47 protein-coding genes (2 of these 47 only partly in view) are annotated in these 57671 nt (G+C 72.4%); 24 read left to right on the top strand and 23 right to left on the bottom strand.

All coding sequences use genetic code 11. The annotated features are described in order from the left end of the window. On the top strand, window positions 1-2106 hold the 3' portion of the coding sequence (locus tag ACFYON_RS19465) for an ABC transporter permease (protein ID WP_354871173.1). Its footprint begins 33 nt before the window's first position; the window shows 2106 of its 2139 coding nt (coding positions 34-2139); its start codon lies off the left edge, out of view; it ends in the stop codon at window positions 2104-2106. A 91-nt stretch (window positions 2107-2197) separates the two neighbouring features. Beyond that, window positions 2198-2602 (top strand): Asp23/Gls24 family envelope stress response protein, encoded by a 405-nt coding sequence (locus ACFYON_RS19460; protein WP_354871170.1) that lies wholly within the window; start codon window positions 2198-2200, stop codon window positions 2600-2602. A gap of 15 nt (window positions 2603-2617) precedes the next feature. On the opposite strand, the gene ACFYON_RS19455 is transcribed toward ACFYON_RS19460, so the two are convergent. Continuing rightward, window positions 2618-3034 carry a winged helix-turn-helix domain-containing protein gene (locus tag ACFYON_RS19455; RefSeq protein WP_262014032.1) on the bottom strand — a complete coding sequence of 139 codons (417 nt, stop codon included), beginning with the start codon at window positions 3032-3034 and terminating at the stop codon, window positions 2618-2620. 244 nt (window positions 3035-3278) lie between these two features. Here ACFYON_RS19455 and ACFYON_RS19450 point away from each other — a divergent pair, with 244 nt between their 5' ends. The 4 genes from ACFYON_RS19450 (at window position 3279) to ACFYON_RS19435 (ending at window position 6370) form a co-directional block, all read left to right on the top strand. Continuing rightward, entirely contained in the window at window positions 3279-3605 is a 327-nt protein-coding gene (locus tag ACFYON_RS19450; RefSeq protein ID WP_355015043.1) for a DivIVA domain-containing protein, read from the top strand. Next, entirely contained in the window at window positions 3602-3859 is a 258-nt protein-coding gene (locus ACFYON_RS19445) for a hypothetical protein (RefSeq protein ID WP_030503872.1), read from the top strand. The genes ACFYON_RS19450 and ACFYON_RS19445 overlap by 4 nt, the downstream gene beginning before the upstream one ends. A 152-nt stretch (window positions 3860-4011) precedes the next feature. Beyond that, on the top strand, window positions 4012-4728 hold the full coding sequence (locus ACFYON_RS19440) for an FCD domain-containing protein (protein WP_354871167.1): 717 nt from the start codon (window positions 4012-4014) through the stop codon (window positions 4726-4728). Between the two features lie 193 nt (window positions 4729-4921). After that, entirely contained in the window at window positions 4922-6370 is a 1449-nt protein-coding gene (locus tag ACFYON_RS19435; protein ID WP_354871165.1) for a P1 family peptidase, read from the top strand. A 123-nt stretch (window positions 6371-6493) separates the two neighbouring features. On the opposite strand, the gene ACFYON_RS19430 is transcribed toward ACFYON_RS19435, so the two are convergent. The 3 genes from ACFYON_RS19430 to ACFYON_RS19420 form a co-directional block, all read right to left on the bottom strand. Continuing rightward, on the bottom strand, window positions 6494-6673 hold the full coding sequence (locus tag ACFYON_RS19430) for a hypothetical protein (protein WP_387188177.1): 180 nt from the start codon (window positions 6671-6673) through the stop codon (window positions 6494-6496). Window positions 6674-7018: 345 nt separating this feature from the next. Next, entirely contained in the window at window positions 7019-8539 is a 1521-nt protein-coding gene (locus ACFYON_RS19425; protein ID WP_354871163.1) for an ABC transporter substrate-binding protein, read from the bottom strand. 406 nt (window positions 8540-8945) lie between these two features. After that, a complete protein-coding gene (locus ACFYON_RS19420) occupies window positions 8946-10034 on the bottom strand; it encodes a 3-isopropylmalate dehydrogenase (RefSeq protein ID WP_354871161.1) in 1089 nt (362 codons plus the stop codon). Between the two features lie 185 nt (window positions 10035-10219). Here ACFYON_RS19420 and ACFYON_RS19415 point away from each other — a divergent pair, with 185 nt between their 5' ends. Genes ACFYON_RS19415 through ACFYON_RS19380 form a run of 8 tightly spaced genes read left to right on the top strand, consistent with a single transcriptional unit; the run spans window position 10220 to window position 18854 of the window. Further along, window positions 10220-11746, top strand: coding sequence for a PLP-dependent aminotransferase family protein (locus tag ACFYON_RS19415; RefSeq protein WP_354871158.1), 1527 nt, complete (start codon window positions 10220-10222; stop codon window positions 11744-11746). Window positions 11747-11757: 11 nt separating this feature from the next. Continuing rightward, on the top strand, window positions 11758-13002 hold the full coding sequence (locus tag ACFYON_RS19410; RefSeq protein ID WP_354871155.1) for a M20 family metallopeptidase: 1245 nt from the start codon (window positions 11758-11760) through the stop codon (window positions 13000-13002). Next, a complete protein-coding gene (locus ACFYON_RS19405; RefSeq protein ID WP_354871152.1) occupies window positions 12999-14441 on the top strand; it encodes an aldehyde dehydrogenase family protein in 1443 nt (480 codons plus the stop codon). The genes ACFYON_RS19410 and ACFYON_RS19405 overlap by 4 nt, the downstream gene beginning before the upstream one ends. A gap of 22 nt (window positions 14442-14463) precedes the next feature. Next, window positions 14464-15408 (top strand): ABC transporter permease, encoded by a 945-nt coding sequence (locus ACFYON_RS19400; RefSeq protein ID WP_354871150.1) that lies wholly within the window; start codon window positions 14464-14466, stop codon window positions 15406-15408. Next, window positions 15405-16289: an ABC transporter permease gene (locus tag ACFYON_RS19395; RefSeq protein ID WP_354871147.1), complete on the top strand. Its 885-nt coding sequence runs from the start codon at window positions 15405-15407 to the stop codon at window positions 16287-16289. Before ACFYON_RS19400 ends, ACFYON_RS19395 begins: the two co-directional genes overlap by 4 nt. A gap of 5 nt (window positions 16290-16294) precedes the next feature. Then, a complete protein-coding gene (locus ACFYON_RS19390; protein WP_354871144.1) occupies window positions 16295-17281 on the top strand; it encodes an ABC transporter ATP-binding protein in 987 nt (328 codons plus the stop codon). Beyond that, complete coding sequence (locus ACFYON_RS19385) at window positions 17278-18102, top strand: ATP-binding cassette domain-containing protein (protein ID WP_354871141.1); 825 nt, start codon at window positions 17278-17280, stop codon at window positions 18100-18102. Before ACFYON_RS19390 ends, ACFYON_RS19385 begins: the two co-directional genes overlap by 4 nt. Further along, on the top strand, window positions 18099-18854 hold the full coding sequence (locus tag ACFYON_RS19380) for an SDR family oxidoreductase (RefSeq protein ID WP_354871138.1): 756 nt from the start codon (window positions 18099-18101) through the stop codon (window positions 18852-18854). Before ACFYON_RS19385 ends, ACFYON_RS19380 begins: the two co-directional genes overlap by 4 nt. Before the next feature lie 80 nt (window positions 18855-18934). Here ACFYON_RS19380 and ACFYON_RS19375 read toward each other — a convergent pair whose 3' ends face one another. The 5 genes from ACFYON_RS19375 to ACFYON_RS19355 all read right to left on the bottom strand — a co-directional run bounded on the left by ACFYON_RS19375 (window position 18935) and on the right by ACFYON_RS19355 (window position 25358). Beyond that, on the bottom strand, window positions 18935-20212 hold the full coding sequence (locus ACFYON_RS19375; protein ID WP_387189165.1) for a dihydrolipoamide acetyltransferase family protein: 1278 nt from the start codon (window positions 20210-20212) through the stop codon (window positions 18935-18937). A 14-nt stretch (window positions 20213-20226) separates the two neighbouring features. Then, window positions 20227-21201: an alpha-ketoacid dehydrogenase subunit beta gene (locus ACFYON_RS19370; RefSeq protein ID WP_354871134.1), complete on the bottom strand. Its 975-nt coding sequence runs from the start codon at window positions 21199-21201 to the stop codon at window positions 20227-20229. Between the two features lie 28 nt (window positions 21202-21229). Then, window positions 21230-22360, bottom strand: a complete 1131-nt coding sequence (locus ACFYON_RS19365) for a thiamine pyrophosphate-dependent dehydrogenase E1 component subunit alpha (RefSeq protein WP_387189166.1) — start codon at window positions 22358-22360, stop codon at window positions 21230-21232. Between the two features lie 115 nt (window positions 22361-22475). Beyond that, window positions 22476-23804 (bottom strand): aspartate aminotransferase family protein, encoded by a 1329-nt coding sequence (locus tag ACFYON_RS19360; protein ID WP_387189167.1) that lies wholly within the window; start codon window positions 23802-23804, stop codon window positions 22476-22478. 21 nt (window positions 23805-23825) lie between these two features. Beyond that, complete coding sequence (locus ACFYON_RS19355; RefSeq protein ID WP_387188172.1) at window positions 23826-25358, bottom strand: CoA-acylating methylmalonate-semialdehyde dehydrogenase; 1533 nt, start codon at window positions 25356-25358, stop codon at window positions 23826-23828. A gap of 108 nt (window positions 25359-25466) precedes the next feature. On the opposite strand from ACFYON_RS19355, the gene ACFYON_RS19350 reads away from it, so the two are divergent. After that, the gene (locus tag ACFYON_RS19350) at window positions 25467-27110 is read left to right on the top strand and encodes a PucR family transcriptional regulator ligand-binding domain-containing protein (protein WP_355047576.1); all 1644 of its coding nucleotides are present in this window, start codon (window positions 25467-25469) and stop codon (window positions 27108-27110) included. 4 nt (window positions 27111-27114) lie between these two features. On the opposite strand, the gene ACFYON_RS19345 is transcribed toward ACFYON_RS19350, so the two are convergent. Then, window positions 27115-27495: a hypothetical protein gene (locus ACFYON_RS19345; protein ID WP_354871125.1), complete on the bottom strand. Its 381-nt coding sequence runs from the start codon at window positions 27493-27495 to the stop codon at window positions 27115-27117. Window positions 27496-27812: 317 nt separating this feature from the next. On the opposite strand from ACFYON_RS19345, the gene ACFYON_RS19340 reads away from it, so the two are divergent. The 3 genes from ACFYON_RS19340 (at window position 27813) to ACFYON_RS19330 (ending at window position 31883) form a co-directional block, all read left to right on the top strand. After that, entirely contained in the window at window positions 27813-29501 is a 1689-nt protein-coding gene (locus ACFYON_RS19340; protein ID WP_357708326.1) for a methylmalonyl-CoA mutase family protein, read from the top strand. Window positions 29502-29680: 179 nt separating this feature from the next. After that, window positions 29681-30598 carry a tetratricopeptide repeat protein gene (locus tag ACFYON_RS19335; RefSeq protein ID WP_354871120.1) on the top strand — a complete coding sequence of 306 codons (918 nt, stop codon included), beginning with the start codon at window positions 29681-29683 and terminating at the stop codon, window positions 30596-30598. 58 nt (window positions 30599-30656) lie between these two features. Next, window positions 30657-31883 (top strand): arginase family protein, encoded by a 1227-nt coding sequence (locus tag ACFYON_RS19330; protein ID WP_357708329.1) that lies wholly within the window; start codon window positions 30657-30659, stop codon window positions 31881-31883. A gap of 13 nt (window positions 31884-31896) precedes the next feature. On the opposite strand, the gene ACFYON_RS19325 is transcribed toward ACFYON_RS19330, so the two are convergent. The 6 genes from ACFYON_RS19325 to ACFYON_RS19300 form a co-directional block, all read right to left on the bottom strand. Beyond that, a complete protein-coding gene (locus tag ACFYON_RS19325; RefSeq protein WP_357708331.1) occupies window positions 31897-32667 on the bottom strand; it encodes a 2OG-Fe(II) oxygenase in 771 nt (256 codons plus the stop codon). Between the two features lie 2 nt (window positions 32668-32669). After that, window positions 32670-33455, bottom strand: coding sequence for a PhzF family phenazine biosynthesis protein (locus ACFYON_RS19320; protein WP_387189168.1), 786 nt, complete (start codon window positions 33453-33455; stop codon window positions 32670-32672). Next, window positions 33452-33661 carry a hypothetical protein gene (locus ACFYON_RS19315; RefSeq protein WP_354871112.1) on the bottom strand — a complete coding sequence of 70 codons (210 nt, stop codon included), beginning with the start codon at window positions 33659-33661 and terminating at the stop codon, window positions 33452-33454. Before ACFYON_RS19315 ends, ACFYON_RS19320 begins: the two co-directional genes overlap by 4 nt. Window positions 33662-33800: 139 nt before the next feature. Next, window positions 33801-36788: an alpha/beta fold hydrolase gene (locus ACFYON_RS19310; protein WP_354871110.1), complete on the bottom strand. Its 2988-nt coding sequence runs from the start codon at window positions 36786-36788 to the stop codon at window positions 33801-33803. Then, complete coding sequence (locus ACFYON_RS19305; RefSeq protein WP_354871107.1) at window positions 36785-37252, bottom strand: hypothetical protein; 468 nt, start codon at window positions 37250-37252, stop codon at window positions 36785-36787. The genes ACFYON_RS19310 and ACFYON_RS19305 overlap by 4 nt, the downstream gene beginning before the upstream one ends. Before the next feature lie 269 nt (window positions 37253-37521). Further along, window positions 37522-39480, bottom strand: a complete 1959-nt coding sequence (locus tag ACFYON_RS19300; protein ID WP_387189169.1) for a penicillin-binding transpeptidase domain-containing protein — start codon at window positions 39478-39480, stop codon at window positions 37522-37524. Window positions 39481-39768: 288 nt separating this feature from the next. Between ACFYON_RS19300 and ACFYON_RS19295 the strand changes: the two genes are divergently transcribed. Continuing rightward, window positions 39769-44835, top strand: a complete 5067-nt coding sequence (locus tag ACFYON_RS19295; RefSeq protein ID WP_387320965.1) for an NAD-glutamate dehydrogenase — start codon at window positions 39769-39771, stop codon at window positions 44833-44835. 64 nt (window positions 44836-44899) lie between these two features. Here the strand turns inward: ACFYON_RS19295 and ACFYON_RS19290 are convergent, their stop codons facing one another. Then, window positions 44900-45715, bottom strand: a complete 816-nt coding sequence (locus tag ACFYON_RS19290; RefSeq protein WP_355096371.1) for a class F sortase — start codon at window positions 45713-45715, stop codon at window positions 44900-44902. Between the two features lie 79 nt (window positions 45716-45794). Next, a complete protein-coding gene (locus ACFYON_RS19285; protein ID WP_387189170.1) occupies window positions 45795-46898 on the bottom strand; it encodes a hypothetical protein in 1104 nt (367 codons plus the stop codon). A 566-nt stretch (window positions 46899-47464) separates the two neighbouring features. Here ACFYON_RS19285 and ACFYON_RS19280 point away from each other — a divergent pair. Next, complete coding sequence (locus tag ACFYON_RS19280) at window positions 47465-49273, top strand: glycoside hydrolase family 6 protein (RefSeq protein ID WP_354871098.1); 1809 nt, start codon at window positions 47465-47467, stop codon at window positions 49271-49273. 108 nt (window positions 49274-49381) lie between these two features. Here ACFYON_RS19280 and ACFYON_RS19275 read toward each other — a convergent pair whose 3' ends face one another. The 5 genes from ACFYON_RS19275 to ACFYON_RS19255 form a co-directional block, all read right to left on the bottom strand. Beyond that, window positions 49382-49765: a hypothetical protein gene (locus tag ACFYON_RS19275; protein ID WP_354871095.1), complete on the bottom strand. Its 384-nt coding sequence runs from the start codon at window positions 49763-49765 to the stop codon at window positions 49382-49384. A 74-nt stretch (window positions 49766-49839) separates the two neighbouring features. Further along, a complete protein-coding gene (locus ACFYON_RS19270; protein WP_355015044.1) occupies window positions 49840-50163 on the bottom strand; it encodes a hypothetical protein in 324 nt (107 codons plus the stop codon). 17 nt (window positions 50164-50180) lie between these two features. Then, window positions 50181-51836, bottom strand: coding sequence for a sodium:solute symporter family protein (locus tag ACFYON_RS19265; protein WP_354871091.1), 1656 nt, complete (start codon window positions 51834-51836; stop codon window positions 50181-50183). Window positions 51837-51963: 127 nt separating this feature from the next. Then, window positions 51964-53073 (bottom strand): hypothetical protein, encoded by a 1110-nt coding sequence (locus tag ACFYON_RS19260; protein WP_387189171.1) that lies wholly within the window; start codon window positions 53071-53073, stop codon window positions 51964-51966. Between the two features lie 12 nt (window positions 53074-53085). Continuing rightward, window positions 53086-53691 (bottom strand): hypothetical protein, encoded by a 606-nt coding sequence (locus ACFYON_RS19255; RefSeq protein WP_355095272.1) that lies wholly within the window; start codon window positions 53689-53691, stop codon window positions 53086-53088. A 304-nt stretch (window positions 53692-53995) separates the two neighbouring features. Between ACFYON_RS19255 and ACFYON_RS19250 the strand changes: the two genes are divergently transcribed. The 4 genes in view from ACFYON_RS19250 to ACFYON_RS19235 are tightly spaced (each overlapping or abutting the next) and all read left to right on the top strand, a layout consistent with a single transcriptional unit that may run on beyond the window. Continuing rightward, a complete protein-coding gene (locus ACFYON_RS19250; RefSeq protein ID WP_355095274.1) occupies window positions 53996-56344 on the top strand; it encodes a nitrate- and nitrite sensing domain-containing protein in 2349 nt (782 codons plus the stop codon). Beyond that, the gene (locus ACFYON_RS19245; RefSeq protein ID WP_354871081.1) at window positions 56344-56766 is read left to right on the top strand and encodes a roadblock/LC7 domain-containing protein; all 423 of its coding nucleotides are present in this window, start codon (window positions 56344-56346) and stop codon (window positions 56764-56766) included. The genes ACFYON_RS19250 and ACFYON_RS19245 overlap by 1 nt, the downstream gene beginning before the upstream one ends. Continuing rightward, window positions 56756-57145, top strand: a complete 390-nt coding sequence (locus ACFYON_RS19240) for a DUF742 domain-containing protein (RefSeq protein ID WP_354871079.1) — start codon at window positions 56756-56758, stop codon at window positions 57143-57145. The genes ACFYON_RS19245 and ACFYON_RS19240 overlap by 11 nt, the downstream gene beginning before the upstream one ends. Next, window positions 57126-57671: the 5' portion of an ATP/GTP-binding protein gene (locus ACFYON_RS19235; protein ID WP_354871077.1), read on the top strand. The gene runs 57 nt beyond the window's last position; only the first 546 of its 603 coding nucleotides appear in the window; it begins with the start codon at window positions 57126-57128; the stop codon falls past the right edge of the window. The genes ACFYON_RS19240 and ACFYON_RS19235 overlap by 20 nt, the downstream gene beginning before the upstream one ends.

Here is a 57671-nt window from a genome sequence, read left to right as displayed (position 1 = left end):
GCCGAGCCGAACGCCGCCGACCGCAAGGAACGGATCATCCGCTCGGTCGCCCTCTTCGTCATGCCGTTCCTCATGGTCACGATGATGTTCGCGACCTACGTGGCGACGATGCACTCCCCACACCCCCGGCAGATGCCGGTGGCGGTGGTCGGCAGCGGCGCCCAGGCGCAGGGCGTCGTCGACGCGCTCAACGCCACCCCCGGCGAGCCGGTCGAGGCCCGGCTGGTGACGTCCCGGGACGCCGCGGTCGAGCTGCTGCGGGACCGGGAGATCAGCGGCGCGCTGCAACTCCCGGCCGCCGGGTCGGACCAGGCGACGATCTTCACGGCCTCGGCGGCCGGGGCCTCCGGCGCCGCCACCGCCCAGCAGCTTCTCGCCCCGGTCGCGGTGCAGCAGCAGTGGGCGTCAACGGTCGAGGAGGTCGCGGCGCTGCCCGACGAGGACCGGGCCGGCATCGCCGTGCTGTTCGCCGCGATGGGCATGATGCTCGCCGGGTACGTGCCGCTGAGCCTGCTCCTGATGGCCACCCCCCACCTGCTGCGCCTGCGGCGGTTCGTCCCGCTGGTCGCCGGCTGGTCCGCGCTGACCAGCACGATCGTCTGGCTGATCCTCGGCCCGGTCGTCGGCGCGGTGGACGGCCACTACCTCACGTTCCTCGGCGTCGGCATGCTCGCCACCGCCGCCGTCGGTCTCGCCCAGCTTCTGTTCACCAAGCTGATGGGGCCGCTGGCGGTCCTGCTCGGGATGCTGCTCTTCGTCGTGTTCGGCATGCCCGCGTCGAACCTGGCGCTGCCGGTCCACACGATGCCCGGGTTCTTCCAGTTCCTGCACGGCGTACTGCCCCTGCCGGCGGCCGGCGAGGCGCTGCGGTCGGCGCTCTACTTCGACGGCCGGGGCATCGGCGTCCACCTGCTGACGCTCGCCGCGTGGATCGTCGCCGCCGTGGCGCTCTGCCTGCTCAAGGAGCGCGGTGGGGCACCCATCCCGCAGGCGCCGCAGGTCGACGGCCCGGACACGCCGCTGCCCGCGCTGGCCGGCGGGCCGCCGCGGTCCAAGCGATTCCGGTACGCGACGGTGGCGGCGTTCCCGCTGAGCATCCTTGTCGTCGTGGTGGGCCTGATGAGCTTCTCCATGCACAAGCCGGAGCCCCACGACATCCCGGTCGCGGTGGTCGCCGCCGTCCCGGAGCAGGCCGAGCGGGCCGCCGCCGGGCTGCGGGCGGGCCTGAACGGCGTCGTCGACATCTCCGTGGCCGCGTCGGTGGACGAGGCCCGCGAGCGCATCCTCGCGCGTGACCTGGTCGCCGCGTACGTGCTGCCGTCCACGCCCGGTGGCGAGGCCACGCTGTACTCGTCCTCGGCCGCCGGGTCCAGCCAGCACACCATGGTCCAGACCATGTTCCAGCAGGTCGCGGCCGGGCAGCAGATGCCACTGGCGGCCACCGACGTGTCGCCGCTGAGCGAGACCGACACGATGGGCAGCAACAGCCTGTACGTCGGCATGTCCTGGATCATGTCCGGCTTCCTGATGCTCGCGGTGCTCCGGGGCGGGGCGCCGCACATCCGGCGGCTGCGGCAGTTCCTGCCGATCCTCGGTGGCTGGGCGATCGGTATGTCCGCCTGGCTGTGGTTGCTGTTCGACGTGATCATCGGCGCGGTCAACGGGCACGCCCTGGAGATGATCGGCTTCGGCGCGCTCACCATCTTCGCCGTGTCGCTGGTGACCGCCGTGTTCACCCGTACCTTCGGCCTCGCCGCGATCATCCCGATGATGGTGGTCCTGATGATGGCCGGCGTGCCCGCGTCCGGCGGCGGCCTGTCGGTCTACATGGTGCCGGAGTTCTTCCGGACGCTCCAGGGCGTCCTGCCGCTGCCCGCAGCGGTGGACACGGCCCGGTCGCTCGTCTACTTCGGCGGGGTCGGCGTCGGACGGAACCTGGCCGTCGTGGCGGTCTGGGCGGCGGTCGGCCTGCTGCTCAACCTCGGTGTCGACCGCTGGCTCCGGCGTCGCGAGCAGGCAGCGGGCGGCGCCGGGCCGCACCCGGTGCCGGGCACCTCCGGCGGGCTGGACGGGATCGGCGAGCCGGCGCCGGCCGGGGCACGCTGAACCGGGCGGCCGTCCACTGCGGACCGCCTCCGCCTAGTACGCTCGCACCGCCCACGCCGTCGGCGCGGGGCGGTGCGACGGGTGGGAGAGCATGGCTGACGAGGCGACCCAGGAACTTCAGGTGACGCCGGACGCGGTGGCGGGCGGGACCACGCACGTCTCCGACGAGGTGGTGGAGAAGATCGCGGTGGCCGCCGCCCGAGGGGTGCCCGGCGTGGCCGAGCTGGGCGGTGACGTGGCCCGGTTCTTCAACGCGGTGCTCGACCGGGTCGGGCTCGACCAGGTCGGCGACGCCCGGCGGGGCTGCACTGCCCACGTCACCGACGGCGCGGCCGTGATCAACCTGGTCCTCGTGATCGAGGCGGGCCACCCGGTTCCGCAGGTGACCGACGAGGTGCGGATCGCTGTCGCGTCCGCCGTCGAGGCGTACGGCCTGCGGGTCGACGAGATCAACATCAAGGTCGACGACGTGGCGATGGGTACGCCCACCGCCTGACGCGCGCCGCCCGGCTCAGTCGTGCGCCGGGCGGGTCAGCTCCACCTCGTCGCCCGGCAGCAACTCCACGTCGCCCTCCGGGCCGTGGATCTCGAGCACCGGCACGCCCTCGTCCAGCAGCATGTTCCGGCGCTCGGCGCCGGTAGGCATCCGCGCGACGACCGATCCGCCGGGTGCGAGTTCGACCTGCCTGCGTTGCGGCGTCTCACGGACGACGGTGCCGTGGCCGCGCCTCGTGCTGACCAGGCCCTCCGATCGCAGCAGCGAGATCGCCATGCGAACGGCGTCGCGGCCGATGCCGTATTCCTGCGAGAGGCGTGCCTCGCTGGCGAGGGTCGATCCGGCCGGCATCTCTCCTGACTCGATCCGTTCGCGCAGCAGGTCGGCAAGCTGCACATAGACCGGCGTGTGCGAGCGCGGATCGATGGCCATGTCTTCAGCCTTGTGCCCTCGTGGGTATCTGAGCTTCTGGCCGTATGGCCTTGTGGCCACATGTCATTCAATGTAGTTTCCTTCTCACGGTACGTGTCGCGTATGCGGGAGACGGACCGATCGGTCTGCCCCGGTGCCGTACCGCGAAGTGACGCTGCGGTGGCGGGGCGGGCGGGTCCGCCCGCGCGCGGCGGGCGGGTGGTCCCGCCCTTCCAGTCCCTTCGACCACGAGAGGCAGGCGTTCGTGCGGTGGAACATCCGGTGGCCCGGTCGGCGCGCGCGAGCCGGTCGCGGCACCACCCAGCCGGGCTGCTACCGGGCGGCCAACTACACGCCGTTGCGCCCCTGGCGGGTGCGGGAACGGCGGTTCCGGACGACCCGGCTGGGCCGGTGCGGGCTCGACCCGGCCGAGGTGCACGAGTTCCTCGACCGGGTGGCGCTCGACCTGGCCGACGTCTACCGGGCGCTCGGCGTCAGCCGGGAGGAGGCCGCGCGGGTCCGGGACGCGCTGCGGCGCTGGCAGTCCGAGCAGGCGCAGAAGCGGATGAACGCGGGAGCGTACCGTCGATGAGTCCCCGCGAGCGGTTCGTCATCCACCTGCCGGTCGTCGCCGGTGACCTGGCCGGCGCCGTACGCCTGGCCCGGGTCGTCGCCCGCTGGTCGGGTGTGCTCGCCCAGGCCGACCCGGGCGAGACCACCGTCTCGGCCGAGGACGAGCAGGGCGTACGCCATCGGGTCTTCTGTGATCTGCGGATGGGCGACGGCCGGCGCTGCCTGCTGCGGGCCGACCACGACGGCCCGTGCGCCCGCCGCCTCCTCCGGTGACCCGCCGCCCGGCCTGCGCACTCGTCCTGGCGGGCGGGGGCTGACCACCGGACGGGTCGATGCACCGTACCGTTGTTCCCAGCGGCGCGAGGCCGCCGTGCGTCGGGAGGTTCGCCATGCCGAAGGCTGTCTCGTTCGCTCCAGTGCGAACCGTGAGGGCGTACGAGGGGATCGTCCGGCAGGTCGAGGAGCGGATCGCCGCCGGGGATCTGCGGCCGGGGGACCGCCTGCCGAGCGAGCGCGAGCTGACCACGCAGTTCGACGTCAGCAGGTCCACTGTGCGTGAGGCGCTGCGCGTGCTGGAGAGCAGCGGCCTGATCCGTTCCCGCCCCGGTGACCCGCTCGGGCCGCAGGTGATCGCCTCGACCGCCTCGGCGATGCGCAAGCTGTTCGCCCGGGTCGTGGACAGCCGGCGGCTCGGCGTGGCGGAGCTGCTCCAGTTCCGGATGATCATCGAGTCGGCGGCCGGATCGGTCGCCGCCCGGCTGGCGTCACCGTCCGAGTTGGACGAGCTGGAGGCGGCGCTGGCCGGCATGCGGGACGCGGTGGCCGACGGCTACGAGGCGTTCAGCACGGCGGACGTCCGCTTCCACGAACACGTCGCGCGGCTCTCGGGCAACGAGTTGCTCGTGCTCTGCCTCGACGCGGTCCGGAGCATGGTGCTGGACCTGATCGCCACCAAGCTGGCGCAGGCCCCGGACCCGCAGGCCCTGATGGAGCGCACGCTGGCCCACCACCGGCGGGTCATCGACGCGATGCGGGCGGGTGAGGCCGACGAGGTGGCCCGGTTGACCCGTCAGGAGCTGCACCACTACTACGCCGAGTACGTGCCGGAGGCGCGTCGCTCGATGGTGGACATATTGCTCTGATACCACCTGATGTGGCCTGACCTGGGATTACCCGAGTTGGCCATTGGCTGGGCCAGGTCTTCCCTTCAACTGGTCTGACCAGTAGCCTCCCCCACATCGCTCGTCGTGTACCACGGGGGACCACCAGTTGACCAATGCATCGACCGCCCCTAATCGGGGTGGCGGTCGCACCGCTTCACATGGGAGAAGCTGCATGAAGTCGTCCAGATTCGCCGCACTCGCAGCGGCAGCGCTGGTCTGTCCGGGACTCGTGCTCGTCGCGTCGCCCGCGTCGGCCGATCCCGCCGCCGGCGCCCCGGGTGCCCACAACGCCATCACCGACGTTCCCGGCATCCAGGTCGGTCAGGTCCAGTCCGACACCGCTCCGTACCTGACCGGCACCTCGGTCGTCTACATGCCGCAGATGTCCGTGGCGAGTGTGGACCAGCGTGGTGGCGCCCCCGCCACCAAGGAGACCGACCTGCTCAGCCCGCTCAACTCGAACCCGGGCGTCAACGCGATCCAGCTCGGCGGCAGCAGCATGTACGGGCTGTCGGCCACCAACGGCATCATCCGCTGGCTGGAGGACCGGGGCGAGGGCGTCGGCGTCGGCGCCGGTGGCGTGGCCCCGATCGTGCCGGCCGCGGACATCTTCGACCTCGGCCGCGGCGGTGACCCGAAGGCGCGTACCTCCGCCGAGTGGGGCTACCTCGCGGCACAGGCCACCTCGGACGGTCCGGTCCGCCAGGGCGGCGTCGGCGGCGGCACCGGCGCCCGCGGCGGCGGCCTGCGCGGCGGCGTCGGCACCGCCAGCGTCCACCTCGGCAACGGCATCTACGTCGGCGCGATGGTGATCGTCAACCCGGCGGGTTCGCCGGTCGACCCGGCCGACTGCACCCTGTACGGCGTCAAGTTCGGCATCGGCGACGAGTTCGCCGGGTACAAGGCGCCCAAGAAGAAGGAGTGCAACCCGCCGAGCACCGCCGCTCAGCAGCCGGCCAACACCACGATCGCCGTGGTCGCCACCAACGCTCCGCTGGAGAAGGCCGCCGCGCAGCGCATGTCCGGCAACGCGCACGACGGCATGGCCCGCGCGATCAGCCCGATCCACACCCTGGGCGACGGTGACACCGTGTTCGCCGTCTCCACCGGCAAGGGCGAGGCGCTGCAGATCAACGACCCGGCCGACACCCGTCAGCTGAACGCCATCTTCAACGCCGGCGCCAGCACCCTGGCCCGGGCCATCGCCAAGGCCGTCCTGTCGTCCGAGAGCATCGGCAACACCACCAGCTACTGTGACCGCTACCCCTCGGCCTGCAAGGGCATGAAGCAGCTCAAGCAGTGGCGTACGCAGGGCAACGCCCCGGACGTGACGCCGGAGACCTTCGCTCAGGCCACCCAGGCGCTGGCGCAGACGCCGGTCCCCGCGCCGGCCGGTGCCGACAAGGACAAGGGCAAGCCGAAGGCCGCTCCGGCGAGCAACACGAACGACGCCGCTCAGGAGTCGCAGAACGGCATGGTGCTCGCCTCCGGTGACACAGGCGGCCCCAGCGTCCCGACCGGCGTGACCACGGCTCTGCTGGCCGCGGGCATCCTCGGCATCGGCCTGCTGGGCATGCACCTCCGGGGTCGCCGACGGGCACCCTCCGCCCAGCTGAGCTGACACGCACGCTGTCCCACCCGGTGCCGCAACCGTAGGCGCCTGACGATCGAGGCGGGCTTCGTCCACACGGACGGGGCCCGCCTCGCGTCGTTCCCCGGCCCGCCCGCCCACCCGAATCCCGCGTCACGCCGTGGAGTGCGGCATCAACCGGCTCGAGCGCGACCGCGCCGTGGCCAGCCGCTTCGACAAGCTCGCCGTCCGGTACGAAGCCACCAGCCACTTCACCGCGATCCCCTGGTAGACGACTGCCGCGCCGGTCTCCTCTGGCAGCTGCCGCGTCAGCTCCCGGCCCTTCTCGTCCACGCCCGATACTGCTCGTCGATGGCGACCTGACCACCGCCGTACTCCCTGTGCATGTCCATCCACTCGGGCCACTCACGCAGCCCAATAGCGAGCTCTGCCGAGAGACTGGGCCCTTCCGGGCGAACCAGTCCCACGCCCGCACGGCCAGGACGGCGGATCACGTACCGGTGTCAGCTCCCGGGATCCTGCCCGGGCGGTCGATCTTGCGCTTTGTGCCCCGGCGAAAGGGAGAAATCCCCCGCGTCGAGGGCCGCAACTGCAAGATCGCGGGAGCGGGAGCGGGAATGGCAGAAGGACCTGGTGGGCCTCGGGGCCTACCAGGTCCTTCCGTGTGGGTGGAGCGGGTTACTTCTTCGACACCTTGGTGACGTCGAAGGACTGGGTCACCGAGTCCTTCGGGTAACCCTCGACGCCGTCGCGGATCACCGCGAGGTTCGGCAGCAGGAACAGCCAGTCGCTGGCGGCCTCCTGCGAGATGAGCTTCGCGGCCTCGGCGAACTTCTTGTCCCGGGTCGCCGCGTCCAGAGCCGTGTCGGCCTCCTGCATGAGCTGGGTGACGGCCGGGTTCTTGTAGCGGTGGTAGTAGCCCGGCTCGCCGTAGCGGACCAGGTCACGGGGCTCGACGTGGGCGATGATCGACAGGTCGTAGTTGGCCTTGCCGAACACCTTGTCGAGCCACTGCGGCATCTCGACGTTGTTCTGGGTCACCTTGATGCCGACCTCGTTCAGCTGCGAGGCGACGAACTGCGCCGACGCGCGGGCGTAACCCGGCGGCGGAACGTCCATGGTCAGGGTGAGCCCGTTCGCGTGGCCGGCCTCGGCCAGCAGCTGCTTGGCCTTGGCGGGGTCGTGCGGGAAGTCGCCGGTGCGGTCCTCGTACCACGGGTCGCTCGGCGGCACCATGCTGCCGATCTTCGTCCCGTACCCGGACCAGACGGTCTTGATGAGCGCGTCGTGGTCGATCGCGTGGCGGATGGCCTGGCGCACCCGGGCGTCGGCCAGCGGGCCCTTGCCGTTGTTCATCGCCAGGACGACCTCACCGGTCGTCTTGCCCTCGACCACCTCGAACTGCTTGTTGCCCTTGAACACCTCGAGCAGCTGCGGCGCCTGGATGTTCGCCACGATGTCCAGCTGACCGGAGAGCATCGCGTTGTTCAGCGCGTTGGCGTCGGTGATGTACCGGAAGACGGCGGAGGCGACCTTCGCCTTGTCGCCCCAGTAGCCGTCGTGGCGCGCCAGCGTGATGCTGTCGCCGCGGTTCCACTTGTCGAACTTGAACGGGCCGGTGCCGTTCGGCTTGGTCCCCAGGTCGGTGGCGTTCTCCTTGAGCACCACGCCGACGCGGCCGGCGACGTCGAACAGCCAGCTCTGGCTCGGCCGGGACAGCGTCACGTCAACGGTGGTGGCGTCCGGCGCCTCGACGGTCTTCACGACGGTCATCTGCGACTTGAACGGGTTCGTCGAGCCCTCCGCGGTCACCCGCTTGAAGCTCCACGCCACGTCCTGCGCGGTGAGCTTCTGACCGTCGTGGAAGGTGACGCCCTCACGGAGCTTGAACGAGTACTTGGTGCCGTCGTCGGACACCTTCCACTCGCTGGCCAGCAGCGGCTCCACCTCACCGGTGTCCGCGTTCTGGCGCACCAGGCCCTCGTACACGTTGTAGAGCAGGACCTGCGGGATCGCGGCGCCGGCCTCGGCGGTCAGGTCGAGGCTCACCGGCTCCAGGTAGGCGCCGAGGGTGACAGTGCCGTTGCCGGAGCCACCCCCGGTGGTGGTCTCCGAGTCGTCGCCATCGCTACTGCACGCGGTCAGAGCCAGCGCCGTGGCGAGAAGCACGGCGGGCAGCGTTATCTTCAGCCGATTCATTCGTGTGTCCCATCGCGAAGAACGCCAAGGGCGCTCGTAGCCTGTGAGCCGGGACACTAGGAGCGTGGTACCCGATGCAAAAGGGCCAGTTCAGCGGGGTGGGCAGGTACCAATCGCCGCTCGGGGAGCCTGCGGTGGCCCGGTTTCGGGCGGCCCGGCGGCCACCGGCGCGGGAATACGCCGTGACACCGCGACGAATGGCTCTCAGCAGGTGAGACGCGGTTTTCGGTGGGCGCGCCAGGTCCGGCCGTGAGGTCCCCGAACGTTGCCCGCGACGCCGTACGGGAGGTGGCCGTTCGGCGCTGTCCACGTCCCCGTACGCCCGACCCGGTCCCGGCGTGGCGCCAGGCGAAAAAGGTGGCGGCGGGGTCCACCCCCGCCGCCACCTCGATCAGCCGATGACGCGCTACGCCGGCAGCGCCTCCGCCTGGTACGCGCCCTCGGCGATGACGGCGGCGACCGCGTCGCCGAAGTCCTCGGTCGACATGCCCATCTCCGGCCCGCGCATGGCGCCCAGACGTGGCAGCACCGCCTTCACCCCGTCCTCCAGGCTGCGCGCCGCCTCCGGGTGGCCCAGGTGCTCCAGCATGAGCGCGGCGCTGAGGATCGAGCCGGCGGGATTGGCCCAGCCCCGGCCGGCGATGTCCGGCGCGGAGCCGTGCACCGGCTCGAACATGCTCGGCGCCGACCCGGTCGGGTTGAGGTTGCCGCTGGCGGCCAGGCCGAGCCCGCCCTGCACGGCCGCGCCCAGGTCGGTGATGATGTCGCCGAACAGGTTGTCGGTGACCACGACGTCGAACCGCTCCGGCTGCGTCACCAGGTAGAGGCACATCGCGTCGACGTGCACGTAGTCCGTCGCGACGTCGGGGTACTCCGCCGCGACCTCCTCGAAGGTCCGCTGCCACAGGTCACCGGCGAACGTGAGGATGTTCGCCTTGTGCACCAGGGTGAGGTGCCTGCGCCGCCCCATCGCCGCGCGGAAACCGTGCCGGATGAGACGCTCGACCCCCTTGCGGGTGTTCACCGACTCCTGGGTGGCGATCTCGTCCGGCCCGCCCCGGTGGATGAAGCCGCCGGCCCCGACGTAGGCGCCCTCGGTGTTCTCCCGCAGGATCAGCAGGTCGCACTGCTCGGGGCGGAGTCCCGCGATGGGCGAGGGCACGCCGGGCAGCAGCTTGACCGGCCGCAGGTTCACGTACTGGTCGAAAGCGGTCCGCAGGTGGATGACCAGGCCGCGTTCGAGCACGCCGGGTGGCACCGACGGGTCGCCGACGGCGCCGAAGAGAATGGCGTCCGCCTTGGCCAGTTCCTGTTCCACGTCCGGCGGCACGACCTGGCCGGTTATCCGCCAGTAGTCCGCGCCGAGTTCGTAGTCTTCCCACACCAGGTCGAGCCCGAACCGTCGGGCCGCGGCGTCACACGCCTTGACCGCCTGGGCGGTGACCTCCGGTCCGATGCCGTCGCCGGGCACCAGCGCGATTCGCTGGGCGCTCATTAGTCCACCCCTGTCCGCGTGCAGGAGACCGTCACCTGCCATCGCCCGGCCAAGCGTGGCGGGAACGGGCCGTCGGCAACAGGTCCAGGTCTCCGGCTAGGCTGGTACCAGCGGGACGCGGATGGCGTGTGCAAGGCGTGCGACGACGGGACGAGGCGAGACCCCCGCGGGAGTGGGAGGTCGAGGTGGCGGACTTCCTGCTGCCGGTCAACCCGCAGAGCGCGGTTCCGCTCTACGAGCAGATCATCACCGGGCTCGAGGACGCGATCCTCGCCGGGCAGTACGACGACGGCCCGCTGCCGAGCACGCGCCGCCTGGCCGAGTCGCTCGGCGTCTCCCGGAACACCGTGCTGACCGCGTACGACCGGCTCATGGAGCAGGGCCTCATCGTGACGGTCCCGCGGCGCGGTCTCTACGTCTCCTCCGACGCGGTGGTGCGGATGCGGGCCGCGCGGCGGACCGCCCGCTCGCCGATGCGGCCGATCGACTGGGAGTCGCGGCTGCCGGAACCGCCCCCCACGCCGGTGCACCGGGATCCGGCCTGGGCGCGGGCGCCGTTCCCGTTCGTGGTCGGCCAGCCCGACCCCAGCATGTTCCCGATCGGCGCGTGGGAACGGGCGCAGCGGGAGGCGCTGCGGCAGGACGGCCTGTCCCGGGTCATCGGGGACGCCGGCCAGGCCGACGACCCGGAGCTGGTGCGTCAGCTCTGCGAGCACGTGCTGCCCGCGCGTGGCATCTCCGCCCATCCGGACCAGGTGATGATCACGCTGGGCTCGACGCACGCGCTGCACCTGCTGGCGAGCGTCCTGGTCCGGCCCGGGACCGTCGTGCTGGTCGAGGACCCGGGCTATCCCGACGCGCGGACGATCATGCAGATGGCCGGTGCCGACGTGGTGCCCGGCCGGGTCGACGAGGACGGCCTCGTCGTCGAGGACCTGCCGGCGGACCTGCACGGCGCCCAACTGGTGTACGTCACGCCGAGCCACCAGTACCCCACCGGCGCGACGATGTCGGCGTCCCGGCGTGAGGAGCTGCTGCGCCGGGCCGGCGCGGCGGACGCGGTGGTGATCGAGGACGACTACGACCCGGAGATGACGTTCCGGGGGATGCCCGCGGTGGCGGTGCGGGCGCTGGACGACGAGGACCGCGTCGTCTACCTCGGCAGCTTCAGCAAGCTGCTGGCGCCCGGGCTGCGGCTCGGCTACGTGGTGGCGTCCCCGGCGCTGGTGGACGCCATGCGGGCCCGCTCCCGCTACGTGCTGCGGCACCCGCCCGGCCCGATGCAACGCGCCCTGGCGCAGATGATCGCCAGCCGGGACCTGGCCCGCCACGTGCGCCGCGTGCGCGCCCACTACCAGGGCCTGTACGAGGAGATGGTGCGGGCGGTCGAGCGGCACGTGCGCTGGGGACCGCAGCCGGTGCCGCGCGGCGGGCTGGCCCGGTGGCTGATCGGCCCGCCGGGGCTGGACGCCGGGGAACTCGCCCGCGAGCTGCGCCGGCAGGGTGTCCTGCTCGACCCCGGGGCGCCGTACTGGGCCACCCGGCCCGCGCCGCGCCACCACCTGAGGCTGGGGTACCAGGTGATGCCGCTGGACCGCATCGACGAGGGGGTGCGGCGGGTCGCCGCGGCCGTAGAAGACCAGGTCCGGCCACGGCTGGTACCCCCACCGGCCCGGAAACTGGACGTTCCCCTCCGGTGTCGGAGTTCGTAACCTCCGACGCCATGACGTCGGACACCCATGCCTCACTCCGCGCCGGCCATCTCGTCGACGAGCAAGCCGTCGTGTCGCTCACCCAGGACCTGGTCCGCATCCCCTCGACCTGGGACGCGGAGCGCGGGCGGAGCGAGCAGCCCGTGGCGGAACTCGTCGCGGAGGTCATGCGGGGCTTCGGGTGGCGGCCGGAGGTCACCGAGGTCGTTCCCGGGCGCCCCAACGTCGTCGCGGTGGTGGACGGCGGCCTGCCCGGCCCGACGCTGATGTTCGAGGGGCACACCGACGTCGTCACCGAAGGCTCTCCCGAGGAGTGGACGGTCGACCCGTTCGGCGGCGACATCGTCGGCGGGCGCCTGTACGGTCGCGGCTCCGCCGACATGAAGGCCGGTGTCGCCGCGATGATCCACGCGACCCGGGCCGTCGAGCTGGCCGGGCCGTTCCCGGGCCGGATCGTGGTGGCGGCCCTGGTGGACGAGGAGGGCCAGATGCTCGGCGCGAAGCACTTCACCACCACCGCGCTCGCCCGCGAGGTGGACGCCGCGATCATCTGTGAGCCGGAGGCGGAGGAGATCTGCGCGGTCGCCAAGGGCGCGGTCCGGCTGCTCGTCACCTGCACCGGCAAGATGGCGCACGGCGCGATGCCGCAGCACGGCCGCAACCCCGTGCCCGCGGTCGCCGAGCTGGTCGCCGCGCTCGGCCGGTTCCAGAAGGAGCTGCAGGCCGACCCGGGTGAGCACGAGCACCTCGGCCCGACGTACCTGACCCCCACGGTCCTGGACGCCGGTTCCGCCGACCAGCTCAACGTCATCCCCGGCCGCGCCGTGCTCGGCGTGGACTGCCGGACCGTACCCGGTGTCGACCACGCGGCCCTGGCCGCGCGCGTCCGCTCCGACGCCGACGCCATCGGCGCCCGGCACGGCGTCACCTTCGCCGTCGAGGTCGTCGACGACCGGCCGTGCGCGGTCACCCCGGAGGACCACCCCGTCTCGCTCGCCGTCGCGGCGGCGCACCGCGCGGTCACCGGCGCCGAGCCGGCCTTCGGCGGTGTGCCCGGCGCGACCGACGGAACCATCCTGTGGCGCGACAGCGGCATCCCGAACGTGGTGTACGGCCCCGGCCCGAAGTGGATCGCCCACCAGCCCGACGAGTACGTCGAGGTCGACGACATCGTCCGCAAGACGAAGGTGTACGCCGAGGCGGCGCTGGCCTTCCTCACCGGGGCCACCGGCGCCCGGGCGGGAGCGGCGTCGTGACCGCGCAGGAGCTGCTGACCGCGCTGCCCGCCGGCCTGCCGATCGGCGCGGGGTGGGCCACCACCGCGCAGACCGCCCCGGTGCGGTTCCCGTACGACGGCAGCACCGTGACCCAGGCGCCGTGGGGCGGCCCCGCCGACGCGGAGGCGGCTGTCGCGGCCGCGAGTGAGGCCGCCGCGGAGATGGCCGGCCTGCCCGGCCACCGTCGGCGCGCGATCCTGACCACCGTCGCCGCCGAGGTCCGCGCCCGCGCCGACGCGCTCGCCGGGCTGCTGGTCCTGGAGACCGGCAAGCCGCTGGTCGACTGCCGGGTCGAGGTGGCCCGCACGCTGGTCACGCTGGAGACGGCCGCCGAGGAGGTCGGGCACCTGACCGGCGAGACGGTGGCGCTGGACATGCAACCGGCCGGCGAGGGCATGCTCGGCTTCTGGGTACGCCGCCCGGTCGGCGTCGTCGTCGGCATCACCGGGTTCAACTACCCGCTGCTGCTGGCCGCCCACAAGGTCGCGCCGTCGGTGGCGGCGGGCTGCCCGGTGATCGTCAAGCCGGCGCCGAACACGCCGCTGGCCACGCTGGTGCTGGTCGACCTGTTCCGCCGGGCGGGCTGCCCGGCCGCCGGGGTCCAGCTCGTCACCGGTGGCGTCGAGGTCGGCAAGCTCCTGACCACGCACCCCGGCGTCGCGGCCGTGTCGTTCACCGGGTCGGCGCACGTCGGCCACCAGATCGCCCGCGCCGCGGCTCCGCGCAAGGTGCTGCTGGAACTCGGGTCCAACGCGGCGCTCGTCGTCGGCCGCGACGCCGACCTCGACCGGGCCGCCGAGGCCGTCGTACGCGGCGGGTTCTACGCCTCCGGGCAGGCGTGCATCAGCGTGCAGCGGGTCATCGTCGAGGAGCCGGTCCGCGAGGCGCTGCTGGAACGCCTCCAGCCGCTGCTCGCGAACGTCACCACCGGTGATCCCCGGTCCGCCGGCACCCGCGTGTCCGCGCTGGTGGACGAGGCGTCCACCGAGCGGGTCCACTCGTGGGTGGACCGCGCGGTCGCCGCCGGGGCGCGCTGCCTGTCCGGCGGTACGGCGCAGGGCCGGGTGCTGCAGCCGACGGTGCTCGTCGACGTCCCCGAGGACGCCGAGTGCTGGGCGGAGGAGATCTTCGGCCCGGTGGTCTGCGTACGTTCGGTGCCGGACATGGACGCGGCGGTCGAGCTGGTCAACAGGTCGCGCTACGGGCTGCAGGCCGCTGTCTTCACCCGTGACCTGGCGGTCGCCCTCGACGTCGTGCGCCGCCTCGACGTGGGCGGGGTGCTGGTCAACGAGGTGCCCGGCTTCCGCGCCGACAACATGCCGTACGGCGGCGTCAAGGACTCCGGCATCGGCCGGGAGGGACCGCGCTTCGCCATGGAGGAGCTGACCGTGACCAAGATGGTGATGATCAGGCCATGATTCGGAGTGGGAGCACACACGCATGGTGATCTACTTCGTCCGGCGGCTGGCCATCCTCGCGGTCTCGCTGTTCGCCGCGTCCGTCCTCGTCTTCGCGATGCTGGCGCTGCTGCCGGGCGACCAGGCGCAGGCGATGCTCGGCGTCAACGCCACGCCGGAGGCGCTGGAGGCGCTGCGGGAGCAGTTCGGGACGAACCGGCCGTTCACCGAGCGGTACCTCGACTGGGCCGGCGGCCTGATCCGCGGTGACTTCGGCGTCTCACCGCTCAGCGGGGTGTCGGTGGGCTCGGAGATCGCCGACAAGCTCGGCGTCACGGTGCCGCTCATCCTCGCCGGGATGACGCTGGCGCTGCTCATCGCCGTGCCGCTGGGCATCCTGGCCGCGGTGAAGAGCCGCACCGCGATCGGCACGGCGCTGTCGGCGTTCAGCCAGGTCGGCATCGCCGTCCCCTCGTTCTGGCTGGGCATCCTGCTCATCACCGTGTTCGCGGTGAAACTCCAGTGGCTCCCGGCCGGTGGGTTCACCGGCTGGGACGACGTCGGCGACGCCGTCCAGGCCCTGCTGATGCCGGCCCTGGCCCTCGGTGTGGCCCAGGGCGCGATCCTGATGCGCTACGTTCGCTCCGCGGTGGTCGAGGTCATGCAGGAGGACTTCATCCAGACCGCGCGGGCCAAGGGTCTCAGCCGCTCGCAGGCGCTGACCCGGCACGCGCTGCGCAACGCCGCCATCCCGGTCATCACCGTCCTCGGCCTGCAACTCGCGACGCTGCTCATCGGCACCGTCGTGATCGAGAACGTCTTCGGCCTGCCCGGCCTCGGCCGGATGCTGTTGCAGGACGTCGGCAACCGCGACCTGCTGAAGGTGCAGGGCACGGTCATGGTGCTCACGGCCGCGGTGCTTCTGATCAACTTCCTGGTCGACGTGGTGTACCACGCGGTCGACCCCAGGCTGAGGAGCAAGGCATGACATCAGTCGCCGACGCCCCACCGGAGGCCACCGCCGACGTCGTCGCGTCCGGCCCTGGCAGGCCGCGCCGCCGCTGGAACCTCACGCTGGTGATCGGCGCCGCCCTGGTGGGCCTGGTCGTCCTCACCGCGCTGGTGTCGTTCCTCTGGACGCCGTACGACCCGACCCGGGTCGACCCGGCCAACACCCTGCTGGCCCCGGGCGGCGACTACTGGCTCGGCACCGACCACTTCGGGCGGGACATCGTCAGCCAGTTGCTCGTCGGCGCGCGGACCACGCTGTTCGTCGGTGTCGTCGCCGTCGCGATCGCCGCGGCGATCGGCGTACCGCTGGGTCTGCTCGCCGCCGGCGGAGGGCGCTGGCTCAGCGAGCCGGTCATGCGAGGGCTGGACATCGTCTTCGCGTTCCCGGCGATCCTGCTGGCGATCATCCTGGCGGCCGGCTTCGGCGCCTCCACGCTCACCGGCATGATCGCCATCGGCGTCGCAAACGTCCCGGTGTTCGGCCGCCTCACCCGCGCCGGCGCGATGCAGGTGCTGCAGAGCGACTTCGTGCTCGCCGCGCGCAGCTACGGCCGCCGGGGCGTGGTGCTCATGGTGCGGTACGTGCTGCCGAACATCGCGGCCCTGCTCATCGTGCAGGCGTCGGTGTCGTTCGCGCACGCGGTGCTCGCCGAGGCGGCGCTGTCCTACCTCGGGTACGGCACCCCGCCGCCGACCCCCACCTGGGGCCGGATGCTCCAGGAGGCGCAGAACTACTTCGTCGTGCAGCCGATGCTCGCCGTCTGGCCCGGTCTGGCCATCGCCCTGTCGGTGCTCGGTTTCAACCTCATGGGCGACGGGCTGCGCGACGCCCTCGACCCGCGGCTGAGAGGACGGTGACCGGGATGAGCGGGCTCGTGGTGGAGGACCTCGTCGTCGAGGTCCACGACATCCAGGCCGTCAAGGGCGTCTCGTTCGAGATCGGGCGGGGCCGCCGGATGGGGCTCATCGGCGAGTCCGGCTGCGGCAAGTCGCTGACCGCGCTCGCGCTGATGGGCCTGCTGCCGCACGGCGTGACGGCGTCCGGGCGGGTGCTGCTGAACGGCCGTAACCTGCTCGACCTGTCCGACAAGCAGATGTGCGCGGTCCGCGGCAACGACATCGCCATGGTGTTCCAGGAGCCGATGACGGCGCTGAACCCGCTGATGCGGGTCGGTAACCAGGTCGCCGAGTCGCTGCGGCTGCACAAGGGGATGAGCCGCGCGGCGGCCTCCGCCCGCGCCACCGAGCTGCTCGAACGGGTGCAGCTGCCCGAGCCCGACCGCACCGCGCGCAAGTACCCGCACCAGCTCTCCGGCGGTCAGCGGCAGCGCGTCGTGCTGGCCATCGCGCTGGCGTGCGACCCCGCCGTGCTGGTCGCCGACGAGCCCACCACGGCGCTGGACGTCACGGTGCAGGCGGAGATGCTGCGGCTGATGGACACGCTGGTGCGCGAGGAGGGCGCGTCGCTGCTGCTCATCACGCACGACCTGCCGGTCGTCGCCAGCATCTGCGAGGAACTGCTCGTCATGTACGGCGGCTCGATCGTCGAGCACGGCGACGTGGCCACCGTGTTCGACTCGCCCCGGCACCCGTACACGGCGGGCCTGCGGGCGTCGACGGTGCTGGAGAGCACCGACGGCAGCGGCCGGCTGTCGACCATCCCGGGCCGGGTTCCGTCGCTCGGGTCGTTCCCCACCGGCTGCGTGTACCGCAACCGCTGCCCGCGCGCCGACGACGTCTGCCGGACCGTGCCGCTGCTGACGGCGCCGCCCGGCAGCACCCAGCGGGCGGCCTGCCACCACCCGATCGAGAGCGACCAGCCCCTAGAAAGCGGGAAGGCCAGCGCATGACCACCACCCCGTTGCTGGAAGCCGTCGACCTGGTGCGCGAGTACCGCGCCCCGCGGCGGTCGCTGCGTACGCCGGGACAGCCGATCCGTGCGCTCGACGGCGTGAGCGTGCAGGTCCACGAAGGCGAGGCGTTCGGCATTGTGGGGGAGAGCGGCTCCGGCAAGTCCACGCTGTCGCGCATCCTCATGGCCCTCGACCAGCCGACGTCCGGCGCCGCGTTCTACCAGGGGCAGCGGATCAGCGGCCTGCCGGAGCGGCGGCTCCGGTCCCTGCGCCGCGACGTGCAGATGGTGTTGCAGGACCCGATGTCGTCGCTGAACCCGCGCATGCGCGTCGCGGACATCGTCGCGGAGCCGATGCGCGCGCTGCGCCTGCCCGGTGACCACCGGGCCCGCGTCGCCGAGCTGATGCACTCGGTGGGTCTGCCCGAGGAGGCGGTGACCCGCTACCCGCACCAGTTCTCCGGCGGCCAGCGGCAGCGCATCGCGATCGCCCGTGCCCTGGCGGCCGGTCCGAAGGTCATCGTGGGCGACGAGCCGGTCAGCGCGCTCGACGTCTCGGTGCGCGCGCAGATCCTCAACCTGCTCACCGAGCTGGCCGAGCAGTTCAAGCTGACCCTGATCCTGGTCTCGCACGATCTGTCCGTCGTCCGGTACCTGTGCGACCGGATCGCGGTGATGAACCAGGGCCGGATCGTCGAGACGGGTGACACCGAATCGATCTACTCCGAACCCCAGCACCCGTACACCCAGAGGCTGCTGTCCGCGGTGCCCACCCTGCGCGGCGACCTCCTGGACCGATTCAACAGGAGCAGCACATGAGGTTGGTTGACCGCGTCGCCGTCGTCACCGGAGGCGCCAGCGGCATCGGACTGGCCACCGTCGGCCGGCTCGTCGAGGAGGGCGCGCGCGTCGTCATCGCCGACCTCGACGGCGACCGGGCCGCCAAGGCGGCCGCCGAGTTCGGGTCCGCCGTGGCCGGTGTGGCCTGCGACGTCACCCGCGCCGAGGACTGCCGCGCCGCCGTGGAGACCGCCGTCGAGCGGTTCGGGCGGCTCGACCTCATGCACGCCAACGCCGGTACGCCGTTCACCGGTCCGGTCGACGAGGTCGACCAGGCGACGCTGGACCGCGTGGTGGACGTCAACCTCAAGGGGGCGTTCTGGACCGCGCAGGCCGCCGTGCCCGCGCTGATCGAAGCCGGTGGCGGCGCGATCGTGTTCACCGCGTCGCTCCAGGCCGTCATCGCCCGTCCCCGGTACGCGCCGTACACCGCCGCCAAGCACGGCGTCATCGGCCTGATGAAGGCGCTGGCGCTGGAACTCGCGCCGCACGGCATCCGGGTCAACGCGATCGCCCCGGCGGCGACCGAGACGCCGATGCTCTCGGCGTTCCTGGGCGGCATGGGCGACGTGCCGGACAGCGCGCGGGAGAACTTCCGGGCCTCGATCCCGCTGGGCCGCATGGCGACGCCGCGCGACTCCGCCGACGCGGTGGTGTTCCTCGCCGGCGACGAGGCGCGGATGATCACCGGCCACACGCTCGTCCTCGACGGCGGCACCACGGCCGGCTGACGCGTACGCGGGCCGCTCGTACGACGACGGCGCGTGGACGGGACCCGGGTCCCCGTCCACGCGCCGTTCGTCTGCCGGTCTCAGCGCAGGGCCAGGCCCCACAGCGGATCGGTGAGGAACCGCCCGACGTGGGCGAGCACCCGGCTGCCCAGTTCCCCGTCCACCAGCCGGTGGTCGAACGACAGCGACAACTGCGCGGTCCACCGGGGGACGACCTGCTCGTCGACCACCCACGGCGTCCGGCGCAGCGCGCCGAGGCAGAGGATGGCCGCCTCACCGGGGTTGAGGATCGGAGTGCCGGCGTCCACCCCGAACACACCGATGTTGGTGATGGTGATGGTGCCGCCGGCCAGGTCGGCGGGACGGGTGCGGCCCTCCCGCGCGGTGGTCGCCAGCTCGTTCAGGGCGACCGCGAGGCCCCGTACCGGCAGGTTCTGCGCGGCTTTGACGTTCGGCACGAGCAGCCCGCGCGGCGTCGCGGCGGCGATGCCCAGGTTGACGTCGGCGAACCGGACGATCTCCTGGTTCTCCTCGTCCCACCGGGCGTTGACGCCCGGGTGCCGGCGTACCGCGTCCAGCAGGGCCAGCGACGCCACGAGCAGCGGACTGACCTTCACCCCCTGGAACGCCGGGTCCTGCTTCAGCCGGTCCACGAACTCCACGGTGCCGGTCATGTCGACGGTGAGGAACTCGGTGACGTGCGGTGCGGTGAACGCGCTGGCGACCATGGCCGCCGCGGTCGCCTTGCGGACCCCGCGCACCGGCAGGCGCTCGTCCCGCCGGTGGTCGGCCGCCGGTGCCGGGCCGGTTGTGTGGTCGAGCAGGTCCTGGCGGGTGATCCGGCCGTCGGGGCCGCTGCCGTGTACGTCCGCCAGCTCCACACCGAGATCCTTGGCGAGCTTGCGCAGCGGCGGCTTGGTGAGCACCGGCGGCCGGGACGTGTGCGCCGGGCGGGAGGTGTCGGCCGGCCGGACGGACGGGGTGCGACGTGGCCGGCGCGTCCGGGCCTGCGTGGAGACCCCGTAGCCCACGAGCACCGCGGTGCGCTCCGCGGCCGGCTCGTCGGCGGGCGACGCGGCGGCGGGCTCGTCGGTGGACGGGGCCGCCGGGCCGTCGCCCGCCACCCGGATCGCGATGATCGGCGAGCCGACCTCGACTGTCTGCCCCTCCTCGGCGAGGAGGCGGTCCACCACACCGGCGTACGGGCTGGGGAGCTCGACCACCGCCTTGGCGGTCTCGATGTCCACGATGACGTCGTTGAGGCGTACCGGGTCGCCCGGTGCGACCCGCCAGGTGACGATCTCGGCCTCGGTGAGCCCTTCGCCGACGTCGGGCAGTCGGAACTGCTGAACGTTCATCGGTACCTCTCCCTTCACGCGGCCAGGACGCGGTCGACGGCGTCGAGGATCCGGTCCAGGTCGGGCAGGTACTCCTCCTCGACCTTGGCCGGCGGATACGGCAGGTTGAAGCCGCCGACCCGCTCGACCGGCGCCTCCAGCGAGTAGAAGCACCGGCTCGTCACCTGCGCGACGACCTCGGCGCCGAACCCGGCGAACGTGGGGGCCTCGTGGACCACCACCGCCCGGCCGGTGCGGCGGACCGACTCCTCGATGGTCAGCACGTCCAGCGGAGAGATGGACCGCAGGTCGATCACCTCGATGTCGCGGCCCTCCTGTGCTGCCGCCTCGGCGGCGGCGACGCAGGTGGCGACGGTGCCCCCGTACGTCAGCAGCGTCACGTCGGTGCCCGGCCGCACGGTCCGGGCGCGGTCCAGCGGCAGCGGTGGCCCGGCCTCCTCGGGCGTCACCTCGCCCTTGACCCAGTAGCGGCGCTTCGGCTCGTAGAAGATGACCGGGTCGTCGCCGGCGACGGCCTGGCGGATCATCCAGTGCGCGTCGTCCGGGCCGGCGCAGTAGACGACCCGCAGCCCGGCGGTGTGCGCGAAGTACGCCTCGTTCGACTCGCTGTGGTGCTCCACCGCGCCGATCCCGCCGCCCACCGGGATACGCACCACCACCGGCAGGGCGGTACGGCCGCCGGTGCGGGCGCGCATCTTGGCGAGCTGGGAGACGATCTGGTTGAACGCCGGGTAGACGAAGCCGTCGAACTGGATCTCGCAGACCGGGCGGTACCCGCGTAGCGCCAACCCGATGGCGGTGCCGATGATCCCGGACTCGGCGAGCGTGGTGTCCACCACCCGGGCTTCGCCGAAGTCCTTCTGGAGGCCGTCGGTGACCCGGAAGACGCCGCCGAGCCGGCCGACGTCCTCGCCCATCAGGAGGACCTTGTCGTCGTCCTCCATGGCGCGGCGCAGGCCGCTGTTCAGTGCCTGAGACAGGGTGATCATGAAACGAGTTCTCCGATCGGGGCGGGCGTCAGTCGAGGAAGGAGGCGCGGTAGGCGACGAATGCGTCGCGCTCCTCCCGCAGCAGCTGGGGCACGTCGGCCAGCACCGTGGCGAAGGCGTCCGCGAGGTCCGGCGCCTCCAGCGCCAGGCACTCCCGGCGGGTACGGTCGGCCATCTCGTCCGCCTCGGCCTGGATCTCGCCGAGGAATGCCTCGTCGCTCCAGCCCTCGGCGCGCATCAGCGCCTCGACCCGGGCCAGCGGATCCCGCGCCCGCCAGGCCTCCAGCTCGTCGTCGGTGCGGTAGCGGGTCGGGTCGTCCGACGTGCTGTGCCCGCCCATCCGGTACGTGGTGGCCTCGACGATCGCGGGGCCGTTGCCGGACCGGGCGTGCTCGGTCACCGCGGACGTCACCGCGTACACCGCCAGCACGTCGTTGCCGTCGACCCACTCGCTGCGCAGGCCGAACCCGGCGCCGCGCCGGTGGATCGGCGTACGGCTCTGCGCCGACGTGGGCGTGGAGATGGCCCACTGGTTGTTCTGGCAGAAGAACACCATCGGCGCGTCGTTGACGGCGGCGATGTTCATCGCCTCGCTCGCGTCGCCCTCGCTGGCCGCGCCGTCACCGAAGTACGTCACGACCACCGTGTCGTTGCCGTCGCGCTGCACGCCGAGCGCGTACCCGGTGGCGTGCAGCAGTTGAGCGGCCAGGACCAGCGTGTAGATGTGGAACGAGTACGGCTCCGGATCCCAGCCGCTGTGCGCGACGCCGCGCCACTGGCGCAGCAGGTCGGCCGGGCCGATGCCGCGCCACAGCGCCGCGGCGTGCTCCCGGTAGCTGGGGAAGACGTAGTCGTCGGCGCGTACCGCCGCGACGGAACCGACCTGGGCGGCCTCCTGGCCGCGGCACTGCAACCACAGGCCCAGCTCGCCCTGCCGCTGCAACGCGAACGCCTCGTCGTCGAGGCGCCGCGCGAGCCGCATCCCCCGGTAGAGGTCACGGGTGAGCCGGCCGAGGGCGTCGCGGTCGGCGTCCACGTCCGGGTGCAGGCGCCCGTCCGGGGTGACGAGCTGCGTGCAGCCCTCGGCTGTGCGCGGAAGGCCGGTGACGCCGGTGAAGGGGTTGGTGACCGGTGGGTCGGCGAGATCTACGGTAGTCATTCGTCACCTTCTGGGTGCTGGGTCTCCGCGTCACCGGGGTCGCCGGCCGTCTCGCGGATCTCGGATACGGGACCGCCCGCCGGGGTGGACCCGGCGGGCGGTGGTGGGCATTGCCTCAGACCGTGTGGCGGTCGGCGAGTGTCAGCGCCTCGTCGAGGATCGACAGGCCCGCCTTTGCCTCCGTCTCCGACACGGTGCACGGCGGCACCACGTGGATCCGGTTGAAGTTCGCGAACGCGACCAGGCCGTTGCGCTTGCAGGCGGCCAGCACCTCGTTCATCTCCGGCGACGACGACCCGTACGGCGCCAGCGGCTCCTTCGTCTCGCGGTCGCGTACCAGTTCCAGTGCCCAGAACACGCCGAGCCCGCGTACGTCACCGACGCTCGGGTGCCGTTCGGCGAGTTCGCGCAGCCCTGGGCCCAGCACGTCGGCGCCGATAGTGGCGGCGTTCTCGACGATCCGCTCGTCCCGCATCACGTTGATGGTCGCGACGGCGGCGGCGGTGGCCAGCGGGTGACCGGAGTAGGTCAGGCCGCCGGGGTAGGCGCGGGTGGCGAACGTCTCGGCGACGTGCTCGGCGATCACCACACCGCCGAGCGGGACGTAACCGGAGTTCACGCCCTTGGCGAAGGTGATCAGGTCGGGTGCCACGCCGTAGTGGTCGAGCGCGAACCAGGCGCCGGTACGCCCGAAGCCCGCCATCACCTCGTCGGCGATGTAGAGGATGCCGTGCCTGTCGCACAGCTCCCGTACGCCCGCGAGGAAGCCCGGCGGCGGCGGCATGATGCCGGCGGTGCCCGGCACCGTCTCCAGCACGATCGCGGCGATGGTGGACGGGCCCTCCATCTCCACGACGCGTTCGAGGTGGCGCAGCGCGAGCGCGCACTCCTCCTCCTCGGTGGTGGCGCCGAACTCCGACCGGTACAGGAACGGGCCGAAGAAGTGCACCACCCCGGCGGTGCCGTTGTCGCTGGGCCAGCGACGCGGGTCGCCGGTGAGGTTCACCGCGGTCTGGGTGCCACCGTGGTAGCTGCGGTACTGCGACAGCACCTTCGGCCGGCCGGTGTGCAGCCGGGCCATCCGGACGGCGTGCTCGATCGCGTCCGCGCCGCCGTTCGTGAAGAACACCTTGGACAGGCCCGCCGGGGTCAGCTCGGTGATCAGCCGGGCCGCCTCGCCGCGGACGTCGTTGGCGTAGGACGGCGCGATCGTGCAGAGGCGGGCCGCCTGCTCCTGGATCGCCGCGACCACCACGGGGTGCTGGTGGCCGATGTTGGTGTTGACGAGCTGGGACGAGAAGTCCAGGTAGCGGTTCCCGTCGCCGTCCCAGAAGTACGAGCCCTCGGCCCGCTCGACCACCGTCGGGTCGAGCAGCGACTGGGCGGACCAGGAGTGGAAGACGTGCGCGCGGTCGAGCTCGTAGGTGCGTGCGCTGGTGCTCATCGGCGTTCTCTCTTCCGCTGCTCAGACGTTCTCGGGGAAGCCGAGGTTGATGCCGCCGTGGCTGGGGTCGAGCCACCGGGAGGTGACGACCTTGCCGCGGGTGAAGAAGTGCACGCCCTCGGCGCCGTGGGCGTGCGAGTCGCCGAAGAGGCTGTCCTTCCAGCCGCCGAAGGAGTAGTAGGCCATCGGCACCGGGATCGGCACGTTGACGCCGACCATGCCGACCTCGACCTCGTTCTGGTAACGGCGGGCCGCGCCACCGTCGTTCGTGAAGATGGCCGTGCCGTTGCCGTAGCGGTTGGCGTTCACCAGCGCGAGCGCCTCGTCGTAGCTGCCGACGCGCACCACCGACAGCACCGGCCCGAAGATCTCGTCGGTGTAGACGCTCATCTCCGGCTGCACCCGGTCCAGCAGGCTCGGCCCGAGCCAGAACCCGGACTCGTCGCCGTCGACCCGCACCTCACGGCCGTCCACCACCAGCTCGGCGCCGGCCTCGACGCCCGCGTCGAGGTACGACGCGACGCGGTCGCGGTGCTCCCGGGTGACCAGCGGGCCCATGTCGCAGGAGCGCCGACCGTCGCCGACCTTCAGGCCGGCGATGCGCTCGCGGATCCGGGCCACCAGGTCGTCGGCGACGGGCTCGACGACCACCAGGGCGGAGATCGCCATGCACCGCTCGCCGGCCGAGCCGAACCCGGCGTTCACCGCCGCGTCGGCGGCCAGGTCGAGGTCGGCGTCCGGCAGCACCACCATGTGGTTCTTCGCGCCGCCGAGGGCCTGGACGCGCTTGCCGTTGCGGGTGCCGGTCTCGTAGACGTACCGGGCGATCGGCGTGGAGCCGACGAACGACACCGCCTTGACCTCGGGGTGCTCCAGCAGCCGGTCCACCGCCACCTTGTCGCCGTGCACGACGTTGAAGACGCCGGCGGGCAGGCCGGCCTGCTCCCAGAGCCGGGCCACGAGCAGCGACGCGGACGGGTCCTTCTCGCTGGGCTTGAGCACGACGGTGTTCCCCGCCGCGATGGCGATGGGCACGAACCACATCGGGACCATCACCGGGAAGTTGAACGGGGAGATGACGGCGCAGACGCCGACCGGCTGGCGGATCGAGTAGACGTCCACGTTCGTGGACACGCCCTCGGAGTAGCCGCCCTTGAGCAGGTGCGGGATCCCGCACGCGAACTCGACGACCTCCAGGCCGCGGGTGACCTCGCCGAGGGCGTCCGAGACGACCTTGCCGTGCTCGGCCGTGATCAGCTCGGCCAGCTCCTGCTTGTGCTGGTTGACCAGCTCCCGGAACGCGAACAGCACCTGGGTGCGCTTGGTCAGCGACGAGGCCCGCCAAGAGGTGAACGCGGCGGCGGCGGAGGCGACGGCCTGGTCCACCTCGTCGACCGAGGCCAGCGGCACCTCCGTGCGGACCGAGCCCAGCGCCGGATCGTAGACTGGGGCCGTACGCTCGGTGACGCCGGCGAACGGCTTGCCGTCGATCCAGTGGGTCACCCGCTCCAGCGGGACGGGAGCGGGCACGGTGCCGGGTGCTGTCTGGGTCATGCCCGGATCATCTGCGCTTCCCCAGGTCCGGGCAATGGGCACTGTGTCGCTCCCGTACCCGGGATGCGCACATACTGTGCGCCGTGGGGGAAGGGGGAGACGCCGCCGATGCCGATGACGGTTCGCGACGTGCTCGAACTGCCGGCGTTGCAGCAGGCCGGGCCGCATGTCCTGGCCGGCCGGGACCGGTTGGACGCGCCGGTGCGCTGGGTGCACGTCGCCGAGGTCCCCGAGATCGCCGACCTGCTGCGCGGCGGTGAGCTGGTCCTGACCACAGGCATCGGTTTGCCCCCCGACGACGACGGGCTGCGCCGCTGGATCGACGGCCTGGCGGCCGTCGGAGTGGCGGGCGTGGTGATCGAGCTGGGCCGCCGGTTCGGCGGCACCCTGCCGGCCGGGCTGGTCGAGCACGCCCGCAGCCGGAACCTCCCCCTCATCGCGTTGCGGCGCGAGATGCGGTTCGTGGCGGTGACCGAGGTCGTCCACTCCGTGATCGTCGAGGAGCAGACCGCCGAGCTGCTCGCCAAGGACGAGATCCACCGCGTCTTCACCGAGCTGTCGGTGGAGGGCGCCGAGCCCCGGCAGGTGCTCCGCGAGGTCACCCGCCTGTCCCGGCGTCCCGCGGTGCTGGAGAACCTCGCCCACCATGTGCTGGCGTACGAGACCGGCCCGCTGACCGCCGAGGAGCTGCTGGACCGGTGGGAGACCCGCTCGCGCGCGGTCGAGGTCCCGTCCGGCACCGGCTACGAGCCGCGCTCCGGCTGGCTGGTGACGAGCGTCGAGGCGCGGGGCAACAGGTGGGGGCGGCTCGTGCTGCTGTGCGACCAGGAACCGCCGGCCCGGACCCGGGTGCTGCTGGAGCGGGCCGCGTCCACCATCGCGTTGAACCAGCTCGTCGCCCGGGACTCCTCGTCGGTCGAGCGGCAGGCGCGCAGCAGTCTGCTGTTGAGCCTCGTCAACCACTCGGCGCCCACCCGGGACGTGGCGCTTCGGGCGCGCGGGCTCGGTGTGGTCCTGGAACAGCGACCGCTACTCGGGGTCGTGGTCCGTCGGCGGCGGGCGGCCCCGGCCGGCGGCGTCGACGGGAACGCGCGCCGGCGGGAGCTGCTGGACGCGGTGGAGACGGCGGTACGCGAGTGCGGGCTCGCGGCGCTCGTCGGCGACGTGGACGAGGCGGCGGGCGGCACCGGTGTCACGCTCCTCGTCGCCCTCGACGAGACGGGCTCGGACGAAGCCGCGCTGCACGGCCTGTCCACAGCGCTCACCCGGGCCGGTCACCGGGCCGGCTCGGACGTCGTGGTCGCCGCCGGGTCGGTGGTCCGGACGCTCGACCTGGCCCGGCGCTCACTGGTCGAGGCGGCGCAGGTGGCCGACGCCACGGTGCACACCGCCGAGCCCCGCCCGTTCTACCGGCTGCACGACGTCCGCCTCCGGGGCCTGCTGTACCTGCTGCGCGACGACGTGCGCCTGCAGACGTTCGTCGAGCGCGAACTGGGCCCGCTGCTCTCCTACGACCAGCGCCACGGCACGAACCACGTCGCGCTGCTGGAGACGTACCTGGTGGAGGGGCGCAACAAGCGGCGCGCGGCCGACACGATGTCGCTGTCGCGGTCGGCGCTGTACCAGCGGCTGGAGCTGATCGAGCGGGTGCTCGGCGTCGACCTGGATTCGAGCGAGCGGCGCCTGTCGCTGCACGTCGCGCTCACCGCCCGGGACGTCATGCGCGCCGCCGGTCCGGAGCCCGCCGGCTGACTCCTCACCTGTGGGTGCGAGGGCCCGACCGCAGGCGCCGCACGCTCTCGCGGCTCGGCGCGCTGTGCACGCTGACGCTGACAACCGGTACGGCGTTCGCGACGCTCTTGCGCACCGTCTCCATCGGCGCGGTGCCGGGGGTGCACTCCACGATCATCACCGCGGACCGGTCCGGGCACTGCACGTACTGGACGTGTGAGACGGCGACCCGGCGGGAGTGCAGCACCGACAGCACCTTGAGCAGGCCGGTCGTGGAGTGTCCCACGCCGAGGTGGATCACCATCGTGCTCGGCCAGCCGTGGTCACCGGCGGGATCGGCGTGCGGCCGGTCGGCTGCGGGCCGGGGACGGTCGACGGTTCCGGGGGTGGATGCGGACACGCTCACGGGGGCCTCACTAGGACGAGCCGACGGGATGGCTTGGCCGGCGACGCACGCGGAGGCGTACGCCGCCTAGGTAATCAGCCGGGTCGCGATTCGATTGCCCACGGCGGGAGTGTGGCACGGACCCCTGCGCGCGGGGAGGCTGCGCCGGGCGGCCGTCCGCCACGTGAGACAGGGCTCTGACCTGCGGATCGACGGCCATGGGTCGCCCGGGCGGGCGGTCCGCCGGGTTACCGGCGGGTACGCGAGCCCTTAAGGATCGTTCAGGATCTCGCTCTACACTCGGACTCGGGACGACGACTTGAGAAGGAGCTCCGCGCATGGATGCTGACGAGATCGCCGCCGGTCGAGCCCGCTGGCAGGCCCGCTACGACGCCGCCCGCAAGCGCGACGCCGACTTCACCACGCTGTCCGGAACGCCGGTCGAGCCGGTGTACGGCCCGCCGGAGGACACCGCGTACCCCGGGTTCGAGCGGATCGGCTGGCCGGGCGAGTTCCCGTACACCAGGGGTCTCTATCCGACCGGCTACCGCGGACGGACCTGGACCATCCGTCAGTTCGCCGGCTTCGGCAACGCCCGCCAGACGAACGAGCGCTACAAGATGATCCTCGGCGCGGGCGGCGGCGGTCTCTCCGTCGCCTTCGACATGCCGACGCTGATGGGCCGCGACTCGGACGACCCGCAGGCCCTCGGCGAGGTCGGCCACTGTGGTGTCGCCGTGGACTCGGCGGCCGACATGGAGGCGCTGTTCGACGGCATCGACCTGTCCGGCGTGACCACCTCGATGACCATCTCCGGCCCGGCCGTGCCGGTCTTCTGCATGTACCTGGTCGCCGCCGAACGGCAGGGCGCCGATCTGTCCACGCTGGACGGCACGCTCCAGACGGACATCTTCAAGGAGTACATCGCGCAGAAGGAGTGGCTGTTCGACCCCGAGCCGCACCTGCGCCTCATCGGCGACCTGATGGAGTACTGCGCGCGGGAGATCCCCCGGTACAAGCCGCTGTCCGTCTCCGGCTACCACATCCGGGAGGCCGGCTCGACCGCGGCGCAGGAGCTGGCGTACACGCTCGCCGACGGGTTCGGGTACGTCGAGCTGGGCCTGTCGCGCGGGCTGGACGTGAACACGTTCGCCCCCGGCCTGAGCTTCTTCTTCGACTCCCATGTGGACTTCTTCGAAGAGATCGCCAAGTTCCGCGCCGCCCGCCGGATCTGGGCCCGCTGGCTGCGTGACGTGTACGGCGCGACCAGCGAGAAGGCTCAGTGGCTGCGGTTCCACACGCAGACCGCGGGGGTGTCGCTGACCGCCCAGCAGCCGGTCAACAACGTGGTACGCACCGCGGTGGAGGCGCTGGCCGCGGTGCTCGGCGGCACCAACTCGCTGCACACGAACGCGCTCGACGAGACGCTCGCCCTGCCCACCGACGAGTCGGCCGAGATCGCCCTGCGTACCCAGCAGGTGCTGATGGAGGAGACCGGGGTGACGAACGTGGCCGACCCGCTCGGCGGCTCCTGGTACGTCGAGGCGCTCACCGACCGGATCGAGGCCGAGGCGGAGGAGATCTTCGCCCGGATCAAGCAGCTCGGCGGCGAGGGCCCGCACACCATCGGCCCGATGACCTCCGGCATCCTGCGCGGCATCGAGGACGGCTGGTTCACCGGGCACATCGCCGAGTCGGCGTTCGTCTACCAGCAGGCGCTGGAGAAGGGCGACAAGAAGATCGTCGGCGTGAACTGCCACACCGGCACGATCGCCAAGGACCTGGAGATCCTGCGCATCTCGCACGAGGTGGAGCTGGAGCAGCGCCGGGTGCTGGCCGAGCGCAAGTCGGCCCGCGACGAGGCCACGGTCACGGCCGCCGTCGCGCGGATGGTCGAGGTCTCCCGTACCGGCGAGAACATGATCCCCGCCATGCTCGACGCGGTCCGCGCCGAGGCGACCCTGGGCGAGATCTGCGACGCGCTGCGCGCCGAGTGGGGCGTCTACCGCGAGCCCGCCCGCTTCTGACCCCCCGCCCAGCAGGGAAGGGCCCCTTCTTGACAGGCGTTTGTCAAGAAGGGGCCCTTCCCTCACCAAAGGCGTTGACAGGGGCCCTTCCTCGCCCGGGCTGAGCAGGTGGGAGAGTGGCGACTGTCGCCGTCGCGGCTGGTCGGAGATCCGTGACGCACGTGCGAGACTAGACAACCATGAGCGACCCACGGATCACCTCGTCGATCTTCACCCGCGGCGCGGTCGACCTCAGCGCGCTGCGCACCCCCGCACCGGCCGACACCTCCTCCGCCACACCGTCTCCGGGCGCTGGGCCGACCGGGCTGCCGGGCAGCCCCGCCGGCTCCGCCGCCGTGATCGACGTGACCGAGGCGAACATCCAGTCCGAGGTGCTCGAACGCTCGCTCACCACACCGGTAGTGGTCTTCTTCGGCGCCGCCGGCTACCCGGAGAGCGACCAGTTCGCCCCGGTGCTGGAGCGGCTGGCCGCCGAGGGCGGCGGCGCGTGGCTGCTGGCCCGGGTCGACGTGCAGCAGCAGCCGCGGCTCGCGCAGATGTTCCAGCTTCAGACGCTGCCCACCACGTACGCCATCGTCGGCGGACGCCCGGTCGACGCCTTTCCCGGCCCGGTGCCGGAGTCGCAGTTGCGACAGTGGCTCCAGGCCGTGCTCAAGGCCGGTGGCGTCGCCCTCGCCGAGCCGGAGGACCCGCGCCTCGACGCCGCCGACGACGCGCTGATGAGCGGCGACCTCGACGCCGCCGAGGCGGCGTACCGGAAGATCCTGGCCGAGTCGCCCGCGGACGCGGCGGCGGAGGCGGGCCTGGCGCAGGTCGGGCTGGCCCGCCGGGTGGCCGGCGCGGACCCGCAGGGCGCGCTGGACGCCGCTGCCGCCGCCCCCGACGACGTGGACGCCCAACTGCTGGCCGCCGACATCGAGGTGCTCAGCGGCCTCGCCGACCAGGCGTACAAGCGGCTGGTCGGCCTGGTCCGGCGCACCGCCGGGGACGACCGGGACCGGGTACGCCAGCACCTGCTCGGCCTGTTCACCATCGCCGGCCCGGAGGACCCCGCCGTGGCCTCCGCCCGACGCGCCCTGGCCAGCGCGCTGTTCTGAGTCAACCCGCGCGGGCCGGCGCACCGCCGGCCCGCCCGACCGCCGAGGACGGGAGCCCATGATGCGCCGGATCGCCGTCCTCGACGCGCCGACGAACCTCGGGCTGCGCCCGCCCACCGCCAGCTCCGTGCCCGGCTGCGGCAAGGCGCCGGGCGCGCTGCGCGACCACGGCCTGCTCGCCCGGCTGCGCGCCCGTGACGCGGGCTGCCTCACCCCGCCGCGGTACGACCCGGGGGACTGGCGGCCCGGCGACGGCGTCTGCCACGCGCCGGAGATCTCGACGTACTCCCTGGCGCTCGCCGACCGGATCGGCGCGATCATCGACCGGGGTGAGTTCCCGCTGGTGCTCGGCGGCGACTGCTCGGTGCTGCTCGGCTCGGCGCTCGCCATGCACCGCCTCGGCGAGGCGGTCGGCGGCCGGATCGGGCTGGTCTTCGTCGACGGCCACTCCGACTTCCGGCACCCGGGCAACGCCTCCTACGTCGGCGCGGCGGCGGGGGAGGACCTGGCCCTGGTCACCGGCCGGGGGCAGCCCGACCTGGCCGCGATCGAGGGCCGGCGGCCGTACTTCCGGGACATCGACGTGGTGGTGCTCGGCATCCGCGCGCAGGACGAGTACCGCCTCGACCTTCAGGCCGCGGGCATCACCACCCGGCCGGTGCCGGCGCTGCGCGCCGAGGGCGCCGCCCGTACCGCCCAGTGGGCGCACGAGCAGCTCGTCGACTGCGCCGGCTACTGGGTGCACATCGACGTGGACGTGCTCGACCCGGCGGTGATGCCCGCCGTGGACGCGCCCGACCCGGGCGGCATCGCCTTCGCCGAGCTGGAGATCCTGCTCGCCGGGCTGGTCGACACCCCGCACTGCCTCGGCGTCGAGCTGACCGTCTTCGACCCCGACTACGACCTGGACGGCGCGTACGCGGCCGAGATCGTGAACACGGTGGTGGCCGGGCTCGCCCCGGTCGTGGCGCCGGACGCGGTGCCGCCCCGGCTGCTGCCGGCCGCGCCGGTCGCACCGGCGCCCCGCGCCGCCGGCAGCCACCGCGCCGAGCGGGCGGCGGTGACGGTGCCGGTGCCCGCCGTCGCAACGGACCCGATCGGCCCGCCGGCCGCACCCGTCGGGCTCGACGAGTACGCGCCGGCGGATGCCGAGGAGCCGCCGTCGTGGCCCGACGCGGAGGATCGGCGACCGCCGGCCGGTCCCGGGCTGCTCCGCCGCGTGGCGGTGCCCGGCACGGACGCGCCGCCGGTCGAGGAGGCGTCGCCGGCCGACGGAACCGCGTAGGCGGAGGCGCGGTTCAGGCGAACAGCACGAGCGGCCGGCCGGGGTCGCGCACACCGACGAAGCAGGCCGCCGTCACCCGCGATCCCTGGGCCACCCGGCGTACGCCGTGCACCCGCGCCGCGTCGAACATCAGCAGGTCTCCCTGGCCGGGCGCGCAGGACCAGTGCGGCTCTCCGAGCTGTTCCCGGTCCAGGCCGTAGTCGGTCCGGCGTTGCCCGTCGTACGTGTCCTCGTCGGACCACAGCGACCAGAAGTCGACCTGCCCGCCGCTGCCCGGGGGCGGCACCTCCAGGTAGACGTTGGTACCGATCCGGCGGCGCAGACCGTGCGCGGCGAGCAGCGGGATCGCCCGTTGGTCGATGTGCGGGTTGGCGTGCCCACCGGCCGGCCAGCGCCGGATGATGCCGGGCAGCATCAACCGACCCTCGTGCCGGGCCACCGTGGCGCCGGCGGGCCACGCTTCGTCCAGCCGCAATCGCAGCTCGTCGAGCGGGGAGAGCCGGCCCGCGAAGATGCCGTCACGGATCAGGGCGAGCGTGTCGGCCGCGGTCTCCAGGTAGCGCCGCTCGTCGGCGTCGGACTCAGCCGCCTCACCGATTGAGGTTCCGATGCTCTGGAAGTCTCCGGTCAGGGTGTAGCGCGACCGCTCGCACGCCTCGACCAGCCGTGGCAGCACCGCCCGGCAGGCTGACGGCGGGTGGAAGCCGCGGACCCAGATGGCGTCGAGAGTGCCCTCCGCGAGCTGCGCCAGCGTAACGGCGGTCAGTTCCTCGGCGTGCTTCAAGATCAGACCTTGATCTCGCCGTGCCAGACGGTTACCGCCCGGCCTCCGAGTCGCATTCGGTCGCCCTTCCGGCCCAGTCGTAGGGTGCCGCCGCGTGGCGAGAGTTGCTCGGCGATGAGGTCGTCCCGGCCCAGACGCTCGGCCCACCAACTCCCGATGGTGCAGTGGGCGGAGCCGGTGACCGGATCCTCCGGGACACCGACTGCGGGATAGAAGCAGCGGCTGACGATCCGGTCGCGGGACGCGTCGTTCGCGGTGAGGATGACGCCCCGGACCGGTATCGAGGCGAGCGCCTCCAGGTCGGGGCGGGCGGCCCGCACGTCGTCTGGCCCGGCGACCTCGACGAGCAGGTCGGACACGCCCTGGGTGACGGCGACGACCCGGATCCCCTCGCCGAGCGCGGCGCGGAGCTGCTCCGGCGCGTCGACCGGGGTGGGCGGGTCCGCCGGGAAGTCCATCTCGATCCACCCCTCCGGCGAGACCGAGCAGGACAGGTCACCGCTCCGCGTGTGGAACCGGGTGTGGCCCCCGAGTACGTGTGCGGTGGCGAGCGTGGCATGTCCGCACAGGTCCACCTCGACAGTGGGGGTGAACCACCGTAGGTGCCACCAGCCGTTCTCCGCCGGAGATGCGAATGCGGTTTCCGAATGGCGCATCTCGCTCGCGACGGACTGCATCCAGGAATCGCCCCGCTTGTCGGCGAGAATGACGACGCCGGCCGGATTGCCGCGGAAGGGTTCGTCGGTGAACGCGTCGACGACGAAGAGCCGGCTGCCGTCCGCGCTCATGCCCGATCGACCGACCCGTGCGCGCTGGCGGTCACCGGGGAGCGGCCGCTGAAGTAGAGCTGGGGGTCGACCTCCAGCGCCACCTCGTACGCCTTGGCCATGTCACGGGCTATCTGGCGCAGCGCCTCGGCCCGCGAGGCGGGGGTCGGCGGGCGCCCCTGTTCGGTGCTGGGCTGTTCCGGTCCCGGCTGGTCGTCGACAGACATTCGCGCCCCCTGCGTCGAGCGTTGCCTCTAGAGATTGATACGCCGCGGCCACCAGTACAACCTCCATTCGGAGGATGGCATGAGTTCGATGGACGACATTTCCTCCTGATATCACGTAGCCCGCCTAACCGAAGATCAGTCACGTCTCGTAATCCGTCCGCCGTGGGCTCTGATCGTTCTGTTCCCGTTCCGCCTCGCCGGGCTGGCGGGGTACCACGTACGGAGCCAGCCGGGCGAGCGTCTCGCGGGTGACGATCGTGTCCGCATGGTGTTCGCCGAGCACCCGCTCACGGTCCTCCAGCAGGCGGGTGAGCACCGCGCGGGCCTCGGCCACATCCTTCTCGATCAGCACCTGGGCGAGAGTCCACCGCAGCAGCAGCGCCTCCGGCCGCACCAGTTCGTCCGCCCGTAGGCCGGCGAGGCCGGCCCTGAGTTGATCCGCCGCATCGTCGAAGCGGGAGAGGACGTACAGGCACCGAGCGAGGCTCTGCCGGACCAGGAGCGTCTCCGGTTCCTCGGGCGCCCAGTTGCGGAGCCTGATCGCGAGGATTTCCCGCAGCATCGCCTCGGCCTCGATGGTCCGGTCCTGATGCATGATCGCCCGGGCCAGCGTGTGCCGGATGATCATCGTGTCCGAGTGTTCCGGGCCGCGGACCTTGTCCTCCGCGATGACGATCGCGCGCAGTTCCTGCTCCGCCTCGCTCCACCGGTTCAACGCCATGATGGACCGGGCCAGCTTGTGCCGGCTGGCGAGCGTGTCGGGGTGCTGCGGGCCCAGTAACGCCTCGCGGCCGGCGACCACGTCGCGGAGCAGCGCCTCGGCCTCCGCCGGCCGTTGCTGTTCGAGTGCCGCCCGGGCCAGTTCGTGCCGCAGTGCGAGGATCTCGCGGTCGGTCGGACTCATGCCGTACGCCGCGCAGTTGTCCACCACCGGCACGAGAATCTCCTCGGCGGAGAGCGCCAGGCCGGTGGCGAGGAGATAACGCGCGGTCAGCCGGACGAGTTCCAGCACCGCCAGCACCGTCAGCCGCTCGTACCGGATGCCGCTGCCGCGGAGGTGGTCCCGGGCCAGCCCGATGGTGTGTGGAGCCAGCAGGTACCAGCCATCCCAGTCGGCGGTCGCGTCGGGGTTGAGGCCCCGGACCGCGGCGGTGAGCAGTTGCGCGCAGAGCGCGTGGTACTCGGAGGCCTGCCGGCGCAACTCGCGGTCGTCCCGGATGATGCCGTGCACCAGCGGATGCAGTGAGAGCACGTGCCGGAAGTCCTCGATCCGCACGTCCGGTAGCGCGTCCGGGGTCAGTAGGGACAGGTCGGCCAGTCCTTCCAGGACGGTCAACTGCTGCTGCGCGGTGAACTCGGAGAACAGCGGGGATCTCTTGAGCACGTCCTGGTCGAACAGCCGGTAGTAGGGCACCGGGCCTACACTCAGGCAGGCGAGGACCCGCAGCAGATTCCCGGCCTGGGTGAGACCACGCCGGAGCAGCAGTTCCAGCGAGATGTCGAAGACCTGTGCGGTGACCCCGAGACCGGTCAGCTCGTCGAGCTTCGGCGCGCCCGGTGGCCCGGCGAGGCGTTGCTGGAGTTCGACCCGGAAACTCTCGAAGTCGCGGAGCACCTGCGGGCCCTGGTAGATCTGCGTGGTGTGGACGGACTTCAGGTAGGCGCCCACCGTGCGCAGCGTCATCGGCAGCCCGCCGAGCGTTGCCGACAACTCACGCGCCTGCTCCACCGTGCCGGCCGCGCTGCCGGCCCGGTCCAGCAGCACCAGTGCGCCCTCCTCGTCGGTCAGCGGCCGCACGGCGTGCCGTTCCGACCAGGCCGGCCAGGTGTTGCGGTCGCCGTCCCGGCTGGTGACCACGACCAGATTGGCGGGGTCCTGCGGCGGACGCAGCCAGCCCCGGCCGGAGGTGAGATCGTCGTCGACCGGGTCGAGCAGCCGGGGGTCGTTGGCGCTGTCGATGATCAGCACCCACCGGTTCTCGGCCTTGTCGAGAAAGCGCCAGACCAGGTCGGTGGCACTCGCGTCCCCCGACCACGCCCGATCGACCAGGCCGCTCGGGGCGCCGAGCCGGGTGGCCACCTCGCGCATGTTGGAACTGAGACGCTGGGCGTCGACCCACCAGACCTCCCGGCCGGCGAGACGGGTGCGCCGGGCGACCTCCAGCGCGAGGTAGCTCTTGCCGGCACCGGGCAGTCCGTGCAGGACGTGCACGGAACGCGTCTCCTCGCCCGGCTCGGGGGACAGGATCGCCTGAATCAGCTCGTCCCGGCCGTAGAGCGGGAAGTCCAGGAGGCTGAGCGGTGGTTCGACGGAGATTCGCCCGGCCCGCTCCGGCCGGTCGGCAGGCGCCTCCGCGGCGGAGCCTCCGGCCGGGGTCGTGGTGACGACTCCGTCCGCGGCGGCCTCGGCCACCTGCGACTCGCCCGCCTCGGCGGCGGTCTGGACTTCCTTGCGCAGCGCCAGATAGCGGGAATCGTCACGGGTCGCGGGGCGGATCACCGAGAAGTGGTCGCCGTCCACCACCCCGCTGGCGGTGAATGATCCTTTGGCGACGTACGGGGGAACGATGTTGTCGGACATTCCGGCGTACGTGGAGATCGGCAGCGGCCACTCGTGGGATCCGGCCTTCCGGGCCTGAAGAACGCCACGCTGGAGGGCGTCGTAGGTCTCAGTGATCTCTTTGGTGAGCGGACGCAATTCCCGCTCCTGGGGATTGCGGCAACGAGGCATCATTCGTCGCAGGGAGCCGAGAAACTGTGACCCGGAATTCGGGCAGGCGTACATCGCCACCCGGCGGATGCGCGCCAGTTCCTGCCCTCCGCCCCGGGCCAGCGTCCGCACCAGGTACCGCTGGATCACCAGCCCGCCCTGGCTGTGCGAGACCAGGACGATCCGCTCTGCCTCGGCGATCTCGTGGGTGAGGTAGGTGCCGAGCCGGTCCGCGATGTCGTCCATGCGCGGTATCCGCCGGTCCGGGCGTAGCCGGACGACCTTCGAGTCGTACTCGAAGAAGTGGGCTCGGAGCGAGGGAAGCTCCGGGTCGGTCGTCAGCAGGCGGGCCATCTGCTCCCAAGCGCGTCGGGAGGAGAAGAGGCCGTGCACGAAAACCACGTCGACGCGGTTCATCGCGGCTCGTCCCGAGCGGCGGGCACCGGCGGGGCGGGTGCCGGTGGCGCGGTCACGGACGGTTCGGCCACGCCCGGCTCCGCATCACGACGGGTCGCGGCCAGCACATCCACCACGACGCGGGTGAGCAGCGTGGCCAGCGCCAGGAGCACGCAGGCCGTCACGCCGGCGCGTAGCGCGGGACCGTGCGGCAGCACCTCGGCCAGCACCAGCAGGGCCAGTGCCGTTCCGGTGACGATGGTGGCGACGATGAAAAGGGAATACGCCCGGACGCGAGGCCGGGTCCAGAAGAGGACGCCATCGGGGTCCTCACTCCGGCGCCGGCGGTTCTGCTCGCGAAGGCGATCCAGAAATCGTGACTCCCAGATCAGCGCGAGCAGCAGAACGGGAAGAACCTGGGCGGCGGTCGCGTAAAGGTCAGGGAACACCGGGGCCCTTTCTGCTGCGGTCGGGAGTCGTATCATCCAGTGACCCCACATTGACCAGGATCGCACGAGTGGGCAAAACGGTTTGGCGATCGGTCTGGATGAATAGCGGAAGATGCGACCGGCGATAACACGCAACGTGGCTTTCGCTCACGCTATTGTCGGCGATTCCTCCGGAGAGTCACCGGCGACGTCTGCGCGGCCGCTCAGTCCCCCCGGTGGGACTGCGGTCGGGTCCGCTCTGGGCCCACGCCGGCTACCGTCCGTGACGAAGGGATCGATCACCGTGCGTGATGACCTGCCGGGAATCAGGCCAGGCCGCGCAGGAACCGCTCGGCGATCGGCGCCGCCACCTTCGAGCCCGCCCCGCCCTGCTCGACGAAGACGGCGAAGGCCACGTCGCCCTGCCAGCCGACGAACCAGGCGTGCGTGTGCGCCGGGTTGTTGTCGTACTCCGCGGTGCCGGTCTTGCCGTGCACCGGCTCGCCCGGCACGTCCGCCAGCGCGCTGCCGCTGCCCGATGTGACCACCCCGCGCATCATCGACTTCAGCGCCGCCACCGACTCCGGCTTGAGCGCCTCGCCGGACGGCGCAGGCTTGGCCGGCGCCGGGTCGAGCAGAATTCTGGGCTGCTCGAACTTCCCCCGGGCCACGGCCGCGGTGGCGCTCGTCATCGCCAGCGGGCTCACCAGCGTGGTGCCCTGGCCGATCGCGGCGGCGGCCTGCTCGGGCGCCGGGCCGTTGGCGGAGATCTTGCCGGTGAACGCCTCGGTGCCGAGATCCCACGCGGCCTCCAGGCCGAGCGTACGGCCGGCCTGGGCCAGCCCGTCCGGGCCGAGCTTCGGCGCCAGTGAGGTGAAGGCGGTGTTGCACGACTTGGCGAAGTCGGTGGCGAACGGCACCCGGCCCAGCTCGAAGTCGTCCGAGTTCTTGAAGACCCGGCCCTCGACCGTCGACGTCTTCGGGCAGTCGACGATCGTCTGCGGCGTCACCGCGCCCCGGTCGAGCAGGCCGAGCGCGCTGACCATCTTGAACGTCGAGCCGGGCGGCACCTGGGCGGTGAAGGCGAGGTTGTCGCCCGCCGCGCCCGGTCCGTTCGCGGCGGCCAGCACAGCGCCGTCGCTGATCCGCACGGCGACCAGGGCGGACCGGCGGGTCTGCCCACGCAACGCGGCGTCGGCAGCGACCTGAGTGGCCGTGTCGATCGTCGTCTTCACCGGCTGCCCGGGCTTCGGTTCGCTGCGGAACAGCTCCGTGCCGGTCGGCTCGACCTTGCCGTCCGGGGTGATCCGCTCGCTGATCACGGTGACGCCGGGGACGCCGCGCAGCCGCTCGTCGTACCGGCCCTGGAGGCCACCGTGGCCCACCAGGTCGCCGCGCGCGTACCGGTCGGGGTGGGCCTGGAGGTCGTCGGCGGTGGCCTGGTCGACCGAGCCGAGCAGCGCCCGGGCGAACTCGCGGGTCGGCGCCAGCATGAGCTGCTCGGTGGCGAACCGGGTGCCGGACAGGTCGTAGATGCGCGGCTTGATCTGCCGGTACGCCTCCTGGCGCAACGTCACCACCTCGACGAGACCGTCCGGTTTCGCCTCCTTGAGCCGCTTGGGCAGGTCGCTCAGGTCGACCGGCGGGGTGAGCGCGGGCCGGATCGCCTTGAACGCGGCGTCCAGCTTCCGGACCAGGCCGGGCACGTCGGTGACCTCGCCGGGAACGACCTGCACCCGGACCACCGGGCGCGGCGCGACGATCGGCTGGCCGGCCGCGTCCAGCACACCCGCCCGCTGCGCCGGCTCCCGCCGCAGCGCGATCCGGTCGCCGCTCTCCAACTTCTCGTGCACCACCGACGGCTCCCAGATCACCTGCCACTGGTCGTCGCCGCCGCGCTTGAGGCGTACCGGATTCTCGTAGTCCCAGCGGCCGCCGCCCGGCAGCGCCCAGCTCACCTTGACCCGGGCGGTGGCGATGTCCCCCCGGGTGGTGATCTCGCCGGTGCGTGCCAGCTCCGGCTGGCCGGACGAGAGCGCGCCGGCGAGCGCCTGGATCTGCTTGGTCACCTCGGCGGCGGGCAGCCGCCCGCCGGTCGGCTCGACGAAGCCGACCGCGTGCAGGTCGCCGGAGCGCCAGCCGACGAGGAACTCCTCGACGGCCGCGTCCGGACCGTCGTCTCCGGAACATCCGGTCAGCGCGCCGGCCGTGACCAGGACGGCGGCCAGCGCCGCGAGGACGCGGTGACGGGTGTGACGGGGGCGTACGGGGTACGACACGGGCATGAAGCAGTCCCTCCGGTGCGTAACTGCCCTGCACGCTAGTACGGCCCGCCGCTCGCCACCGCCCCGCCACGGCCTCCGGCAGCGCGACGAGCCGTGTGTGGCAGTGTGATGAACATCGCCAGTCGGGGTACTCCGCGAACGGCCGACCACAGACCCGCAACGGGTGAAAGGACGAAGTCCCGATCCGGACGTCCGGCCGATGATCCACCGCGGGAGGTACCACGCGGTAGGGCCTAGGCTGGGCGGCAGAGTGACCCACAACGCGGTGGGTCGAGGGGAGTGGCACCGATGGACCGGCGTCCGGCGATCAAACCGGGACCCGACCTCCGGCAGGCTGACACCGGCCGGGACGACGACGACAGCTTCGATTCGGCGACCGACGGAGACGGTTTCAGCCGTCTCGACACAGGCGTGACCGGGATGACCGGTTCCAGCATCGACACCCTCTACGACCTGGGCCTGCCCGCGCAGGCACTGGCCGACGGGTCGGAGGACGCCGAGCTGGACGAGCCCGTTCCCAACGCGGAACGGCTGGTCGCCCAGGCGGTCGCCCTGGCCGGCGACGACCACGACGCGGCCACGCTCGTGGACCGCTTCTGGCGGTTCGCGCCGGACGAGGAGCTGATCGGCTTCACCGCCGAGGAGATGCTGGAGGCGGCCCGGGCCCACCGGGACCTGGCCCAGCAGCGGGTACCGGGCGAGCTGAAGCTGCGCATCCACGAGCCGGACGCCGAGCAGCACCACACGGTCGTCGAGATCGTCACCGACGACATGCCGTTCCTGGTCGACTCGGTGACCGCCCTGCTGAACTCCCGCCACCTGGACGTACACCTGCTGGTGCACCCGCTGGTCGTGGTGCGGCGCGAGCCGCTGGGCCGGCTCACCGAGGTCTCGGCGGACGTGGAACCGGACGACGCCATCGCCGGTGACCTGGTCGAGAGCTGGATGCGGATCGAGATCGACCCGGTCCGCGACCCGGCCGAGCGGGAGGCGCTGCGCCGTGAGTTGCAGCGGGTGCTCACCGACGTGCGCGAGGCGGTCGAGGACTGGCCGAAGATGCGGCAGCGGGCCCTCGCGCTCGCCGACGAGCTGGCCGCCGCCCGGACGTCGGACAACCGCCCGCCGGTGCCGGAGAAGGACATCACGGACTCGGTGGAGCTGCTGCGCTGGCTCGCGCACGACCACTTCACGTTCCTCGGCTACCGCGAGTACCGCCTGGTCGCCACCGACGGCGCCCGTGGCGGGCAGGCACTCGAAGCCGTCCTCGGCACCGGGCTGGGCATCCTGCGCTCCGACTCGCCGGAGGCCCGGTCGCTCAAGTCGATGACGCCCGAGGCGCACGAGAAGGTGCTGGAGAAGCGCCTGCTCATCATCACCAAGGCCAACTCGCGTGCGACAGTGCACCGCTCGGCGTACCTCGACTACATCGGCTTCAAGATCTTCAACGAGGCCGGCGAGGTGGTCGGGGAGCGGCGCTTCCTGGGGCTGTTCTCCACCGCCGCGTACCGGACCAGCGTGCAGGAGCTGCCGGTGGTCCGGCGCAAGGTCGCCGAGGTGCTGGACCGCTCCGGCCTGAGCCTGCGCAGCCACTCCGGCAAGGACCTGCTGCAGATCCTGGAGACCTACCCGCGCGACGAGCTGTTCCAGATCAAGACCGACGACCTCTACCACGCGGTGATCGGCGTGCTGCGGATGGCGGGCCGCCGGCAACTGCGGGTGTTCCTGCGCCGGGACGCGTACGGGCGGTTCATCTCCTGCCTGATCTACCTGCCGCGGGACCGGTTCACCACGCAGAACCGGCTGCGCATGCAGGACATCCTGCTGCGCGAGCTCAACGGCATCGGCGTCGACTACACCACCCGGGTGACCGAGTCGATGCTGGCCCGGGTGCACTTCATCGTGCGCACCGACCCCAGCAACCCGCCCGGTGAGATCGACGCCGACCTGCTCGCCGAGGAACTGGCCGACGCGACCCGGCTGTGGGACGACGACTACCGGCTGGTGCTGGAGCGCAAGCTCGGCGACGAGCAGGCCAAGCACCTGTTCGCCAGGTACGCCGACGCGTTCCCGGAGGGCTACAAGGACGGGCACACGCCGTACGAGGCGATGAAGGACCTGGCGAAGCTGGAACTGCTGGAGGAGCCCGGCCAGCTGGAGATGCACCTGTTCCGCAAGCAGGCGCCGCCGCGCCCGTACGCCGCCCGCGCCACCGACGCCGACGAGGCGATGGACGTGCGGTTCAAGGTCTACCGGTACGGCGAGCCGATGATGCTCTCCGCAGTGCTGCCGGTGCTGCACTCGCTCGGCGTGAAGGTGGTCGACGAGCACCCGTACGAGGTGGAGCGCGTCGACGGCCGGATCTGGCTCTACGACTTCGGGCTGGAGCTGCCCGAGCGGCACCAGGACCTGGCCGAGGTGCGGCCGCACGTGGAGAACGCCTTCGCCGCCGCCTGGCGGGGCGAGGCCGAGGTGGACGGCTTCAACGAGCTGGTGCTGCGCGCCGGGCTCACCTGGCGGCAGGTCGTCGTGCTGCGCGCCTACGCGAAGTACCTGCGCCAGGCCGGCACCGTGTTCTCCCAGGAGTACATGGAGCAGACGTTCATCGCGTACCCGCGTATCGCCGATCTGCTGGTGAAGCTGTTCGAGACCCGGTTCGCGCCGGGCGCGACCACGCTGGACGAGCGCCGGCAGCGCAGCGGCGAGCTGGTCGACGAGATCGGCGCGGCGCTGGACGAGGTGGCCAGCCTCGACCAGGACCGCATCCTGCGGGCGTACCTCACGTTGATCCAGGCCACGCTGCGGACCAGCTTCTACCAGAAGCCGGTGCGCGGGCGGCCCAAGGCGTACGTGGCGTTCAAGCTGGACCCGCAGGCCATCCCGGACCTGCCGGCGCCGCGACCCAAGTTCGAGATCTTCGTCTACTCGCCCCGCTTCGAGGGCGTGCACCTGCGCTACGGGCCGGTGGCCCGCGGCGGCCTGCGCTGGTCCGACCGGCGCGAGGACTTCCGGACCGAGGTGCTCGGCCTGGTCAAGGCGCAGATGGTGAAGAACGCGGTGATCGTGCCGGTCGGCGCCAAGGGCGGCTTCGTGCTCAAGCAGAAGCCGGGCGACCGGGACGAGGCGGTGGTCTGCTACAAGGAGTTCATCTCCGCGCTGCTCGACGTCACCGACAACATCGTCAGCGGCGAGATCGTGCCGCCCGAGGACGTGGTCCGGCACGACGGCGACGACCCGTACCTGGTGGTGGCCGCCGACAAGGGCACCGCGACGTTCTCCGACATCGCCAACGAGATCTCCGAGGCGCACAGCTTCTGGCTGGGTGACGCGTTCGCCTCCGGCGGCTCGGCCGGCTACGACCACAAGAAGATGGGCATCACCGCCCGGGGCGCCTGGGAGTCGGTGAAGCGGCACTTCCGGGAGCTGGGGCACGACACCCAGACGCAGGACTTCTCAGTGGTCGGCGTCGGCGACATGTCCGGCGACGTGTTCGGCAACGGGATGCTGCTGTCCAGGCACATCCGCCTGGTGGCCGCGTTCGACCACCGGCACGTCTTCCTGGACCCGGATCCGGACTCGGCCCGGTCCTTCCAGGAACGCAAGCGGCTGTTCGACATGCCGCGCTCGTCGTGGGAGGACTACGACCGCGACCTGATCTCCGAAGGCGGCGGCGTCTATCCGCGTACGGCGAAGTCGGTGCCGATCTCGCCGCAGGTCCGCGCGGTGCTCGGCCTCGACGAGGACGTCACGCAGCTCAGTCCGCAGGAGCTGATGAAGACGATCCTCACCGCGCCGGTCGACCTGTTCTGGAACGGCGGCATCGGCACCTACGTCAAGGCGTCCAGCCAGACCAACGCCGAGGTGGGGGACAAGTCCAACGACGCCATCCGGGTGGACGGCAACGGCCTGCGCTGCCGGGTGGTCGGCGAGGGCGGCAACCTGGGCTTCACCCAGCAGGGCCGGATCGAGTACGCGGCGACCGGCGGCCGCATCTACACCGACTTCATCGACAACGCGGCCGGTGTGGACTGCTCCGACCACGAGGTCAACATCAAGATCCTGCTCAACACGGCTGTGGCCGACGGTGAGCTGGACCGGCCGGAGCGCGACGAGCTGCTGGCCCAGATGACCGACGAGGTCGCCGAGCTGGTGCTGCGGGACAACTACGACCAGGCGCGGGCGCTCAACAACGCCCAGGCCCAGGCCGCCTCACTGCTCCCGGTGCACCGGCGGATGATCAACGACTTGGAGCGGTCCGGTGCGCTCAACCGGGCGCTGGAGGCGCTGCCGTCGGACGAGGAGCTGGCGGTCCGCACCGAGAGCGGCCTGACCGCGCCGGAGTTCGCGGTGCTGCTCGCGTACGTCAAGATCGTGCTGGAGCGCGAGATCGTCGGCGAGGGCCTGGCGGACGAGGAGTGGACGACCGACATCCTGGTCAACTACTTCCCGACGCCGCTGCGGCAGCGTTTCGCCGAACGGATGGGCCGGCACCGGCTGCGCCGGGACATCGTCACCACGGTCCTGGTGAACGAGGCGATCAACCGGGGCGGCATCTCGTTCGTCTTCCGGGTGGTCGAGGAGACGGCGGCCTCCGCGGCCGACGTGCTCCGGGCGTACGTGGTGGTCCGCGAGGTGTTCGGCCTGCGCGACCTGTGGGACGCGGTCGAGGCGCTGGACAACAAGGTCTCGCCCGAGTTGCAGACCGCCGTCTACCTGGACACCCGGCGGCTGCTCGACCGCGCGGTGCGCTGGCTGGTCACCAACCGGCGGTCGCCGATCGACGTGCCGGCGGAGATCGCCCGGCTGCGCGACGGCGTGGCCCGGCTCCTGCCGGATCTGGAGAACCGGTTCTGGGGCACCGAGCGGGAGGCCATCGCGGCGCACATCGAGTCGCTGGTCGAGCGCGGGCTGCCGCGTGACCTGGCCGAGCAGGCGACCCGCCTGATGTACAGCTTCGGCCTGCTGGACATCGTCGAGACGGCGCAGGCGGCCGGGCGGGACGTGGACGAGGTGGCCTCGGTCTACTTCGTGCTCTCCGACCGGTTCCGGGTCGACGCGCTGCTGTCGAAGATCTCCCTGCTGCCACGCGAGGACCGGTGGCAGACCCTGGCCCGGATGGCGCTGCGCTACGACCTGTACGCCGCGCTCGCCGCGCTCACCGCGGAGGTGCTCGGGTCCACGTCCGAGGACGTGCCGCCGGTGGAGCGGGTGCAGGAGTGGGAGCAGGCGAACGCCACCTCGATCCACCGGGCGCACCGGGCGATGGGGGAGTTCGACGAGTCCCGCGCCGACCTGTCCGCGCTGTCGGTGCTGCTGCGCCAGATCCGTACCCTGGTCCGGACCTCGGCGGCGGTCTGACCGCTGACGCGCGCGTGGCCCGGTGGTCGGTTCCCCGACCACCGGGCCACCGCCGTTCCCGGCCTCAGCCGGTCATCGCGGCGTAGACGACGATGTTGTTCAGGTAGCTGCCGGCCGTCTTGTCGAACACCCCGCCGCAGGTCACCACGCGCAGGGCGGGCGCGGCCGACGGACCGTAGACCTGCGCGGCGGGAAAGGCGGTCTTCGGGTACGACCCGACCTCCCGCACCGTGAACGTGGCTGCCGAGCCGTCCTGGCGGGCGACCACTATCGTGTCGCCGGGCACCAGCGCGCCGAGGTTGAAGAACACCGCCGGGCCGAGCTGGGCGGAGTCGACGTGACCCACGATCACCGCGTTGCCGGCCTCGCCCGGGCTGGCGCCGGGGGAGTACCAGCCGGCCTTCATGGCCTGTTCCAGCGGGGGCACCTGGACCGTGCCGTCCGGGTTCGTGCCGAGCGACATGATCGGGGCCTGCACCCCGATGCGGGGGATCGAGATGGTGATCGGCGCCGACCGGGGCAGCGGGGCCGGGCCGGTGGCGGGGGTCGCCGCCGGGGCCGGTGGGGTGTTCGTGGCGCTCGGGATACCCGGGGTGCCGGCGGCACCTGGGTTCGGGGTGCCCGGCAGGGCGCCGGGTCCGATGGTGGTGGGGCCGGGCGTCGTCTGCCCGTTGCCTCCCACGGTCGGTTGCCCGCTGCCGGGTACCGGCCGGTCGGCGGCGTCCGGTGCCGGTTCCCCGGCGGTGTCCGGGTCGGCGTAGGCACCGCCCGGATCGCCGGACAGGTCGGTGGCGACCGGGCCCGCCTGCGTGATCGGCTGTGGCGGTCTGGGCGGCGGATCGGTCCGGACGGACGCGCCGACCAGGCCGGCGCCGAGCATGGCGAACAGGACGACGACGGCCGTGCCGGCGGCCGTCACGGAAGTCCGTGGCGTGCCGCCGGCCCGGGTCGTCGTCCGGTCAGACCGAGCCACCGGCCCGCCGCCGACGCAGCAGCACCAGGCCGCCCAGCGCCGCGGCGCCGATCATGCCCGCGCCGCCGGTGGCGAGGTTGCGGTCCACGCCGGTGGTCGTCATGCCGCCGTCGCCGCCGTCGACCCCACCGCGCGGCAGGACCACCAGCTCGCCCTCACCGCAGGCGCCGTGCAGCTCGTACCGGCCCGGCCGGGCGTCGTGCGAGACGGTGGCCTCGCCGTAGTAGACGAAGTCCTTCCCGTGCTCCCAGCCCGCGTCGTCCTTGCCGTAGTCGCCGCCCGGCCGGTCCTCGCCGTCCTTGCCGCCCTTCTCGCCCGGCCAGCCGCCGTGCTCGTCCTTACCGTCCTTGCCGTAGGCGCCCTTGTCGTCCTGCCAGGCGCCTCCGCTCGCCTGCCAGTCGTCCTTGCCGTCTTCGTCCTTGGCGTCCTTGGCGTGTCGGTCCTTGCCGTCCGGGCCGTGCTCGTCCTTGGTCCAGTCGGGCGTGCCCCGCTGCTCCTTGTCCCAGCCCGGCTCGGCGTCCTGGCCGTACTCGTCGTGCCCCTGCCAGGCACCGGCGTCGGCGGCCGCACCGGCACCGGCGCCACCCGGCTGCGGCTGGTCCGCCGGAGGCTGCGGCGTGCCGCTCCCCGGCCCGCCCGGGCCGTTGCCGCCGGGTCCGCCCGGTGCGCCGGGTCCGCCCGGCCCGCCGCTGCCGCCCGGCCCGTGGCCGTCTTCGCCCGGCTCGCCCTTGCCGCCGGGGCCCTTGCCGTGGTCGCCCTTGCCGTCCGGCCCCAGGTCGGCGTCCCAGCCCCAGTCCTGGTCGCCGCCCTGGTCGCCGCCGCGGTCGGCCCAGTCACCGTGCTCGCCGTTCCGGGCCGGGCGCAGGTCGACCTTGCCGGTCACCTCCGACCAGACGGTGGCGTGCTTCTGCGGCTCGGAGCAGATCGCGAGCAGTTCGACGGTGTCCCCGGCCTTCACCGCGTGCGGCTTGGCGATGACCTTGCCCTCGTCGTGCCCACCCGCGTAGGCCATTCCCGGGGTGAACGCGAGAAGGCCCGCTCCGCCGAGAGCGGCGCCCGCGATCACCTTCCCGAGCATCTTCTTAGCCATGACCAGCGTCTCCATCCCTGTTCGTCCTGAGCCCGACGTCAGTCGAGCTAAGGCTGACGTTAGACCGTTTCACGACTTATTCGGGGAAAGATTCGCTTTTAGGGATTTGCCAGTGATGCGACCCGGGCGCGTGCTCCCCGACCTCTACGCGCGAGTGGAGCTCCCTGGGGCCGCCGGGCTGTTTCGGCATCCATGCCGTTCCGCCCGGCCGAGGGCCTCGTCCGCGCGGCCCAGCGCCGGGCGAGGGCGACGCCGGGCGGCGGTAGGGTGGGTGGTGGCGCATCGAGGCATTGCCATGGAAGCGCTCCCATGTAAGAATCGCTGCACGCGGTTCGGGGAGCCACACCGCGAGCTCAGACGTCGAGGGCAGCCGGCACCACCGGCCGACGTCCGTCTCCATCGGCCGGTCCTGCGGACCGGTCGGCACCACCACCCCCAACGCCCGTCCGGGTCGGGCGTCCCCCGAAGTAACCCGTGGCGCGCACGGCCGTTCCCGCAGGACGACCACAGCCGCCATTTGCGCCGGGCCGTACGCGGATCCGGTCTCGCCCAAGGAGATCAGTGGCATGAATCTGTGGAGAAGGCTGTCCGGCCGGAACCGGACGCTTGCGCTCACCAGCGCCGGCGTCCTGGTAGCCGGTGGACTGGTGACCCTCCCGGTCACCGCGGCGCAGGCCGCCACCCAGTGCAGCGTGACCTATACGACCAGCGACTGGCCCGGTGGTTTCACCGGCACCGTGACCATCAAGAACATCGGTGACGCGCTCAGCTCGTGGAACCTCGGCTTCACCTTCCCGAACAGTTCCCAGCGGGTGGTGAACGGCTGGTCCGCGAGGTGGTCCCAGAGCGGGCAGAACGTCACCGCGCAGAACGAGGCGTACAACGGGTCGCTCGCCAGCGGCGCCAGCACCACCATCGGCTTCAACGGCTCCTGGAGCGGCAGCAACCCCAAGCCGACCCAGTTCACGCTCAACGGCACGGTCTGCAACGGCGGCACGCCGTCGACCAGCACCCCGCCGACGAGCACGCCGCCGACCAGCACGCCGCCCACGAGCACGCCGCCGACGTCGACCCCGCCGACCTCGCCGCCGCCGACGACCACCCCGCCGCCCGGGCAGCGGGTCGACAACCCGTACGCCGGCGTCCAGGGGTACGTGAACCCCGAGTGGAAGGCCAAGGCCGAGTCGGTCGCCGGTGGCAACCGGGTGTCGAACAACCCGACCGCGGTCTGGCTCGACCGGATCGCCGCCATCAACGGCACGCCGGACAGCAGCTCCAACGGCGCGATGGGCGTCCGTGACCACCTGGACGCCGCGCTCGCCCAGGGTGCCGGCTACATCCAGTTCGTCATCTACAACCTGCCCGGCCGGGACTGCTCCGCGCTCGCCTCGAACGGCGAGCTGGGTCCGGACGAGCTGCCCCGCTACAAGTCCGAGTACATCGACCCGATCGCCGCGATCCAGGGCGAGGCGAAGTACCGGAACCTGCGCATCGTCAACATCATCGAGATCGACTCGCTGCCCAACCTGGTGACCAACACCTCGGGCAACGCGGGCGGCACGGTCATGTGTGACACGGTGAAGGCCAACGGCGCGTACGTGAACGGTGTCGGCTACGCCCTGGCGAAGCTGGGCGCGATCGGCAACGTCTACAACTACATCGACGCCGCCCACCACGGCTGGATCGGCTGGGACAGCAACTTCGGCCCGGTCGCCGACCAGCTCAAGGCCGCCGCCGTGGCGTCCGGCAGCACCGTCGCCAACGTGCAGGGCTTCATCGTCAACACGGCGAACTACTCCGCGCTGAAGGAGCCGTACGTCAAGATCACCGACACGGTGAACGGCCAGACCGTCCGGCAGTCCAAGTGGGCCGACTGGAACCAGTACCTCGACGAGCTGTCGTTCGCCCAGGCGTTCCGGCAAAAGCTGGTCTCGATCGGCTTCGACAGCAACATCGGCATGCTGATCGACACCTCCCGCAACGGTTGGGGCGGCACCGCCCGGCCGACCGGCCCCGGCCCGTCGACCAGCGTGGACGCGTACGTCGACGGCGGCCGGGTCGACCGCCGCTTCCACACCGGCAACTGGTGCAACCAGGCCGGCGCGGGTCTCGGCGAGCGGCCGCGGGCCAACCCGGAGCCCGGGATCGACGCCTACGTCTGGGTGAAGCCCCCGGGTGAGTCGGACGGCTCCAGCAAGGAGATCCCGAACAGCGAGGGCAAGGGCTTCGACCGGATGTGCGACCCGACCTACACCGGTAACGCCCGCAACGGCAACAACATGTCCGGCGCGCTGCCGGACGCGCCGATCTCCGGCGCGTGGTTCGCGGCCCAGTTCCAGCAGCTCATGCAGAACGCGTACCCGGCGCTCTCCTGAGCCGCGGCCGGACCACCCGCGGCGGCGGGAGTGAGGCACCGCCCGCGCGGGTTCCCCGGGCCCCTGGTCGACGCCCACGTCGGCCAGGGGCCCTCGGCCGTCCCGGGGTCAGGGCACGGTGCGCTCGATCGCTGCCCGGCCCAGTTCGGCCAGATCGCGGCGGGCCCGCTCCAGGTTCTCCGGCGTCACGTCCTGACCCCGGGCCTGCACCAGATCCTCCGGGTCCCAGGGCTGTTCGGCGCCGGTGCGGATGCCGTCCGGGGCGGCGCCGGTGCCGGTGCCGGTCGCGCCGGTCCCGGCCGCGTACGGGTCACCGATGAGGTTCGGCGAGCCGGTGTCGGGCACCGCGCCGTCTGGTTCGGTGAAGACGGGATTGTCCGGGTCGGTGCCGCCGCTGCGCAACTGGGGCACCGTGCTGTCGTCGTCCACCGCCGCGGCCACCTCGGGGGTCTCCTCCAGCGGCCGCTCGCCACCGCGGTCACGATCGGTCATGCTGCTGCCCTCCTGTCGCTTCGCGTGATCCGCCCGGCGTACCCGGTGCGGGCCGCGCCATGCGGGCGCGGGGGTCAGGAGTCGTCGCGCCGCGGCTCCGCCGCCTCGGTGGGGCGCAGCCGCTGCCACAGCAGCATCAGCAGGCCGAACACGAGCATCGCCGCGCCGGCCCAGAGGTTGATCCGGACACCCTGCGCCTTCTCGATCTCGGCGGAGGTGTCGAACAGCCCCATCAGCCCGACGATCAGCCCGTACGCCACGAACAGGCCGCCGATCACCCGGCGGATGTCGAACAACCGGGCCGCGGCCGAGCGGGCCTCCCGCGCGTCCTCGGTCTCGTCGACAAGCGGGTCGTGCGCCTCGCCGCCCTGGTAGTGGCGGTCCGCGTCGTCTGCCACGGCGTGCGTCCCCTCCTTCAGAAGACCGGGATGTAGAACAGGGCGGCGAGGATCACGGCGACGACGCCGAGCAGCACCGGGGAGCGGTACCAGGCGGCGTCGCCGGCCAGCGAGTCGTCGGCGAGTGTGCTGTCGCTGAGGCCGTACACCAGTCCGGTCAGCTCCCGGTCGGTCTTCGGCCGGGTCAGCGGCGTGACGATCGCGGCCATCACCGCGGCGGTGGCGAAGGCCAGGCCCGCGCCCCAGAAGCTCTCCTCCAGGTCCGAGTTGAAGCTGATCACGCCGCCCTTGTAGAGCAGGTACGTGGCGGTGGCGACGAGGGTGCCGGACAGCAACGACCAGAACCCGGCCAGCGGCGTCATCCGCCGCCAGAACATGCCGATGATGAACGTGCCGAACAGCGGCGCGTTGAAGACCGAGAACAGCGCCTGGATGTAGTTCATGATGTTGCTGAACCCGGCCGCGATGAACGCGGTGCCGATCCCGATCACGACCGCGCCCACTGTCGCGAGGCGGCCCACCTTCACGTAGTGCTCGTCCGGCTCGTCCCGCCGGAAGTACGCCTGCCAGATGTCGTACGTGAAGACGGTGTTGAACCCGCTGACGTTCGCGGCCATGCCGGCCATGAACGAGGCCACCAGGCCGGTCACCGCGATACCCAGCACGCCGTTCGGGAGCAGGTCGCGCATGAGCAGCGGGATCGCGTTGTTGTAGACCAGGTCGCCCTCGTCGGCGCCCAGCCCTTTGACGGTGACCAGGGCGATCAGGCCGGGGATCACGGTGACGGCCGGGATGAGCAGCTTCGGGTACGCGGCGATGATCGGCGTACGCCGGGCGGCACTCATGTTCCGCGCGGACAGGGCGCGCTGCACCTCGGCGAAGTTGGTGGTCCAGTAGCCGAAGGAAAGCACGAAGCCGAGGCCGAACACGATGCCCAGCCAGTGCGCGCCGAGCGGGTTGCCGGTGCTGCCGGTGCCCTCCCAGGCGTGCAGGCCGGCCTCGCCGAGCCGGGAGCCGCGTACCGCGTCCATCAGGCCGCTGACGCCGCCGACCTTGACCAGGCCGATCACCGTGATCGGCACCAGGCCGGCGATGATCACGAAGAACTGGAGCACCTCGTTGTAGATCGCGCCGGAGAGCCCGCCGACGGTGATGTACGCCAGCACGATCACCGCGCCGACGATGATCGCGAACCAGAGCGGCCAGCCGAGCAGCGCCTGCATGATCAGGGCCAGCGCGTAGAGGTTCACGCCCGCGATGAGCACCTGCGCGACCGCGAAGCTGATCGCGTTGAGCAGGTGGGTGGGGCGGTTGAAGCGCAACCGCAGGTACTCGGGGACGCTGCGGACCTTCGAGCCGTAGTAGAACGGCATCATCACGATGCCGAGGAAGACCATCGCCGGTACGGCGCCGATCCAGTAGTAGTGCACGGTCATGATGCCGTACTGGGCGCCGTTGGCGGCCATGCCGATGATCTCCAGCGCGCCCAGGTTCGCCGAGACGAACGCCAGGCCGGTGACCCAGGCGGGCAGCGAGCGGCCGGAGAGGAAGAAGTCCACGCTCGTACGGATCGCGCGCCGGGCGGCGAAACCGACGCCGAGCACGGTGACGAAGTAGAGCGCGAGGATCAGATAGTCCACCGCGTTCATGTCCAGACGCAGGCCGGCGCCCATGCCGGTGCTCCCCTCGTGTGTACCGCCGCCCGCACGTACCCCGATTGCGAGGTCTTATGCCTGCTGTTCGGTCTGGGCATGCGGAAGCCCCGGCCGGGTCACCCGGCCGGGGCTTCGTGGTGAGGGGTCAGCGGCCCAGCACGCGGTCCAGGAAGTCGCGGTAGCCACGCACCGCCATCCGGAGCTGCTCGGTGTCGGTGGAGCCGGACTCCTGCCAGGAGCCGAGCCGGGTGCGCTGCTCACGCAGGGCCGCGGAGAGCGCCTCGATCGCCTCCTCGACGAGCGACTCCGCCTCGCCGACCGCCGCGCGCGGGTCGTCCACGAAACGCAGTTGCACATCGCGCCAGCGGTCCCGGAAGCCCTGGGCGGCCTCCGGCGCGAACAGCGTCGCCGCGTCGGCCGGTACCGCGCCGGGCGTCGGCCGCTCCGCGCCGCCCAGGGCGGCGCCGGCGGCTGCCGCGCCCGCCGCCGCGGTGGTGGTGTCCACCCGGTCGTCGCCGGAGGCGGTGGACACGGGCTCGGCGTCGGGGTCGACCAGGCCCGGCTCGGCGCTGCCGTACCCGACCGCGCCGTCGGCGACCGCGTCGTCGCGGACGACGCCGTCGGCCGTGCGGTCGTCCCGGCCGTCACCGTCCAGGTCGATGCCGCCGGAGTGCTCGGCGTCCCAGCGGTCGCGGTCGTGCAGGCGGTCCCCGGCGGTCGGGTCGGCCCGCTCGTCGTCCAGCGGGTCGGTCTGACCGGGTGCGCCGTCGCCCGGCGCAGCCGTGTCCTCGTCGCGCGCGTCGCGCTCGTCCTGCGGACGGCCGCCGGCCAGGGCCGAGGCGGCGACCGCGTCGCCCACCGTCGCCGCGCCGAACGCCGTCGGCAGCGGCGCCGGGTCGTGGTACGGGGCCCGCCCGTCGTCGGTCCGGTCGGCCGCGTCGGGCAGCTCCCCGGCGTCGTAGGCGCGGGTCTCGTCCACCTCGGCGTCGTTCCGCTCGTCGGTCACGGCGTCGCGCCGCTCGTCGGCCTCGGTGTCGCCCCGCTCGGTGGCGACCGCCGGGTCGTCGAATGTGCCCCGGTCGTCCAGCGCGTCCTCGGGCGCGTCGGCCCGGTCGGCGTCGCGGCGGTCGGCGTCGCGGCGGTCGGCGTCGCGGCGGTCGGCGTCGGCGTGCTCGCCCGGCTGCGGCACCGGCACCGGTGCGGACCGGACGGCCTCGGGGTGGTCCTGCGTGACCTGTTGTTCCTCCTGGCGCATGGGGCGGCCTCCTCAGCGGCTCGGGACGTCGTGGTCGTGGTCGTGGTCGTGGTCGGGGTGGCGCTGCTCCGGCTGCTGCGGGGCGACCGGGTCCTCGCCGAGCAGTTCGGCGAAGAGGGCCCGGTAGTGCACCAGCGCCTGCCGGAGGTCCTCGGTGCCGGCCTCACCGCGCTCGTTGCGCTGCCGGATCTCGTGGGCGTCGCGGTAGTGGGTGAGGGTGCGGGCGTGTTCGACGGAGAGGTGGGCGATCTGGTCCGAGAAGTCCCCGGTGGGGTATCCGCGCTCGGCGATCAGGCGGCTGACCAGCTCGTCGGCCTCGCCGACCGTCTCCGCGGGGGAGTCGACGAAGCGCACCTGGAGTTCCTCCCAGGCGGCGGCGTAACGGGCCCGGGACTCCGGGCTCAGTGGGGTCAGCTCCAGCTCGGCGTGCCGGCGCTCCCGTTCCCGCAGCTCGCGCTCGGCGGCGCTACGGCTGTCCTGCTCGGCGACGGCCCGGTCGTACTCGGGGCCGAAGCGCTCCCGAAGCGCGCGGCGGCGGCTGGCGACCACGGCGACCGCGACGAGGGCGGCGATGACGGCGACGACGATGACTATGACGACTACCTGGGTGGACGACATGGCTCCTCCTTCGCACGCTGGTATTCCCTCGCGCGGGTGATCGCCAATCCCGTTGTGCGGCACTTTCCGTCCCCGGGCAAGAAAAAGGTGCGGTGTCGCGACCGCCGTCCGGTGCCGGGCCGGTGTCCGACTGAGCCCGTGGTGCCCGTTCCGGACCGTAGCGAGAGCCGAGACGGCCGGTAGTGCATCCGTCCCGGATTACGTATCCTGCCCAAGGCGTCCGGGCCGGGCCCGGCGTCGTGGCCGGCGAACGTGACGGCCGCTGCCGGCGCCACCGAGCGACACCTTCCCGGGCGAGGTCTGATTGAACACCCGTGACTGGCCGATCCGCGCCAAGCTGACCGCGCTGGTCATCGGCCCGCTGACCGGGCTGCTGGCGTTGTGGATCTTCGCCACCACGCTCACCTTCGGGCCCGCGCTCGACCTGCTCTCCGCGCGTACCCTCCTCTACGACCTGGGCCGTCCGGGCGAGACGGTGGTGGCGGAGCTGCAACGGGAACGGCGGCTGTCGGTGGTCCAGCTCGCCGGTGACCGCGCCCTCCCCGAGCTGGTCGAACAGCGGGTACGCACCGACGACGCGATCGTCGAGCTGCGCCGGAAGGTCGACGGCGAGGACCTGCGCGACGTCGCCGACGCCCAGCTCGACAACCGGCTCGACCAACTGGTCTCGGCGCTCGACGCGCTGCCCGGGGGGCGCGCGTTCATCGACGACCGGACGGTGGACCGGGCCGGTGCCGTCGGCCTCTACAGCGGGATGATCGGCTCGGCGTTCCAGGCGTTCGGCGCGATGGCCGCGCTGCCCGACGCGCAGCTCAACCGGGAGGCCACGGCGCTCACCGCGTTGGGCCGCTCCCGGGAGCTGCTCGGCCAGGCCGACGCGCTGCTGGCCGGCGCCGTCACCGCCGGACGGTACGCCGACGGCGAGCACGAACAACTGGTGCGCACGATCGAGAACCAGCGTTTCCTGGCCGAGATCGCGGTGGCCGACCTGCCGTCCGGGGAGCGGGCCGCGTACCAGCGGATGATCGAGGGCGCCGGGTTCGGCAAGCTGCGCGCGCTCCAGGACAGCCTGATCCGCTCGCCGGCGCTGCCCGCCCGGTTCGACGTGCGGGCGTGGGACACCAGTCACGCCGAGGTGTGGCAGAGCCTGCGCGACTTCGAGCTGCGTGGCGCGGACGCGCTCGCCGAGCGCTCGGTGCCGATGGCCACCCGGATCCTCGTCCAGCTCGCCGCCGCCGGGGTGCTGGGCCTGATCGCGATCGTGGTGTGCGTGCTGGTGGCGCTGCGGGTCGGCCGGTCGCTGGCGCAGCGGCTGACCGGCGTACGCGCCGCGGCGACCGAGGTGGCCGAACGCCGGCTGCCCGACGTCGTGGCGCGGCTGCGCCGGGGCGAGGAGGTCGACGTGGCCCGGGAGGCGCCCGAGCTGGACCACGGCGGCGACGAAATCGGCCAGGTGGCACGCGCGTTCAACGAGGTGCGCCGGACCGCTGTCCGCGCCGCCGTCGACGAGGTGACGCTGCGCCGCGGCTTCAACGAGGTGATCCTCAACCTGGCCCGGCGCAGCCAAGGGCTGGTGCACCGGCAGTTGGCGCTGCTGGACCGGCTGGAACGGCGTACCGAGGACCCGGACGAGCTGGACGGGCTGTTCCAGGTCGACCACCTGGCGACGCGGCTGCGGCGGCACGCCGAGGACCTGGTCATCCTGGCCGGGGCCGCGCCCGGGCGGGGCTGGCGGCGGCCGGTCGCCGCCGTCGACGTGATGCGCGGCGCGATCTCCGAGGTCGAGGCGTACGACCGGGTCGACGTGGGCGAGGTGGCGGCGGCCGGGGTGCTGGGCCGGGCCGTCGGCGACGTGATCCACCTGCTCGCCGAGCTGATCGAGAACGCCACCGCGTTCTCCCCGCCCGGCACCCGGGTGGACGTCACCGGCCGGAGCGTCCCGGGCGGCTACACCATCGAGATCACCGACCGGGGACTGGGCATGTCCGCCCCGGCCCTGGCCGAGGCCAACCGCAAGCTGGCCGAGCCGCCGGAGTTCGACCCGTCCGGCAGCGCCCGGCTGGGGCTGTTCGTGGTGGCACGCCTGGCCGCCCGGCACGGCGTGCGGGTGGAGCTGCGGCCGTCCCGCCCGGCGGGGATCGTCGCCGCGGTGCTCGTACCGTCGGCACTGGTCACCGACGAGCCGCCGGTGGGCGCGGACGCCTCCGCCGGGCCGGAACGGCGGCGCCTGGCCAAGGTGACCCGGCTGACCACCGTGCCTCGGCCGGGCCGGACGGGCCGTCCCGGCCGGGACCGGCCGGAGAGCACTGTGGTCTCGTTGCAGGCGGCGCGCGCCTCGACGGTGGAGCCACCCGCCGACGACGACGGGCTGCCCCGCCGGATCCGGCGGCGCGGCGCGACACCGCGGCCCCGCGCCGCGGTCGCCGACACCCCGGCCCACCGCACCCCGGAGGAGGCCCGCCGGGCCATGTCCGCGTTGCAGGCCGGCACCGCACGCGGACGCCGGGACGGCTCGCGCGCCGCCGGGACCGACCCGGCCACCCCCACCACCGGGACGCGCGACACCGGTACGCCGTCCACCACCGCGAGGTCGGCCGTGGAGCCCGCCCCGCCGGCGCCGGACCAACGAACCGCGACTGAGAGGGACGCCTAGTGGTGCACACGACGCGGCAGAACGCCGATCTCGACTGGCTGCTCGACGACCTGGTGGAGCGTGTCCCCGCCGCCCGCCAGGCGGTGGTGCTCTCGGCGGACGGGCTCCTGCTCGGCGCCTCCACCGACCAGGACCGCACCGACGCGGAACACCTGTGCGCGCTGGCGTCCGGCTTCTCCGGCCTGGCCAAGGGCGCGACCCGGCACCTGGGCGGCGGCGCGGTCCGTCAGACCGTGGTGGAGATGGAGTCGGCCTACCTGTTCGTGACCGCCGCCGGGCAGGGCGCCTGCCTGGCGGTGGCCAGCGACGCCGACGCCGACATCGGCCTGGTGGCGTACGAGATGGCGATGCTCGTCATCCGGGTCGGGGAGAACCTGGCCGCGCCGAGCCGGGCGGCGGGGGAGCGGGCCGATGCGCGCTGAGTCGCCCGGGCCGCAGCACGAGTGGCTGGACGCCGACGCCGGCCCGGTGGTGCGCCCGTACACGCTCACCGGGGGCCGCGTGCGCCCGCCCGTCGACGGCTTCGACCTGCTGGCGTTCGTGCTCGCCGCCCCCGGCGCGGACCCGGCCGGGCGGCCCGGCCTCCAGCCGGAGCACCGCCGCCTGACCGAGCTGGCCCGGCGGCCGAAGGCCGTGGCCGACCTCGCCGCCGACCTGGACCTCGCCGTGGGTGTGGTCCGGGTGCTGCTCGGCGACCTTCTCGCCCAGGGGCTCGTCGCGGTGCACCGGCCACCGGCCACCGCGTACCTGCCCGACGACAACATCCTCAAGGCGGTGGTCAGTGGACTCCGTGCGCTATGACCGGGAGCCGGGGGCGCCACGAGTGCCGCTGGCGTTGAAGATCCTCATCGCCGGTGGCTTCGGCGCCGGGAAGACGACGCTCGTCAGCGCGTTGAGTGAGGTCCGGCCGTTGCAGACCGAGGAGGTCCTGACCGGGGCCGGGGTCGACACCGACGATGTCTCCGGGGTCGAGCAGAAGTCGACCACGACCGTGGCGATGGACTTCGGCCGGATCACCATCAACGACGACCTCCAGGTCTATCTGTTCGGCACCCCGGGCCAGGACCGGTTCTGGTTCCTCTGGGACGAGCTGGCGTTCGGTGCGCTCGGCGCGGTGGTGCTCGCCGACACCCGCCGGCTGGCCGACTGCTTCCCCTCGATCGACTACTTCGAGCAGCGGGGCATCCCGTTCGTGGTGGGCGTCAACTGCTTCGAGAGTTCCCGCCGGTTCGGCCTGGAGGCGGTGCGCGACGCCCTGGACCTGGACCCGGACGTCCCGCTGGTGCTCTGTGACGCCCGGGACCGGCAGTCCGGCAAGCTGGTGCTG

Origin of the sequence: Micromonospora sp. NPDC005686 (assembly GCF_042871665.1) — a bacterium.
In the GTDB taxonomy this organism is placed as follows: domain Bacteria; phylum Actinomycetota; class Actinomycetes; order Mycobacteriales; family Micromonosporaceae; genus Micromonospora.
The sequence above is the reverse complement of the archived record's forward strand: the minus strand, read 5'-3'. Positions and strand labels throughout refer to the sequence as shown.

What these genes read in the sequence shown, in the direction of transcription:
- ACFYON_RS19420 (WP_354871161.1), bottom strand. Translation starts at nt 10,034, where the DNA reads ATGAGCGCCCAGCGAATCGCGCTGGTGCCCGGCGACGGCATCGGACCG.
- ACFYON_RS19455 (WP_262014032.1), bottom strand. Translation starts at nt 3,034, where the DNA reads ATGGCCATCGATCCGCGCTCGCACACGCCGGTCTATGTGCAGCTTGCC.
- ACFYON_RS19320 (WP_387189168.1), bottom strand. Translation starts at nt 33,455, where the DNA reads ATGAGCGCGGACGGCAGCCGGCTCTTCGTCGTCGACGCGTTCACCGAC.
- ACFYON_RS19425 (WP_354871163.1), bottom strand. Translation starts at nt 8,539, where the DNA reads ATGAATCGGCTGAAGATAACGCTGCCCGCCGTGCTTCTCGCCACGGCG.
- ACFYON_RS19280 (WP_354871098.1), top strand. Translation starts at nt 47,465, where the DNA reads ATGAATCTGTGGAGAAGGCTGTCCGGCCGGAACCGGACGCTTGCGCTC.
- ACFYON_RS19355 (WP_387188172.1), bottom strand. Translation starts at nt 25,358, where the DNA reads ATGACCCAGACAGCACCCGGCACCGTGCCCGCTCCCGTCCCGCTGGAG.
- ACFYON_RS19295 (WP_387320965.1), top strand. Translation starts at nt 39,769, where the DNA reads ATGGACCGGCGTCCGGCGATCAAACCGGGACCCGACCTCCGGCAGGCT.
- ACFYON_RS19305 (WP_354871107.1), bottom strand. Translation starts at nt 37,252, where the DNA reads ATGATACGACTCCCGACCGCAGCAGAAAGGGCCCCGGTGTTCCCTGAC.
- ACFYON_RS19410 (WP_354871155.1), top strand. Translation starts at nt 11,758, where the DNA reads ATGACGTCGGACACCCATGCCTCACTCCGCGCCGGCCATCTCGTCGAC.
- ACFYON_RS19300 (WP_387189169.1), bottom strand. Translation starts at nt 39,480, where the DNA reads ATGCCCGTGTCGTACCCCGTACGCCCCCGTCACACCCGTCACCGCGTC.
- ACFYON_RS19255 (WP_355095272.1), bottom strand. Translation starts at nt 53,691, where the DNA reads ATGTCGTCCACCCAGGTAGTCGTCATAGTCATCGTCGTCGCCGTCATC.
- ACFYON_RS19380 (WP_354871138.1), top strand. Translation starts at nt 18,099, where the DNA reads ATGAGGTTGGTTGACCGCGTCGCCGTCGTCACCGGAGGCGCCAGCGGC.
- ACFYON_RS19290 (WP_355096371.1), bottom strand. Translation starts at nt 45,715, where the DNA reads ATGCTCGGCGCCGGCCTGGTCGGCGCGTCCGTCCGGACCGATCCGCCG.
- ACFYON_RS19360 (WP_387189167.1), bottom strand. Translation starts at nt 23,804, where the DNA reads ATGAGCACCAGCGCACGCACCTACGAGCTCGACCGCGCGCACGTCTTC.
- ACFYON_RS19435 (WP_354871165.1), top strand. Translation starts at nt 4,922, where the DNA reads ATGAAGTCGTCCAGATTCGCCGCACTCGCAGCGGCAGCGCTGGTCTGT.
- ACFYON_RS19315 (WP_354871112.1), bottom strand. Translation starts at nt 33,661, where the DNA reads ATGTCTGTCGACGACCAGCCGGGACCGGAACAGCCCAGCACCGAACAG.
- ACFYON_RS19400 (WP_354871150.1), top strand. Translation starts at nt 14,464, where the DNA reads ATGGTGATCTACTTCGTCCGGCGGCTGGCCATCCTCGCGGTCTCGCTG.
- ACFYON_RS19340 (WP_357708326.1), top strand. Translation starts at nt 27,813, where the DNA reads ATGGATGCTGACGAGATCGCCGCCGGTCGAGCCCGCTGGCAGGCCCGC.
- ACFYON_RS19260 (WP_387189171.1), bottom strand. Translation starts at nt 53,073, where the DNA reads ATGCGCCAGGAGGAACAACAGGTCACGCAGGACCACCCCGAGGCCGTC.
- ACFYON_RS19310 (WP_354871110.1), bottom strand. Translation starts at nt 36,788, where the DNA reads ATGAACCGCGTCGACGTGGTTTTCGTGCACGGCCTCTTCTCCTCCCGA.
- ACFYON_RS19265 (WP_354871091.1), bottom strand. Translation starts at nt 51,836, where the DNA reads ATGGGCGCCGGCCTGCGTCTGGACATGAACGCGGTGGACTATCTGATC.
- ACFYON_RS19390 (WP_354871144.1), top strand. Translation starts at nt 16,295, where the DNA reads ATGAGCGGGCTCGTGGTGGAGGACCTCGTCGTCGAGGTCCACGACATC.
- ACFYON_RS19285 (WP_387189170.1), bottom strand. Translation starts at nt 46,898, where the DNA reads ATGGCTAAGAAGATGCTCGGGAAGGTGATCGCGGGCGCCGCTCTCGGC.
- ACFYON_RS19370 (WP_354871134.1), bottom strand. Translation starts at nt 21,201, where the DNA reads ATGATCACCCTGTCTCAGGCACTGAACAGCGGCCTGCGCCGCGCCATG.
- ACFYON_RS19445 (WP_030503872.1), top strand. Translation starts at nt 3,602, where the DNA reads ATGAGTCCCCGCGAGCGGTTCGTCATCCACCTGCCGGTCGTCGCCGGT.
- ACFYON_RS19350 (WP_355047576.1), top strand. Translation starts at nt 25,467, where the DNA reads ATGCCGATGACGGTTCGCGACGTGCTCGAACTGCCGGCGTTGCAGCAG.
- ACFYON_RS19275 (WP_354871095.1), bottom strand. Translation starts at nt 49,765, where the DNA reads ATGACCGATCGTGACCGCGGTGGCGAGCGGCCGCTGGAGGAGACCCCC.
- ACFYON_RS19375 (WP_387189165.1), bottom strand. Translation starts at nt 20,212, where the DNA reads ATGAACGTTCAGCAGTTCCGACTGCCCGACGTCGGCGAAGGGCTCACC.
- ACFYON_RS19330 (WP_357708329.1), top strand. Translation starts at nt 30,657, where the DNA reads ATGATGCGCCGGATCGCCGTCCTCGACGCGCCGACGAACCTCGGGCTG.
- ACFYON_RS19240 (WP_354871079.1), top strand. Translation starts at nt 56,756, where the DNA reads ATGCGCGCTGAGTCGCCCGGGCCGCAGCACGAGTGGCTGGACGCCGAC.
- ACFYON_RS19395 (WP_354871147.1), top strand. Translation starts at nt 15,405, where the DNA reads ATGACATCAGTCGCCGACGCCCCACCGGAGGCCACCGCCGACGTCGTC.
- ACFYON_RS19365 (WP_387189166.1), bottom strand. Translation starts at nt 22,360, where the DNA reads ATGACTACCGTAGATCTCGCCGACCCACCGGTCACCAACCCCTTCACC.
- ACFYON_RS19460 (WP_354871170.1), top strand. Translation starts at nt 2,198, where the DNA reads ATGGCTGACGAGGCGACCCAGGAACTTCAGGTGACGCCGGACGCGGTG.
- ACFYON_RS19335 (WP_354871120.1), top strand. Translation starts at nt 29,681, where the DNA reads ATGAGCGACCCACGGATCACCTCGTCGATCTTCACCCGCGGCGCGGTC.
- ACFYON_RS19385 (WP_354871141.1), top strand. Translation starts at nt 17,278, where the DNA reads ATGACCACCACCCCGTTGCTGGAAGCCGTCGACCTGGTGCGCGAGTAC.